The organism is Bradyrhizobium sp. NBAIM18 (assembly GCF_020193825.1).
In the GTDB taxonomy this organism is placed as follows: Bacteria; Pseudomonadota; Alphaproteobacteria; order Rhizobiales; family Xanthobacteraceae; genus Bradyrhizobium; species Bradyrhizobium yuanmingense.
In genome coordinates, this window is the sequence record NZ_JADYVO010000001.1 from 677,893 (window position 1) to 733,316 (window position 55,424).

The window sequence follows — 55,424 nt, forward strand, 5'->3', positions numbered from 1 at the left end:
CGCGGAACTCGTTCTTGTCGACCTCGGTCACGGTCAGGCCCTTGTCCTTGAAGAAGGCGACCAGCTTGGCCTCGTTCTGCTTGATCTCTCCGGTGGCCTTGGCAGCCGCCTCCTGCGCCACGTCGGTGAAGATCTTCTTGTCCTCGTCGCTGAGCTTCTTCCACAGCGCGCCGGCGATCACCGTGTTGAGATGGTCGACGATGTGGCCGGTCAGCACGATGTGCTTCTGCACCTCGTAGAACTTCTTGGCCTCGATCGTGGTCAGGGGATTTTCCTGCGCCTCGACGGTACCGTTCTGGAGCGCGAGATAGACCTCGGCGAACGCGATCGGCGCGGTGTTGGCGCCGCAGGCGCGCGGCATTGCGAGATAGGCCGGAACGTCGGGCACGCGGATCTTCAGGCCCTTCATGTCGGCGCAAGTCTTGATCGGCTTGTTCGACGAGGTCTGGCGCACGCCGTAATAGGTCACCGCGACGATGTGGTGGCCGCTCTTGTCCTCATAGCCCTTGGCGAGCTCCTTGAAGATGTCGCTCTTGGTGTAGGCGAGCAGATGATCGGCATCGCGGAAGGTGTAGGGATAATAGGTCACGCCGATCGGCGCGAAGCTCTTGGCCGCGAAGCTCGATCCGGAGATGATGATGTCGACCGAACCGAGCGAGAGGCCCTGGTTGATGTCGGTCTCCTTGCCGAGCTGAGAGGCCGGATAGACCTCAATCGCGTACCGGCCGTTGGTGCGCTTGCCGATCTCCTGCGCGGCCCAGACCGAGGCGGTGTGGAACGGCTCCGAGGGCTCGTAGACATGGGCCCATTTGAGCTTGGTCTGCGCCATGCCCGCGCTGGTCGCTGCCAACAGCGTGGCGGCGGACATCACTGCTGCAATCGTCATCTTCTTCAACATCGACTTTTCCTCCATCGTTCAAGTCTGCTTCTTGTTTGCCGCCCCGGCATGGATGCGGGCCGCCCAATCCTTATCGCCGCCGCGAGCTGCCGGTCTTGGCCCGTTCTTTGGCTCGTTCTTTAGCCCGCTTCTTCGGTGGTCGCTTTGGTGTCGCCGGCTTGGCCAGGGATCGCGCGGTCCGGCTTCGCCCCGAGGCCGCTGCTGCGGCGTTCTCGGCGCCAAAGTTCTGTGCAAAGCGCTCCTGGGATCGCGCCAGATGAACGCGCATGGCTTCGCGCGCCGCCTCGGGATCACGCGCCGCGATCGCGTCGCGCACGGCGCGATGCTCGTCGAGTGCCGTGCGCCACGTGCCCGGGTTCTCGAAATAATGCGCGAGCTGCGCGAAATAGGGATTGAGCCGCTGGTCGAACAGCTCGCCGACCACGCGCACCAGCACGGCGTTGCCGAGGCTTCCGGCGATGGCGACGTGGAACGCACGGTCGTGCACCATCGAGGCTTCGCCGGGATGCTCGACATTCTCCATCGCGACCAGGGAGGCGTCGATGCGGGCGACGTCACCCTTCGTCGCCACGCGCGCGGCCTGTTCGGCGATGGCACTCTCCAGGAATTCGCGGGCGCGCAACAGCTCGAACGGGCCCTCGATGACGGCAGCTTGTGTGGGCGCGGCCACGGCGGCGGGCTCGATCACATAGATGCCGGACCCGACGCGGATGCGCAGGCGCCCTTCGACCTCGAGCGCAATCAAGGCTTCGCGCACCGTGGGCCTCGACACCTTGAGCTGTTCGGCGAGGTCGCGCTCGGTCGGCAAGCGGCTGCCGACCGCGTACTCGCCGCTGTCGATCAGGCTTCGCAATTGATCGGCGACCTGGCGATAGAGCCGTCTCGCCTCCACAGCTTCCAGCGGCACGCTGGTCCTCCCGAAAAGGTCTCGCGCGGCGCCTCCGGCGCCCGCGACCCGCCAATTTTGGAAAATTGGTCTTACCAATTGACCGGAGCATTGACCTGATACGGACGCCATGTCAAGCAGCGGCAAAGCAAGGGGAGACGTCCATGCGCCAGAGCTCGATGCGCCTTGGTCGCGCCAATCTCGACCGGCTGGCACCTGCCATCCGCCGTCCGGCCTATGACCGTTCGCGCGTCACGCCCGGCATCGTGCATCTCGGGCTCGGGGCGTTTCATCGTGCCCATCAGGCTGTGGTCATCGACGACTGCCTTGCTAGCGGCAGCATGTCCTGGGGCATCGTCGGCGCGAGCCTGCGCAGCCCGGATACGCGCGACGCCCTCGCCCCGCAGGACCATCTCTACACAGTCGCTGTGCGTGCCGCCGAAGGTACCGAGCACCGGGTCATCGGCGCCCTGCTCGACAGCGTCGTCGCGCGCGAGAAGCCGGGAGCCCTGGTCGAGCGGATGGCCGATCCAGCCATCCGCATCGTCTCGCTCACGGTGACCGAGAAGGGCTATTGCCACACGCCGCAGACCGGCGATCTCGACGAGCGGCATCGTGATGTCGTGCACGACCTCAATAATTTCGACGCGCCGCGCTCGGCGCCGGGCTTCATCGTCGCCGCGCTGGCACGGCGGCGGGCGCAGGGTCTTTCGCCCTTCACCGTGCTTTGCTGCGACAATCTTGCCGCCAACGGCCAGACCGTGCAGCGGATCGTGACGCAGTTCGCCGCGCTGCGCTCGAGGGAACTCGGCAAGTGGATCGCGGATGCGGTCGCTTTCCCCTCGACCATGGTCGACCGCATCGTGCCGGAGACGACGGATGCCGACCGCGATGCGGTCGCATCTGCGCTCGGCATGCGCGACGCCTGGCCTGTCATGACCGAGCCGTTCACGCAATGGGTGGTCGAGGACCGCTTCACCGCGGGCCGGCCGGACCTTGCCGCAGCGGGGGTCGAGCTCGTCGGCGACGTCAAGCCGTTCGAGCTGATGAAGTTGCGGCTCCTCAACGCCAGCCATTCCGCGCTGGCCTATCTCGGCTATCTCTCCGGCTACGAGACCATCGCCGACACCATGCAGGATCCGCATTTTGCGCGCCTTGCCGCGCAGGTCATGGAAGAGGCCGCGGTGACGCTGACGATGCCCGCGGGCACGGATCTCGCCGCCTATCGCGCCTCGCTGCTCAAGCGCTTCGCCAATCCGGCGCTGCACCATCGCACCTGGCAGATTGCCATGGACGGCTCGCAAAAGCTGCCGCAGCGGCTGCTCGGCGCGATACACGATCGCCTTGCCAGAGGCCTGCCGATCGCAACGCATGCGCTCGCGGTCGCCGCCTGGATGCGCTACGTCAGCGGCGTCGACGAGCAGGGACGGCCGATCGACGTGCGCGATCCATTCGCCGCCGAGTTCGCCGCGCTGGCGCGCGAGGCAGGACCCGTTGCGGAGCGCCTCGCACCGGCACTGCTCGGGGTAGCAAAGGTGTTCGGGCCGCTCGGCGCCGAGCCGCGCCTGCGCGAGGCTGTTGCCGCGGCGCTCGGCCGCCTTTATGCCGACGGCGCGCGGCGGGCCGTGGCAACGCACGTTTCGGCGTGACCACGACGCGGGCAGCATCCTGAATGCTGCACTGCGGCCAAAGTCGACGGAAAGTCGCGCTTGATTTTTGCCTGTCCTTGCCCCACCCGAGAGCGATGGGAAACGACACCAAGGTCATCGCCGCCAACGCGGCCTTTTACGCGGCGTTCTCGACCGGCGACTTCGCCGGCATGGAACGGATGTGGGCGGATGACGACGGCATCTCCTGCATCCATCCCGGCTGGCCGGCCATCATCGGCCGCGCCACCGTGATCGGAAGCTGGCGCGACATCCTGCAAAACCCGCAGCGGCCGCAGATCGTCTGTGCCGAGCCGCAGGCCATCGTCGACGGCGACAGCGCGCGCGTGCTCTGCATCGAGATCGTCGACGGCACCGCGTTGGCTGCGGCGAACCATTTTCGCCGCGTCGGCGACGACTGGCGCCTGGTGCACCATCAGTCCAGCCCGATCGCGCAGATTGTCGAGCAGGCCGAGGACGATAGAGCAAGTCACCGCGTCCACTGAGCACGGCGATCACGCGAGCGTGATCTACTGTGCATGGGGTTGTTTTTCAGTTTTTGTTTGGCGGTCGGAAAGTTCCGACAGATCGTCGAGCACGATGTGCGCGCCGGTGAAGTCGTCGTCCCCGAAGAACATGCTGCGGGTGATCAGAACCGGGATGCCGGCGCGCGAGGCCGCGACCAGGCCGTTGGCGGAATCCTCGATCGCAACGCAGTCGGACGCCTCGAGCTTCAGCCGCGCCAGGATCTCGAGGTACACGTCCGGCGCCGGCTTCTTGTGCCTGACGTCGTCGCCGGCGACGATCGCATCGAAATCCGCGGCCCAGCGTTTGCCCAGCGCCTGCGACAGCAGCGCATCGATATTGCCGTGCGATGTGGTGGTCGCAATCGCAAGCCGCTGGCCGCGCGCCTTCGCGGCCCTGAGCAAATCCGTCACGCCTGGCCGCAAGGGACAGCGGCCGGTCTCGACCAATTCGGCATAATGCGCGGTCTTGATGCGGTGAAGTTCTGCGATGTCCCCGTCCGACAAGGGCGGAGCGGTCACTAGCCTCTCGTGGTAGGTGCGCATGCGCTCCTTGCCGCCCGTCACCCGCAACAGGTCCTTGTAGACGGGGCGGTCCCACTGCCAGTCGAGACCGAGGCGGGCGAAGGCGAGATTGAAGGCCTGCCGATGCAGCTCCTCGGTTTCGGCCAGGGTGCCGTCAACATCGAAGATCAGCGCGGCCGCTCCCCGGATCAGTTCGGCGGCGTCTGCTGGCGCCTGAACCAACGCTTCGGCCTGCATGATCGATGCCTCCCTTCCGGCGCTGCGTAAAGCGATCATCGGCCGAGCCGGAGGGCGAGACAAATCGCAATATCTTTTGCCGGACCCAAAAATCTCTTATGAGCGAACTGCGCGCGACGGCGCGAACGGGAACTTTCGATCTGCACAGGAGACGCATGCGGCTCTTCATCCTCGGCCTCGGCTACAGCGCGCGGCATTTCGTCCGCAAGCACGGCGGCAGCTTCTCGCATGTCGCCGGTACCGTACGCGATCCCGCGCAGCGGAATGACCTTGCCGGGATCGAGGTGCATCCATTTTCCGGCAGCCCTCCGTCGCCCGAGACGGTTGAACGGGTTCGCGACGCCGACGTCCTCCTGGTATCGATCCCGCCCGGCAGCACCGGCGATCCCGCGATCGCGGCGTTTGGCGGCGTGCTGCAGGGAAGCCGCCGCAAGGTCGTCTATCTCTCCACCATCGGGGTGTACGGCGATCACGCAGGCAGCTGGGTCGACGAGAGCACGCCGCCGCAGGCCATCCTCGACCGCACGCGGATGCGGATCGCGGCGGAGCAGGCCTGGACGGATGCGACGGGCGGCGATGCCGCGATCCTGCGGCTTGCGGGCATCTACGGTCCCGGCCGCAACGCGCTGGCGACACTGCGCGCGGGAACGGCGAGGCGCATCATCAAGCCGGGACAGGTGTTCAACCGCATCCACGTCGACGATATCGCGAGCGCGATCATGGCCGCTCTTCGTCACCAGGGCGGCGGCGTTTGGAACGTCTGCGACGATGAGCCGGCGTCGCCGCAGGACGTGATCGGCTATGCCGCGCAGCTGATGGGCGTGGCGCCGCCGCCGGAAGAAGCGTTCGCCACCGCCGAGATGTCGGCGATGGCGCGCAGCTTCTATGCCAGCAGCGCCCGCGTCTCCAATAAGAAATTGAAGCACGAGCTCGGCGTCACGCTGGCCTGCCCCACCTATCGGCACGGCCTCGACGCTCTCTGGCGCGCAGGCGAAGGACGTTAGGGTTCCGGCGCTCCGATGCGTCCCAGACATGCCGCCCCCGCGCTTGACTTCGTCCCTGTGCGGTCATGATCTAGGCATCGAGCGAGCCACTGCACAACGAGCTCGCCTCTTGGGAGAATGCAATGAACAAGACGATCGCCATGATCGCGGCAACGATTGCTGTCGTCACGCTCGGCGCCGCGCGCGCTGCGCCGCTGCCCGAAGCCAATCCCGACGATGTCGGATTTTCGAAGCAAGGCCTTGCACGCCTCGATAATTTCTTCGCGCGCGAGATCGCGGCCAAGCGCGTTCCCGGCGCAGTGGTCGCCATCGCGCGCGACGGCAAGCTCGTCCACTACAAGGCCTATGGCCTGCTCGATCCGGCCAAGGGTACGCCGATGCCGCTCGATGCGATCTTCGCGCTGGCCTCGATGACCAAGCCGATGGCAGCGGTCGCCGGCCTGACGCTGATGCAGCAGGGACGGCTGCCACTCCAGGCCAAGCTGTCCGAATACTACCCGGGCTTCGCCGACATGAAGGTCGGCGTGCCTCAGGCGGACGGATCACTCAAGCTCGAACCGCAGGCCTCGCCGATCTTCATCCACGATCTCTACCGGCATACGTCGGGGCTGATGTATGGCGGCCGCCCCGACTCATCGAGCCCGGTGGCGCGGCAATATCCCGATGGCATTGCGCCGGCGATCGAAGGCGACACCCAGGCTTTCATCGATCGCATCACCAAGCTGCCGCTGGCGCAGCAGCCCTCGACCGCGTTCGAATACGGTTTTTCGATTGATGTGCTCGGCGCTGTCGTCGAGAAGGTGAGCGAGCAGAAGCTTGGCGACTATCTCGCTGCCAATGTCTGGCAGCCGCTCGGCATGAAGGATGCGACTTTCCATCCGACCGAGGCGCAGCGCCCGCGCCTCGCCCGCCCCTTCCCGAACGATCCGCTGACGGGCAAGCCGCAGGCCATCAAGCTCCTGGACACTCCAACCAAGTTCGACTGCGGCGGCGCCTGCTCCTTCGCGACGGTCGGCGACTACATCCGCTTCGGACAGATGTTGCTCAACGGCGGCGAGCTCGACGGGCAGCGCATTCTAGGTCCGAAGACCGTCCGTCACATGACGGCGAACCATCTCGGCCCCGAGATCAAGAACAACGTCGCCAATGTCGAGCCGCATCGCGGCGGCTTCGGCTTTGGCCTTTCGGTGGCGGTCCGGACCAGCGAAGGGTTATCGTCAGTCCCCGGCAATCCGGGCGAGTTCACCTGGAACGGAGCCTACGGGACGCAGTTCTTCTGCGATCCCAAGGAGCGTCTCGTCGTCGTCGTGGGCACAGCGGCACCGGGTGAGCTCAGGAAGTATTATCGCGAGCAGGTTCAGGACATCGTCTACGGCGCGATGACGAAGTGAGACCGTCACATGAAAGAGAAAGGGCGGCCACTTGGGCCGCCCTCTTGATTGACCGTCAGCTCAACACGCCGTGTTTCTTGAACCAGGCCTCTGCCTGCTTCCAGGCATCTTCCGCGGCGTCCTTGCGGTAGCTGCCGCGATAGTCGGCATGGAAGCCGTGCGGCGCTTCGGGGTAGATCTTGAAGTCGGCCGTCTTCTTGCTCTGCGCGAGCGCGGCCTTCATCTGCTCGACCTGGGCGACGGGAATGCCGGTATCGGCGCCACCATAGAGGCCGAGCACCGGCGCCTTCATCTCGGGCGCGAGCTGCAGCGGGCTCTTCGGCCACAACGGGTTGGCTGGATCGACCAAGGTCCCGTAGAAGGCAACGCCCGCCTTGAGCGCACCGCTGTGAGCGGCATATTCCCAGACCGTGCGGCCACCCCGGCAGAAGCCGATGATGCCGAGCTTCGTTGTGTCGCCGCCTTGCGATCCTGCCCAGGCGACCGTCGCGTCCAGATCCGACAACAGCTCCGCGTCCGGCTTCGCATTCACCACCGGCAGCAGCTCCTTGATATCCGTCACCTTGGTCAGGTCGATGCCCTTGCGGAAATAATAGTCGGGCGCCACCGCGAACGCGCCGAGCTTGGCGAGGCGGCGCGTCACGTCCCGGATGTATTCGTGCAGGCCAAAGATTTCCATCGCCACGATGACCACCGGCGCCTTGGCGTTGCCGGCCGGGCCGGCGAAATAGGCGGGCATTTCCTCGGAGCCGACCTTGATCTTGGCATCGCCGGCCTGGAGGCCGCTGGTATCCGTCGTGATGATGTCGGCCCGGACCGGACCGGCCGCGAGCGTGTAGCCAGCGGCGACGGCCGCGGTGGCGCTCATGAATCCGCGGCGCGAGAGCGGGGCAACTTTCGTCAGTCCAACGACGTCGGATGTCATGGTGGTTTCAAAGCTCATCGATCTTCCCATTCCTGATTCCCATGCTGATGCCCCTCGGGCGCCGCATTCGCCCGTAATTGCCGGATAAACGCAAGTCACCAGCCTGCGAGCACGCGGCTCACCACTTCATCCCTTCGTTAGCGAGCACCGGTGTCCGCCGCCCGCCGGAGCGTGGGCCGTGTGCCGTGTGCCGTGTGCCGGACTTAACCGTCTGGCTGCACTGCATCGCAACATCCATTAACCGAAAAAAATGGTTCTTTGCCTGCCGGCCAGGCCGCTTGTCGCTGCACAGAATGCGCCTGAGCGCACACCCGACAGGCTCTGCCGCAACAAATAGCAATCGCAGCGACGATGGTGACACATCATGTGCTTACGCATCGCTCATCATCGCCAATTCCGTGCGAACCGCCGTCATTTGATTGAAATTTTCGAAAGATCTTGGCCGCGCGATTTACCCGGTCTTTCTTTGTGACACCCTAGTTCCACGGCCGGAAGTTCCATCTTCGGAAACGCAGAGGCTTCTTCCCGCGACGCGCGATGCTCGCCCGCAACGGACGAAGCAGCGCGAGCGGGTCTCCGATTGCGCTAGCGGAGGCCCAATTGAATAAACGTTTGTCCGACCTGGAACTGAAATGAATTTGGCTCGTGAATCGATTGAACTGTTGGAGCAGGCCGCACGCATCCTGTGGTTCGAAGGCACCAAGCACGGTTTGCGCGACCGCGAATGGATGGCGCTGCGCTTCCTCTCCCGCGCCAACCGATTTTCCCGAACCCCCTCGGCGCTGGCGAGCTACGTCGGCACCACGCGCGGCACCGCCTCGTTCATCATCGGCGAGCTCGAGCGGCTCGGTTATCTCGAGCGGAAGCGCTCGGCGACGGACAAGCGGTCGGTGACGTTGAGCGTGACCCAGCAGGGCAAGAAGTTCCTGGTGCGCGATCCCGTCAACGTCCTTCTCGAAGCGATTGCTGTTCTCGACGATGAAGTCAAAATCCGCTTCCGCGACACGTTCCGGCACGTGCTGGACCACTCCGATGCCGCCGAGCAGCGGCACCACACCGACGTCTGCAAGCGGTGCATCTTCCTGCGGGAGGATCGCGCCAGTGCCGACAGCAAGACGACGGTCGAGTTCAGCTGCCGCCTTTTTCGCGCGCCGATCGCGGAGGCGGAGGTCGATCTGCTGTGCACCAGCTTCGAGCATCACCGCCAATAGAAGGCGGCTCGATCAGGGCGTTGCCTTGCGTGACGAATAGATGACGCCGCCGCTTGATTCCACCACCAGGCGCCCGTTCTCGTTCCTGATCTCTTCGATGCGGCCAAGGCCGGGCACCTGTTGTCCCAGCACGGCTTCGATGACACCGTTCGGGCCCTGCAGGATCGCAATTCCCTCATAGGCCTGGCGGACCGACCAGCCCTTGATCGCCTTGCGCGGCGCCGATGCACGCTCGGGTGCAGGCACCGATCCCGTGAATTCGGGCGCGGCGACCGCGGCCATCATCGGCCCTTGCGCTGACACCGGCTGCGTCTGCACCGTCGCCGGCGCGGGCGCTTGAGCTTGGGTCTGCGCCTGAGCGAGCTTGTCGAGCTTCACCGTAGAGGACGAGCTCACCCGCTCGATCCGGTCGAGATTCTCGGCAAACCGGCCGAAGCGATCGTTCGTGACCTTGCTGGATTGATCGACCGCGGTCCGCAAGCCATCGAGGTTTTCAGACACGCTCGACACCTGCTTGCGCAGTTGCGCGACGGTCTCGCGCAGATTCCTGATCTCCGCATTGGCCGCAACGTTGTTTGGCGCGGGCTGGGTGGTGAGATAGGCGATCACGCCGGTGCAGGCGCAGACCACCAGCATGGCAGCGACCGCCAGAGTTGCGAGCGGCGCGACCCAGGTCGGACGGGGTGGCGGCGGCTTCGCCACGATCACGGCCGGCTTGATCACGACCGGCGCCGGCTTCGGGATCGCCATCTTGTCGAGGCGGGCCTTGGCACGAATCCGCTTCAAGCCGTCGAGTGCCTCCTTTGCGAGAGCCTCGTCGCTCGCCGTCGCCGATACGCGCTTTGCACTCGCGGCAGGCTTGGTCGTCCGCGCCGCGTTGTCCAATGAATCGCTCGCCTCCGGCGCTGGCTTCGCCGCCGCGGAAGCGTCCGCGGTCGCGTTGGGACGAGCTTGTCCATCGGACAACATATGAAAATGCTCCGTTCGGTTCGGTCTGTCGAGCGACGACGTTATCTGTCGAAGCTTGCCTGAAACGTGCGGGTCGAAAGCCGTTCATCGCGCGCGATGCGTCGTCGCATGAGTCGATCGCGCCACACACGTGGCGATAGTGCGACTCGAAAGACACACACTCGCCAAGATTTCATCAAGCTGGAGGCGCGGCGCAGACGTGAGTCGAACTTCCGCATGCGGAAAAGCGAGTTCCAGAGTCAATCCGGGGTTGAAAACCCATCAATGTGCGTGCCCCGGAGCACCACCCGAAATAGCTGTAATTGTACGGGGATGCGGAACTATACAACCATCACGATGCAAAACTAGTTTCGTATCAAAATCAACTGATACGATCGAATACATCAAGAAACACCCGAAACAAATCAACAGCATCAAGCGCGTGTAGCAATCGCTTTCTTCCGCACGCTTGATCGGGAATCGGCAATCGCTACGGTTCTACTCAAGTGATTCTCGCCAGTTGGCGAGGAGATCGACACGGTTTCAGCAGTGTTCGGACGCGATGAGCAACTTGGCGCAACTGTTCTAGGTCGTTTCTCAATCTGCTCCGCGAGGTGACCAGTAAGACACCCGCCGAGCCTCACGCAGTAAGCGTTTCAGTATTGAGTTGAAGTAACAGGCCTGCGAGACGCAGGCACTGAATGCGTAGGGCTGCCCGCGAATATCGAAACCACAACAACGGTTCGCGGGATGGAATGTCGTCAAACAGCATCGTTGCCGAGCCGGAGCATCACAACACCAACCGGCCGCAACAAGTGCGAAACAGGGGCGAAAGACTGATGTATATTATCGTTGATGATCGTGAGAGCGTCGCGAACAGCTATGTCGGAGGGCTCGTTCGCGAAGGCGTATCGTCGATCGGCTTCTCCTCCGGAGAATTCTGGGACTGGCTGCAATCTGCGAGCGAGTCCGATCTGGCGGCGGTGGACGCTTTTCTCCTCGGCGATTGCGATGCCCGCGGAAGCCTGCCGCGGGCGATGCGCAAGCGCTCCTCGGCTCCCATCATTGCCATGAGCGGCCAGAAGATGCTCAAGAACACGCTGGAGCTGTTCGAATCGGGCGTGGACGACGTCGTGCACGTGCCGATCCACCTGCGCGAGATCCTGGCACGAACGGCCGCGATCGCGCGCCGCCGGGTGGGCGAGCTGCCGAGGCCCTGCGAGAGCAGGATCCAGGTCTTCTTCAACGGCCGTGATCCCGAAATCGCGGGCCACGCCCTCACCCTGCCCCGCCGCGAACTGCGCATTCTCGAATATATGGTGGCCAATCACGGCAAGTGGATCACCAAGACCCAGATCTTCAATGCGGTCTACGGCATCTTCGAGTCCACATTCGACGAGAGCGTGATCGAGAGCCACGTCAGCAAGCTGCGCAAGAAGCTCCGCGACCGCCTCGGCTTCGACGCGATCGTGGCAAGGCGTTATGTCGGCTACCGCCTCAACATCCCGGCGGGCGAAACTCTCGACGAGCCGGTGCAGGAGCTCGAGGACGTCGGCATTCTACTGAACAGGACGCAGGCCGCCCCCGCGGCATACCCGGCCGGCAACTGACACGGCAGGACAGCGCCACGAACCGGCAACGGCCTCTGCGAAGCAGCTTCGCGGAGGCCGTTGCACTTTTGGCGGCGAGCTGAGCGCACGCCTCGTCCTTCGAGACGGCGCTGACGCGCCTCCTTCAGGATGAGGCTAGTCGGCCCCGGTGCGCGCTGAGACTGGCGCCGCGCATTCCGTCCTCATCCTGAGGAGCCGCGTAGCGGCCTCTCGAAGGATGGCCGCAGAAAAGAGCTATGGCTTCTGCTGGAATTCTTCCTTGGAGACATAGTTGAAGTCCTCGACCAGGACGTCCTGGACAATGTCACCCTGCATCCGTTCGTTGACGCGCTGCTTGATGGCCGTCGTCAGGATGGCGAGGTCGTAACGGGCGAGCTTCCTGAAGTCGAGACGATCGTCGGCGTAGATCCTGCGGAAGGCCTCGTCGACGACGAACGGCTCCGGCGGGACGTTCAGCTGGTGCATGGTCCGCGCCTCCATGGTGTAGACGAAGCGGGCGACGATGTAGCCCTGGACATTGCCGTTCTCGACCATCGGCACGCTCAGCGCCCGCGTCTTGTGATATTGCAGCCCTTCGAGATATTCGTCCTTCGCCGGCAGCAGGCTGCCCTTCTCCTTCCAATAGGCAACGGCATAGCTCGTGCCTGCCGTGAGGATGCATACCCAAAGCCCGGCCAGCACCAGCCTGATCATTTTCCGTCCTGCGCTGTGCGACCGGTATAGGTGCCGTCGGACTCGGCGTCCTTGACCGCCTTGACGATAATGCTCGCGACCTCCCGGACTGCGTCGTAGTGCATCTCCAGAATGGATCGATTCCGCTCGAGCTTGTCGCGCAGCCGCTGAATCTCCTCGGTGATCTCGACCTCGCCGCCAAGGTGCATCCGCGCCCGCATCAGGCGGACGAACTCGAGCATGCTCCGGCTCTTCCGCGCGCTGAAGTCGTCGAAATCGATCTTCTGGCCCGTCGCGAGTGCCGTCGTCTCCTCCTCGACGATAGTCGCGAGCCGGCGGATTGCGGCCAGCAGGCCACGCATCTCGTCCGATCTCATCGTGTCCGCGGCGCCGACCCTTGCCTCGCCACCCCCGATCGGCAGCAGCACGGGCAGCAGCGCATCGCTCGCTACGGCTTCCGTCGTCACCATCTCGGTGTCCGCGACCGTCTGGTCCATCGCCACGGCCGCCGCGCCTTCTTGTGCCTGCATTGGAAATTCACCTCTCAACTTCTGTCACCCGTTCGCGGATCATGATTTGGCCTTCGCAGCGTCCGGTCCAGCCGGATGTGCGGCGGCGAGCTGCCGGGCGATGCCGACACCGTTGCCCTTTGCCAGCTGGCTGCCGAGCTGCTCTGCAAGCATCGATTTCCAGACGCCGCCAGCCGTGCCCTTGCCGAAGACCTCCTCCGACTCCTTCGGCAACATCGTCTCGACGAAGGTCTGGAGGATGAAGGCTTCGAACTTCCGGTAAATCTCGCCGGATGCCGGCGCCTTGATCACCTGCACCGGCGCGCCATTCACGGCACCCGACTGCGCTTCCGCGACTTTCGCCGCGGCTTGATCGGCGGTCGCCGCTTTGGCCTTGCCGACTTCCGCCTCCATCGTGGCGGCGAAGTCGGCGTCCGACGATTTCAGCGCGTCGAGCTTCGCGGTCGCGGCGCGCTGCGTCGCGGGGTCCGCGGCTTCGAGGACGTCGAGGACGAGGTCGGGCGTCGCTGTCACGATCATGTCTTGTTCCGATTGGCTGGCTGTGGCGTCCAGGCTTGCACGGTAAGGCTCGTTCCCGTCATGTCCTCGAGCGAGCGCTTCTCGGCATCGCGGAGCTTGTCTGCGAGTGCGGCCTTGGCGACCTCCTCGAGCTGTTTCACGCGGCGGGTCTCCCGGCGAACCTGGTCGAGCTGCTGCACGGCCTGCGCCTGCACCGCACGTGCGCCGACGCTCGCCCTGTTGAGACGCCGCGCGATCGATTCGTTCGACGATCCCGCCGGCGGCTTTCCATCGTTCAAGGCTCCGACCAGCCATTCCTGCTCGTCCTGCAGGCTGCGCTCCTGCTGCCGCAATTGCGCGAGCTGCCATTCGGAGAGCCGGAGCTGCAGCTTCACCAGCGAGACCATCCGGCCGAGCTTGTCCGCGCGCGATGTCATGACCCGGTCACTCCGCCAGCCACGACGACACGCCCAGCATGAACTGCGTCAGCAGCTCGTCGCTGGTGAGGTAGAGGAGCAGGAAGCCGCCGAACAGCACGAAGGGCACCGAGATGAAATAGACCGGAATGGCCGGCGTCAGCTTGTTGATCAGGCCGACCGCCAGGTTGACGATGACCGAATAGACGATGAAAGGGCTCGAGATCCGCAGCGTCAGCACGAACGCTTCCGAAAGGCGGCCGACGAGCAGCTCGAGCGCGACGCTGCCGCCCAGCCTGCTGCCGGGCTTCCAGACGTCGTAGGAGTTCATCAGCCCCCGCAGCACCTGCCAGTGCTGGTCGGTCATGAAGAACAGCGTGGTGACAGCCGCCATGATCAGCGGCACCAGGGCTGGCGCCGGATCGGTGTCGCCGATCGGTGTGCCCGGAATGTTGCTCAGCCCGATCGCGCTCGCCATCATGGTCGCCATGGTCTGGAGGGCGAGGAAGAAAACGCGCCCGCCGAGCCCGATGACGCTGCCGACCACGAGCTCGGAGCAGATCAGGAGCGCGAGCGTCAGGGGAGCCGCGTTGTCCGTGAGCGGCTTCAGGACGGCAATCAGGATCGGCGTCAGTGCAAACGTCGTGACCAGCGCGACGAACAGGCGCACCTGGGGCGGAACGTTGACGCTGGAATAGCCGGGCACCAGCATCAGGCAGGCGCCGATGCGGCAAAACACGATGAACGTCACCAGCACGCTGTCGGCGAGCCCTGAGATCACGATATGGCTCCGAGCGCCCTGATCTCGGCGCTGCGCGCGACTTCGACATGCGACAGGATCGGCAATGTCGGAAACACTCGCTCCAGGATCATCCGGACATAGGGGCGCGCTTCCGGCGTCACTGCCATCACCACGCTGGTGCCGCTCTCGGTGAATTTCCGGATCGCGGCGCTGGCTTCGGTCGCGAACTGCTCGATTAAGCGCGGGTCTGCGTCGAACTCGACGACGTCCCCCTTGGCATCGCGCTTCAGGCTCTGGTGGAAAGCGAGGTCCCAGCGGTTGCCGAGACGAACCACGTTGAGCACGCCATTGTCGGAGAGATCACCGCAGATCTGCTGGGCGAGCCGGGTCCGCACGTGCTCTGCCACCTGCTCGGAGCGCCGCACATGGGGCGCGATCTCGGCGATCGCCTCGAGGATCAGGTGAAGATTGCGAATGGAGACTCGCTCGGCAAGCAGGATCTTCAGGATCGCCAGCAGGCCCGAATAGGAGATCTGCGACGGGCAGAGATCCTCGACCAGGCGCTTGTATTCGGGATCGAGCCGGTCGAGCAGGGCGCGCATGTCCTTGTAGGACAGCAGCTGGGCGAGGTGCGCCCTGATCACTTCGCTCAAATGCGTGAGCAGCACCGACAGATTGTCGACCGGCTTGCAGCCCTGCCGCTTGACTTCGTCGGTGAAGGCTTCCGTCACCCACAGCGCCTTCATGCCGAACGCAGGCTCGATCACCTCGTAGCCCGGCACGTCGGGCTTGCCATCCTTGTCGACCAGCACCAGCACCTCGCCGAGCCTGAGCTCGCCATGGGCAACGCGCGTGTCGTGAATCCGGATCTGGTAGCTCTTGGGATCGATCGACAGATTGTCCGTGAGCTTGATCTCGGGAATGACGAAGCCGTACTGCTTGGCGAATTTCTTGCGGATCTTGGCCACGCGGTGGGCAAGCTCGGTGCGCGAGCCCAACAGATGGACCGAAAGGTGGCCGCCGAGCGCCAGCTCGATCTCGGCGGTCTTGAGCTGCTCCTTGACGGACTCCTTGGCCTCAGCCTGGGCGCGCTCGTCGGCCTTGCGAGCCTCCTCCTTCTGCTTCAGCGCGGCCTGCCGCTTCGGCAACGAATAGCCGACGAAGGCCATGACACCCCCAAGCAGCACGAACGGCGCCATCGGCAGTCCCGGCATCAAAGCGAGCACGAACATCATCAGCGCGGCGGCCGACACCGCGCGCGGATAGCCGCCGAGCTGCCGCAGCACCGCCTGCTCCGCCGAGCCCGTGGTGCCGCCCTTGGAGACCAGGAGGCCCGCCGACAGCGACACGATCAGCGCCGGCATCTGCGACACCAGACCATCGCCGACGGAGAGCTTGGTGTAGACGTCGGCCGCGCGGGACAGAGTCAATCCGTGATGGGTGACGCCGATGACGATGCCGCCGAAGATGTTGATCGCGGTGATGATGAGACCGGCAATGGCGTCGCCACGGACGAATTTCGAGGCGCCGTCCATGGCGCCGAAGAACGCGCTCTCCTCTTCGAGCTCGCGGCGCCGTCGCTGGGCTTCCTTGTCGTCGATCAAGCCGGCGGACAGGTCCGCATCGATCGCCATCTGCTTGCCCGGGATGGCGTCGAGGGTGAAACGGGCGCCGACTTCGGCGATACGCGTCGCGCCCTTGGTGATCACGACGAAATTCACCGTCACCAGGATCGCGAAGATGATGAGACCGATGACGAAGTCGCCGCCCATGACGAACTTCGAGAAGCCTGCAACGACATGGCCCGCCGCATGTTCACCCTCCCCGCCCCGTGACAGGATCAGGCGCGTCGTCGCGATGTTCAGCGCCAGGCGCAGGATCGTCGCGATCAGCAGAACGGTCGGGAAAGCAGAGAAGTCGAGCGGGCGCTGAATCCACAGCGCCACCATCAGGATCAGGGCCGAAAGCGCGATCGAGAACGCGAGGCCGAGGTCGATCAGGATCGGAGGAATCGGCAGGAACAGGATCGTGAGCATGGTCACGATGCCGGCGGCGAAAAAGGCATCCGTTCCGAGGCGGCGCTGATTGGGCGGGCTAGCAGCTAACGTATCGGCCATGGGGTCACCGGCAGAGGGGTCCGGTTCGCAATCTGCCGCGCAAAGCTTACGCGGGGATGGTGCCAGGCCGTCCGGATCAGAAGCCGCGCTCGATCCTGGAATAGACCATCTCAGTGAAGGTCGACAGATGCGCGCCGATGAAGGAGCCGGAGACGGCAACGACCAGGAGAATGACGATGATCTTCGGAACAAAGGTCAGCGTCACCTCCTGGATCTGGGTCAGCGCCTGGATCAGCGCGATGACGGTGCCGACCAGCATGGCTGCGCCGACCGCAGGCCCGGAGGCGACGATGATGGTCCAGATCGCCGCCTGGACGATATCGAGGGCGTCCCGCTCGTTCATGACTGGCTGATCGTGAGCCCCGGTCCGACCGCGACCTTCGTGCCGTCCTGAAGGGTCGCGATGGAGCCGTCGCTGTTGATGGAAACCGAGACGACCTTGCCGCTGAAGGTCGCGCCGGTCGAGTCGGTGAAGCTGACCGTCTTCCCGATCAGCCCGTTGGCCTGCGACAAGGACTGCGAGGACAGCAGCGCGTCCAGCTTCGCATTCGTCTGCATCGCTTGCTCGACTGTCGAGAGCTGGGCGAACTGGCTCATATATTGCGCAGTGTCCATGGGATTGGTCGGATCCTGGTTCTTCATCTGGGCGATGAGGAGCTGGAGAAACGTGTTGTAGTCTACGCTGTTGCTCGACGTCGTCGAGTTGGTGTCGGTCGAACTGGATCTGCTCGTGCTGTCGGTCGCGCTGTTGACGTTCATCTTGTCCCTCCGCTGTCAGGCAGCTTCGACTGGGGAAACGGCGGCGGCGCCGGCCAGGATGGCCTGCTCCACCGGAAACAACGCGCGAATCCGCTTGAGCGCCTCGAAATAGCGGGTCGCCCCAACCAGTTCGTGGATCGCGCCGAGCCCACCGAGCATCTCGCGGTTCTCGCAAACGGCACACAGGGCCGCGTGATGCTGGGCGTAGAGCGCCGCAGCGTCGCGAACGTCGGTCGGGTTCATCAGCATAAGCTGGACGATGAAATAGAGCTGCCGCAGCGCCGTGGTGGCGTCGGACGCCTGCATGACCTGCCCTTCGAGCAGGAACATCACGTCGTTGACGAGCTCGACGGAGACCTTGCGGTCGACGCGGAGCACCGCGCCGTTGATGTAGATCCGTTCGCCCGCGCGCAAGGAGATCTTCATTAAAGCGCGTCTCGGATCAGGCGGTTGATTTCGATGAGCTGCACCACGTCGCTGGACCGCTGCTCGCGGAGACGATCGGCTTCCTTGACCACCCACAGGCCGATCGAGATGATGTCGGCACGCAGCTTGTCCGGCAGGCCGTTGTCCGGGTGCGCGAGATCCTCGATGAAGATCGTCCACAGCCGCCGCACATAGAGCAGGCTCTCGACCTGATCCTCGAGGCTGGAACGCCCCTTCTGGATCCGCTCGAGCCGGTCGATGCCAAGGCTGAGTGCCTGCCGCTCACGGCTGCGCGCCTCATAGCCACTATCATCAACGACCGCTTCATAGGCTTCAAACGTCATCAGGACCACTCTTCGCAGAAAACCGAACAACTGGACAAAGGTTACGAGCCTGACAGCGCAGCCTTGGCTCAGAGATAATTGATGAGGCTGATCTTCTGGAGCTGCGAGGTGAGCGCCAGCGCGGTCTGGATCTGTGTCTGCAGCGTATTGACCCGGACCGAGGCTTCGGTCGGATCGACCTTCTCCATGCCGACGATCTGATTGTTCAGGATGTCCTGCTGCGTCTTGAGCTTGGCGGTTGCGGTGGTGACCCGCTGCTGGACCGTGCCGACGCTGCCGCCCAGCGCAGCGAGATCGTTGATGGCGTTGCCGACCAGCCCGATGGCCTTGTCCACCACGACCTGGAACGTCTCCTGGCTCAGCTTCACGTTGCCGAGATCGGCCATCATGGTGTAGGCCTCGGCGAGCCTGCGGAAGCCGATCTGGTTGGCGCTCACGGACGTGTCCGCGATCTCGGTGGTGGAGATGCGGCTTTGCATGGTCTGGTCAGTCGCCGACGACCAGTTGGTGTTCCAGGCCGGGCTCGCGAACTCGGCATCGAAGGTGGTGTCTAGGAAGGTCTGCATCTGGGCCGGCGGAATGGTGGCCACGGCGGGTGAGGATTGCGGAAAGCCGAAGGTCGCGAGAAAATCCGCATCGACCTGGTTCTTGCTGGCCGAGCCCGCGGCGTAAGGCGTGATGGGCGCATTCTGCGTGTTGATGCCCGAGAACAGATAGGAGCCGTTATAGGAGACGTTCAGTGCGCCGATCAGGTCTTGGAGATTGGACGCAGCAGGCGGCAGGATGACCCGCCCGCCGCCGTCGGTGCTGCGGGCCGCGATCAGGTCCTTGAGGAAGTCCGTCGCGGTCTTGCTGAGCTGAGTGATCCTGTTCTGCGTCACGTCGAGGCGTCCCGAGACGAGACCGTTGGTGTCGACGAGCTGGTCGGCAAAGCTCCAGTCCGCCCGCAGCGTGAGGTCGCTTCCCGTCGTCGCACCGAGTTCCAGACCAACGTCGTAGAAGCGGCCGGTGGTCGCTTCGGTCGACGCCCTGCTCAGCGCTGCCTGGTTGTTCGTGATCGAATACCTCAACGACGAGGACAGCATCAGGGTGGAAATGTAGTTTGCGCTCATCATGGCTCAGTTCCCCACGGCGGCCAGCAGGCTCTGCAGCATTTCATCGACGGTCGAAATGATCTTCGACGAGGCCGAATAAGTGCGCTCGACCTGGAGCATCAACGCCATTTCGTCGTCCATGTTGACGCCGTTGACGTTGGACAACGCCGTGATGCTGCGGTTGAGCAATGTGCTCTGGTACTCGGAGTTGGCGTCGGCGGTCTTGCGCTGGTTTTCGATCCAGCTCGCCGACGACGATGCGAAGTCGATCAGGCTGCCGCTCGGCTTGCCCTGCGTCGTTGCGTCGAACGGCTGCGCGGCATCCATGCCGCCGATGAGCTGCTGCAGCCGGGCCGAATAGCCGCCGTGTCCGGCGGTGTTGTATTGGTAGGCGGGGTTGCCGCTGATCGCGCCGTCGCGCAGCAGATTCGGGTTGCCGCCCAGGGTCGGATCGACCGAGGCCGCGACCGAGATCGTGCCGGCGAGACCCACCGAGACGGTTGCGCTCGCCGGCATCGCCGGTGCGCCCGGATAGGTGAAGAGGCCGGGAACGTCGGGCAGCGCCGCGGCGGTCTGATCGCTTTCCCTGAACGTATTGATCAGGCCGCGTGCGATTTCGTCGAGCTGACTCTGATAGGTGACGGTGTCCTGGTCGCGCAGCTGGGCGAGGCCGGCGAGCTTGCCCGACTTCAGCGGCATCACCGAATTGGCGCCGGTCACCGGGACCCCGTCGATGTAGACGGCGTTCCCCGTGGTGCCGGCGGTGTAGGCATTCGTCGGCGCAAAGCTCACCGTCCGCGCCGTCTTGTCGAACAGCACCACGCCGCTGTCGGCGTAGAGCGCCGCGTCGCCGTTGGGGCGGATCGACATGTTGACGCCGACCTCCTGCGACAGCTGCGAGACGATGCTGTCGCGCTGATCGAGATAGTCGGTGATGTCGTCGCCGGAGATCGTGCCTTTCACGATCGCGGTGTTCACGGTCTCGAACCGGGACAGCAACTGGTTGATGTTCTGAACCGACGTCTGCATGTCGGCATCGGCGCTTTCGCGGACCGACTGCACGGTCCGGGTCGCCTGGTTGAGCGCGGTCGCCATGTCCTTGGCGGACGCGACGGCCGCCTGCGCCAGGGTGGCGTTGTCAGGGGCGTTGGCATATTTCTGCAACGCCTGCTTCAGCGCGTTGAGCTGCGCCGTCGGCGACTGGTCGAGCTCCGGATCGTCCACCGTCGCGGTGGCGATCTTCTGCAGGCCGTCATAGATCGCGGTCTGCTTGGCGGACGACGAGGTCGCGATCAGGACGTTGTTGTAGAGGCCCGAGCTGGCGGCGCGCTGGATCGCCGCGACATAGACGCCGGCGCCGGGCAGATTGTCCAGCACGGTGAGCTTGCGCGAATAGCCGGTGGCGCTGGCACCGGCGATGTTGCGCGAGATGACCGACGACTGAACGCTCGACGCCATGAGCGAGGAGCGAGCCGAGTTGAGAGCGGCGGTAAGCGACATGGCGTGCTCTTGCCCGAAACGAGCGCCTAGGAATTCAGCGCTTCAAGTTGACGACGACATCCAGCAGATCCGAGCCGGTCTGGAACGATTTCGAGTTCGCCGTGAAGCCGCGCTGGGCCTCGATCATGCCGGTGAGTTCGTCCGCAAGGTCGACGTTGGAGTCCTCCAGGGCACTGGACTGGATCGTGCCGAGCCCACCCGTGCCGGCATTTCCGACCTGCGCATTGCCGGAATTCATGTTGGTCGAATAGACGTTGCCGGGCTCGGGCGTCAGATTGTCGGGGCTCGCGACGTCGGCGAGCATGATGGTGTAGAGCGTCAGCTGCTGCCCGTTCTTGAGGATCGCCGTCACATGGCCGGCATCGTCGATATCGACCTTGTCGATCGCCGAGGGAACGCTGCCATTGACAGTGGCCTTGAAGCTGAAGTCGGTGCCGACCTGGGTCAAGTTCGACAGGTCAAAGGTCATCGCCGCACCTCCGGGAACGGTGAAGGCGAGACCGGTCGGGCTCGCCGCGGCGAGCGCGCCCCTGCCGGCCGCCGTGGTGTCGAAGGTGAAGGTCGTGGCGGCGCCGAGCGAAGTGCCTGTAGCGGAGTCGTAGACCTCGATCTGCCAGGTATCCGAGCCGGCAGCCGTCGCCGTGTGAGACATGTAGACGTCGAGCGTAACGGCCTGGCCGATATTGTTGTAGGCCACGATCGAGCTCTTCGATGAATACGACGCCGGGCCGGGCGGGCCAGCAATGACGGCGGCTTTCGGATCCAGGTTACCGGTCGTGAGCGTGCCCGCCGACGACGGCACCGGCACCTGCGAAACCTGGGCGATGTTGACGATCTCCATGCCTGACAGGCTGTTCTGCGAGAAATTGCTCACGTTGCCCGGCTGGCCCAGAAGATAGAAGCCGGCCGCGTTGACCAGATTGCCCTGGCTGTCGGGCACGAACGAGCCGGCGCGCGTCAGATATTGCTGCGTGTTGTTGGCGTTCGACACGACGAAGAAGCCATTGCCCTGGACGCGGAGGTCCGTGGTCGACGTGGTATACTGCGTATTGCCCCCGTCGCTGATGGCATAGCGGACCTTGGTTTCGACAGCGCCGGAATCGTAATTGCCGGAGCCGCTCTTCAGGATCAGCGAGGAGAACTCCGTCGAAGCCCGCTTATAGCCCGTCGTGTTGACGTTAGCGATGTTGTCCGAGACGGTCGACAGCTTGTTGGACTGCGCGTTCATCCCGGAAACGCCGGTGCGCATAACACCATACAGGCTCATGAATTGCTCCTTCGGTAGGTTGCAGCTACAATGGGGGTTCTTGCTTGCGCGGGGCTGATGATTGGGCGCGATGCACAACTTGTCGTGGTCCGGTCAGCTCTGCTTCAGCTCGTCTTGGGCTGGCAGAACGAGCGCGCCTTGTCCGTCCACGCGCCGAAACCGCTCGAGACGAGATGCGCAACGATGTGACAGACATAGCGCTTCTGCGCCGGCTGATTGTTGGGGCCCGCGTTGTAGCGCGCGACAGCCATGGTCCAGCTGCCCTCGCGCTGCTTCAACTCCTTCAGGAAGCGCGCGGCGTATTCGACATTCCCCGCGGGATCGAACATCGCCCGGACCGAAGCGAACTTGTCGCCGTGATAATAATGGTTGATCTGCATGCAGCCGAGGTCGATCAGCTTGATGCCTTTGCTGCGCATGGCCTCGAAATTCGCGATTGCATCGTTGATGTCCTTGGCGAACACGGTCTGGCCGTCGGCCCCGAGCGCGTAAGGATGGAGCGCGCCGCGCCGGCCGGTCTCGGTGAGGCCGACCGCATAGAGAATGCCGAGCGGAATCCCATGCTGCCGGGCCGCACGTGTCATCTCACGCTCGCAGGGCCGCGCAGTCTCGGCGGCGGCTTCCGCAGCGCTCGCGTTACAGATAAACAGGGCCGCGACGATGATGCGGCGCCACGTCCTGCTCATGACGCGTCTCCTGGTTGAACTGGCGCTCCTGGCGAGCCTGTTTCGCGCCGCTGTCGGATTGCCCCGACGACGTGCCGGCACCGCCGAACGCGCCTTGCGACTGCGGCGAGGATTGTTGCTGGCCCGAGAGCTGGGGCTGGGACTGGCCGGAGCCGCTCTGGAATCCGTCCAGCGAGCCGTGCTGGACCGGCGCGACGTCGGCGACGTAGCCGGCCGACTGCATGAGCTCGCGGATCTGGTCGCGCTGCTGGTCGAGCATCTGGCTCGTGTCCTTGCGCTCGGCCGCGAGCTGGACGGACACTTCGGTGCCGACGAGACGCAGGCGCACCGTGACGTTGCCGAGCGCGGGCGGTTCGAGATTGACGGTCAGGATCCTGAGCGGCTGATCCGGTGCGTTGGTCTGGGATGCGGCGAGATCGGGTGCCGCGGACGCAGCCGGAGCCGAGGACTCCTTCAGCTCGGCGACGACTGCATTGGCAACCTGCTGCGGGGCGTTGAACTGCGCCGGTGGCAGATGAGTTTCCTGCTGGACCACGGTGACCTTGGTCGTCTCGGGTAGCGCGGCGCGCGCCGAAGCCTTGGCAGCCCGCTCGACATCGGCCGTGACCGCCTCGAAGCCGGGTGATGCCGGCCTTGCGCTCGAGGCTTCCGCACCTTGCGTCAGCGCAGATTGCGACGCCGCCATCGCTTGCGAAGCCGCCGCCTGCGAGCGCGCGCCGGCCGGGGCAGGACTGGATGGACCGGGATCGCCGGTCGCCGCCTTCACCGCGCCCGTTGCCTCGTACTTCGCCGAGGGCGACCGCTGGTCGCGCGCGGGCGCGTCCTTGTCTGCGGAGGGCACTTGCATCTGCGGCTTCACGGCAGGCGCGGCAGCGATCTCCTGGCCGATCATCACAGCGATGCCGGATTGATCCTGGCGATCTGTCCCGGTGAGAAGATCGACCGGACGTGGTTTCTCCGCCAGCTTGTCGGACTTGGTGTCGGAGGCCTCGTCCATGGACTTTGGATGTGCATTGGGCGCGACGGGTTCGCGCAGCGCCGCCTCCTTCGGCTTCTCCTGTTCGGTCGGATGGATCGGACGCGTGCGCAGCGTTCCGGTCTTCGCGGCCGTCTCGCTGTCGTCTTCGCTCAGCGCCTGCTTGGCGAGATTCGAGACGGTGTGGAGCAGATCGTTGAAGGACGAGTTCGCCTGCGGTTTGGTCGCGGCACCCTTTGCCGCGCGCGACCCGCGCATGTTGAGACTCTCGGCGAGACCGTTGAAGAGCTGTCCGGAGGTTCCACTGAGCTTGGTCATGGACGGCGGTCCTTGGTCAGGAGTTCGAGCTCGCCGAGCTGCTTCTGCGCGCGTGCGAGCGTCGCGGTCGATGACGACAGATCGAGCCGCGCCGGCGTGGCCGGCGGCTTGTCCGCCGTAAATCCGCCCGCGAACGGCTTGCGGATGTCGAGCGCAAGCTGCACCGTGGCATTGAGAAGGGGGACGTCGCGCTCGGGCAGCTTCGACCGGTCGAGCGCCTTCAGTTCGGCGAGACCGCCGTCATATTCGTCGGTGAGCACGCGCGAGGCGCCGCGGAAGAAATGGGCGCGCTCGCGCTCCGCCGATGTATCCGCGCTGAGGGTCAATGCCCGCTCGCCGGCCAGCCGGGTCACGGTCAGCCGTCCGCGCACCATCGCGGCGCGCGCCATCACGAGATAGAGCTTGAGGCGGCTGGCGCGATCGACCTGCTCGAGCAAGGCTGAGATCCGCGCAAAGCGGCGCTCGTCGAGTGCCAGGCTCGATTGCGTCAGCCCCGCGGAGAAGCGCTGCCAGAAATCGCCCGCATAGATCGAGTTGCGGTAATGGCGGATATAGGCCAGCGTCAGGAACTCGAACTTCTCGAAATCCTCCGCCTGCCCCACCAGCAGGATCTCGCGCCGCAGCGCCGCCTCCTCGACCAGCGTGCCGGGCAACAGCAGGCGCGCATCGTCCAGGCGCTCGATCGCGAGCGAGGCCTCGGCGCGCGCGAACAGCGCGCCCTGAACCAGCGCGACCTGTCCGCCCAGTCCCGAAGGAATCGTCCGCGGCTTGATCTCCTTGAGCAGCTCCCGTGCTTCCTCTTGGCGACCCTCGACATAGGCGAGCGCACCGTTGAACAGCCGCTCGTCAACGTTCAACTTGTCGCGCGGCAGTTTGCGGACGATTTGCGGCGCACCGCCGCTGAGCAGGTAGATAACGACCGCCTGGCCGTTCCGCGGATTGCTCCACACCGCGGGATCGGCCGCGAGAAACTTCTCGCCGATTTGCCGGATCAGCGCGATATGACTGCCATGTGCGGCGGTGTCGCCATTGGCGATGCCGTCCTGCACCGCTTGCAGCGCGCGGACGAGCTCATAGGGTTCGCTGCCCTGGGGTGCAGGCTGGGCAAGCGCATTTGCCGCGATGAACGGCAGCAGCAAGACGGCGCGGCGCAGCAGCCTGATCAAGGGCGTTTCTCCCGGATCAGGATCTCGATCCGGCGGTTCTGGGCGGCGGCCGGGTCGTTCGGGAGCTTCGGCCGCCGATCGGCGTAACCTTCGATATGCTCGATCCGCCGCGCATCGACGCCGGAGCGAACCAGCATGTAATATGCCATCTGCGCACGTGCGGTCGACAGCCGCCAATTGTCGTAAGTTTCCGAGCGATACGGCCGATTGTCGGTATGGCCGCGGACGATGATCATGCCCTGGCGCTTCATCAGCAGCGGCCCGATCTTGTCGATCACGCGGATCAGCTCGGGCCGCGGCTCCGCCGAGCCGACCGCGAACATGCCGAAGCTCGCATCGTCCGTCAGGCTGACCAGGAGCCCTTCCTCGACCTGGCGCACCTCGGCCGCCGGCCCCGCTCCTGCCTTGATGTCCGACAGGGCGTCTGCGATTGCGGACTGAAGCTGCTTGAGGGTCGGTTGCTGCGTTTGCGCATTGTCGCGCGCCTCCGGCTCCTTCGCCGTATCGTTGAGACGCGCCTGCGGAGCGGCATTGGCCTGAACGCCAGCTTGGGCGCTGCCCTCGCGCGCCGACTGCGTCGGTGCGGGGCCCGGCGGCAGCAGCGGCGACAGGCTTGCGGACGCGCTCTCCGGGCTCGGAGCCACGCTGCCGCCGGCATCATCCGTCCTGCTCCGGCGCGCCTGCACCTCGCCCGGATTTGTTCCGGCTGCGCCGTCTCGCGCGGAGGCATTCGGCTTCGGCTCGCTCTCGATGAAGCGATCGGCGTCCTTGGACGCCTGTGGCGCCAGCTTCCAATAGCCGGGATCGAATGGATCGCGATAGGCATCGCCTCCCTTGAGGCCGTCCTCTTCAGCGGAGGTCAGAGCGCCGGCGCGCCGCTGGCCCGTCGACTGGTTCGCGCTGTTGGCGATCTCGGCGAGCGTCGCATAGGGATCGCGGAACAGGACCTTCTCCTCGAAAGAGGCCGGCTTCTCAGCCGTCGGAGAATCGCCGCGCCTTTCCTCGTTCGTGCCGGCCGGCTGACGCTTGCCGTCCTGGCCTTCGAACGACGACGGCTCCTTGTTGGAGAGATCCTTGAGACCCTTTGGGGCAGGTGAGTTCTCAGCGAGCTTGATCGGATTGAAATAGCTCGCGACGACCTGCTTCTGGTCCTGGTTGAGCGCGTTGAGCAGCCACATGACCAGGAAGAACGCCATCATCGCGGTCATGAAGTCCGCATAGGCGATCTTCCAGACGCCGCCGTGATGCGCCTCCTCGGCGAAGGCGCTGCGGCGGCGGACGATCACGATCTCATGCTTGACCTCCTCCATGGCGGACTACCGGCGCGCTTCCTTGAGGCGTTCACTCCAGGCGGAGATCTGCGTCTCGATCGCGGTCTGGTCAGCCACGACGCGCACCTCGAGCGTCTCGGCGGCCTCGTATGCGATGCCGGTTCGCCTGGACGCCTCGAGCTGCGTCTTCACGAGGTCCAGCAGCTCGCTCGGGCCGGTGACCTTGAAGGCGGGCGCCGACGAGCTGCCGGTCAGCGCCGCGATCTGCTCGACCAGCGATCCGATCGCCTTGTCGCGCACCGCATCGGCGAGGAACGGCAGCAGGATCCGCGCCACGGAGCTTGCGATATTGGTCTCGATCTCGCGGCAGGCCGCCTCGAAGCCGCTGACGATTGCGACCGCCTGCTGATCGGACCATTTGGCCCGCTCTTCGCCGAGCCGGATCGCGCTGCGGACGCGCTCCTCGGCCAATTTGGCGTCGCCTTCCGCGACGCCCGCGGCATGGCCGCGCCGATAGGCATCGTCCAGGAGATTGACGGGCGGCGCTTCCGTCGCGGGCGCCGGGGACTGAGCCTGAAGCTGCGTGTGGGCCTGCGGCTGCGATTGAGGCTGCGGATCGCGCCTCGCCTCCTTTGGCCTGGTCAGCACGTCCTGGATTTTTGGAGGCGGGGGCGGCGGCGACGACTTGACCCGGCCATTCGCATCGAACTGCGTCAGGAGTTTTCCGATTGCCGCGTTCATGCCGCCTCCTCGCGTCGCATCCAGTCTTTAAGGATCGCCGCCGCCTGCATCTGATCGAGCCGGACGATCTGCTCGAGCCGCTTCTGCGGCGTTCGCTGCATCTTGCCTTCGAGGTCTTCGACGAGGTTGAGCTCGGCCTCCTCGCCGTCGGGCAGCGCAAGGGCCGCCGAGGCCTCGAGCTGGGCGGCCTCGGCCGCCTCGGCCTGCTCCTGCTCCGCGCGATGGGTCAGGATGCCGTTGACCGCCGGCCGCAGCCCGAACCAGACCAGCATCGAAGCCACGGCCAGGATCGTGATCGCGTTGATGACGCTGCCGAGCTGCTTGTTGATCATCTCGACGAAGCTGATCGGCGGCACCGGCGCCAGCTCACGCGAGCCCTCGATGAAATCGACGGCCGTCACCTGGATCTGATCGCCGCGCGCCTTGTCCAATCCGCCCGCGGTCGCCGCGAGCTGGCTGATCTCGGCGAGCTTGCTGTCGATGATGGCCTGATTGCTCTTGTCGCCGAGATCGGCGACCAGCCGAGCGCGATTCACCAGGACGGCGATGAACAGCTTCTTGACGGAATAGCCGTCGCTGACCGTCGTTGTGGTCTTGGAGGAGACCTCGAAGTTGGTGACGTCCTCGCGGCGGGTCTTGTCCTCGCTGGAGTTCTTGCCGCCGCCCGCATTCACCTGCTGGTCGGGGAGATTCTGCTGCACCGTGGTCGGCGACGAGCGGTCGGCGTTCTGCGAGGATTCCTTCTCGCGTACGGCCCGCACCGAGCGCTCGGCGCGGTTCTCGGGATCGTAGACCGTCTCGTTGATCTGCCGCTTGTCGGTGGACAGCTGCGGAGCGACGCTCACCTCGAAATTGTCGAGGCCGAGATACGGCGTCAGCGCCTTGCGGATGCTCTCCTGCACCATGCCGCTGACCGTCTTCTGCAGGCTCGCCATCTTGGTCGGCGCGGCGCTGGCCTCGTCCTCTTCGGCGAGCAGCATCGAGCCGTCGGCATCGAGCACCGTCACCTTGTCGCGGCTCATGCCGGGAATGGCGGCGGCGACGAGATGCCGGATCGACTGCGCCGTGCGCGCCTCGATCGCGCCGTCGGTGCGCAGCACGACCGATGCCGAAGGCGGCTGCTGCGTGGCGCGAAACGAGCCGCGCACCGGCAGCACGATATGCACGCGCGCCGCTTTCACGCCCTTCATCAGCTGGACGGTGCGGGCGATCTCGCCTTCGAGCGCGCGCAGCTTGGTGACCTCCTGCATGAACGAGGTCAGCCCGAGCGAGCCGATCTTGTCGAACAGCTCATAACCGGAATTGGCGCTGGTCGGCAGCCCCTTCTCGGCGAGCAGCATCCGCGCCTGCATGGTCTGGCTCGGACGCACCGAGACCGCATCGCCGGCGGAATTGACGTCGAAGGTGATGTTCTGCTCGCGCAGTGCCGCGCCGATGCGCGTCACGTCTTCGCGGGTGAGGCCGGTGTAGAGCGTTTCGAACTCGGGGCGGCTGAGATAATAGGCGCCGCCGACGACGGTGACGAGAACCGCAAAACCGATCAGTCCCAAGGCCATCAGGCGTCGCGGCCCAAGCTCCAGCAGATTGTTGAGCAGTTGCTGTACCTGCGCACGACTGAGCATATGACCTCGTACCAATGCGAATGGTGACGACACTCAGCTGCCAACCTTGTCTGAAGGTTGCGCGAGGCGCGAATGTGTGGGTTCGCTGGCGAGGCGTTGCAATTATGCAAGACGAGGCGACGCAATCGGTGGGCGGTCGCGAGCCAGTGCTCAGACGCAGGGCAACCCGACCGGCAGCAGCATGTCGCAAGAAATATGACGAAGGTTCGATTGCCGGCATATCGCGTGTCGGCGCCCACCATCGCGGCGGGGACCGTGCTCCCTGAGGGAGCATGGTCGTTTTCGAGAGCGCCGCTTAGCCGCGGAACAGCGACAGGATGCTCTGGCTGTTCTGGTTGGCGATCGAGAGCGCCTGAACGCCGAGCTGCTGCTGGGTCTGCAGAGCCTGCAGGCGGGTCGATTCCGCGTTCATGTCGGCGTCGACGAGCTGGCCGACACCGCGGTCAACCGAGTCCATCAGGGTCTTGACGAACTCCGAGTTGGTCGAGATGCGGTTCTTGACCGCACCGAGATCGGCAGCTGCCGAGGCCACCGAGTTGATGGCGGCGGTGACCTGCGCGATGTAGGCATCGAGCGTGGTCTGGTCGGCCGCCGAATCGGTCAGCGCGGAGATGTTGATCGTGTCGACCGAGGCGCTGCCGGCCACGGTATCCAGAATGCCGGTCTGCGTGGTCGAGTAGAGCGTGTAGTTGGCGGTCGTCACCGTGATCGAACCGATGGTGGGCGTACCGCCGACGCGGGAGTAGGACGACACGAGGTTGAAGCTCGTCGGGGTGGTGCCCGTCGTCGTGCTCAGCCAGTTGATGCCGTTGAAGGTCGCCGAATTGGCCTTCAGCTTCATGTCCTGCTGGATCTGGGTGATGTCCGCCTGGATCTTGGTGCGGTCGATACCCGCGGTCTTGGCTTCGACCAGCAGCGCCTGGAGCTTGGTCAGGCCGGATTCCTTGTCGCCGATCACCGAGGTCAGAGCGGTGTATTCGGTGTCCACGGTCGCAGCCGACAGGCCGAGCGAGTCGGAGACAGCGGACAGCGCGGCGTTGTCGGAGCGCATCGACGTTGCGATCGACCAATAGGCGGCGTTGTCCGAGGCGGTGGACACGCGCTGACCGGTGGAAATCCGGTTCTGCGTGGTGGCGAGTTGCGTGCTGACAGACCGCAGGGTCTGCAGCGCGGTCATGGCGGAGGAGTTGGTGAGAAGACTAGAACCCATTTTGATGTCCCTTTGAAGATTGACTTGAGTTGGGGACATACCGGGCTTGCACCGGTACGACAGGGCGGCGTCATGCCTTTGGGCGTGCCGCAAACGCGGGTTTCAAGGCCCAATCTGTCGTAGCGGCGAGGTTAGCGAGCGAAGCTTGTGCGGGGCTTGTGGCCCTGTGTTCCGGCCGCAACAGGCGGCCGGACTTGGGCGCGCGTGGCCATGCCCAAGGGAAAGGGCCGCGCTTCGCGAGAAGCGCGGCCCTCCCCAGATGACTTCCGTCTTAGCGGAACAGCGACAGGATGCTCTGGCTGCTGTTGTTGGCGATCGAGAGCGCCTGCACGCCGAGCTGCTGCTGAACCTGAAGGGCGGCCAGGCGGGTGGATTCCGCGTTCATGTCGGCGTCGACGAGCTGACCGACACCGCGGTCAACCGAGTCCATCAGCGACTTCACGAAGTTCGTGTTGGTCGAGATACGGTTCTTGACCGCACCGAGATTGGCGGCGGCCGAGGCCACCGAGTTGATCGCAGTCGTGACCTGCGCGATGTAGCCATCGAGCGTGGTCTGGTCGGCGGCCGAGTCGGTCAGCGCGGAGATGTTGATCGTGTCGACCGAGGCACTGCCGGCCACGGTGTCCAGAATGCCGGTCTGCGTGGTCGAGTAGAGCGTGTAGTTGGCCGTCGTCACCGTGATCGAGCCGATGGTGGGCGTGCCGCCGACGCGCGAGTAGGATGACACGAGGCTGAAGCTCGTCGGGGTGGTACCCGTCGTGGTGCTCAGCCAGTTGATGCCGTTGAAGGTCGCCGAGTTGGCCTTCAGCTTCATGTCCTGCTGGATCTGGGTGATGTCCGCCTGGATCTTGGTGCGATCGATACCTGCGGTCTTGGACTGGACCAGCAGCGCCTGGAGCTTGGTCAGACCCGAGTCCTTGTCGCCGATCACCGAGGTTAGAGCGGTATATTCGGTGTCGACGGTCGCGGCCGACAGGCCGAGCGAGTCGGACACCGCCGAGAGCGCGGCGTTGTCGGAGCGCATCGAGGTGGCGATCGACCAATAGGCGGCGTTGTCCGACGCGGTGGCGACGCGCTGGCCGGTCGAGATGCGGTTCTGCGTGGTGGAGAGTTGCGAACCCACAGACCGCAGGGTCTGGAGTGCGGTCATGGCAGTCGAGTTCGTAAGCAGGCTTGACATTGCGAATGTCCCTTTATGTACGCGTTTACATTTTCACGAGGGGACATACCGGGCTTTCACCGGTACGGAAGGGCGGCATCATGCCTTTGGACCGATCTGTGTGGGTCCAACCCGCCGTGCCGCATTGCTAGCACGCCGAATCTTGCTTCCGGATTAAGACGAGCTTGAATTCCGCAGTAATATCATATGGTTAAAATAACGCGCCGCTAACCATATCCAGCGCGTTTCGTTTAACCATAATCGGCCGGCGGGCGCTCGCGGTGCTCACGAGAACGAGCGGACCAGCCCGGAGGCCAGCAGATTCCAGCCGTCGATCAGCACGAAGAACAGCATCTTGAACGGCAGCGCGAGGATCGTCGGCGGCATCATCATCATGCCCATCGACATGGTCAGCGTCGCCACGATCATGTCGATCACCAGGAACGGCAGGATGATGAGGAATCCGATCTCGAACGAGCGCCTGAGCTCCGAGATCATGAAGGCCGGAATGATGACGCGCAGATCGACCCGCTTGTCGTCGAACTTCCTGCGGAAGCTTTCGGCGGCGAGCGCTTCGAAGGTCTGAAGATCCTTGTCACGGACATGGGCCAGCATGAACTCGCGGAACGGGTCCGTGATCTTCAGATAGGCTTCCTCTTCCGAGATCTCGTTCTTCATCAGCGGCTGGACGCCGCTCTCCCAGGCCCGGTCGAAGGTCGGCGCCATGACATAGAAGGTCATGAACAGCGCGAGACTGATCAGCACCAGGTTGGCAGGCGTGGTCTGGAGGCCGAGACCTGCGCGCAGGAACGACAACGCCACCGCAAATCGCGTGAAGCTCGTCACCATGATCAGCAGCCCCGGCGCCACCGACAGCACCGTGATCAGCGCCATCAGTTGGATGATCCGGCCGCTGGTCGAGCCGTTCCCGGGCGGCAGCAGGGAATTCAGGTCCGGAATTTGGGCCAGCGCCGCTTCGGGCAGCACGACCAGAACCAGCGCGAACAGCAGGACTTTCACCCTCACTGGATCACCAGCGTCTCGATGATCAATTCGCGAACCTTGCCCGACGAGCGGATATTGGCGCGCTCGGTCAGGTCGTCGCGCAGATGCTGGAGCCCGCGCGATCCTTCGAACTGCGCCACCGTCGCCGACCGCAGATAGGTCACGATGTCCTCGCTGATATGGGCGGCCAGAATGCCGGCATCCTCGTCGCTCATGCTGTCGGTCACCATCGAGGCTTCTATGCGCGCCCAATTGTTCGCCGGCGCGGCGAGATTGGTCACGATCGGAGACAATTTCCTGAGCCGCGCGCTGCCGGCGTAGCTCGATGCGATCGGCGGCGATGTGGCGTTCTTCTTGGCGTCGGCAACGCGTTCGGCGGTCGCGATCAGATGCAGACCGGCAATCGCGCCCCCGCCGATCGCGATCAGGGTCAGCACGACGATGGCGGCGATCAGGCGCATGGCGTCGCCCGCCATCGTGGCGCGATCCGGCCGGCTCGGGCCTCAGAATGGTGCCACGGCGTCATAGATCCGGTGTCCCCATCCAGGTTGCTGCACGTCCGACAGATTTCCGCGCCCGCCGTAGGACACGCGCGCCTCGGCGATCTTGTCGTAGGAGATGGTGTTGGCCCGCGAGATGTCACGCGGACGCACGATGCCGCCGACCTTGAGCACGCGCATCTCCGTGTTGACGCGAAATTCCTGCGAACCGCTGATCATCATGTTGCCGTTGGGCAGCACGTCGGTGACGACGGCCGCGATCGACAGCCTGATGTCCTCGGTGCGGTCGATCTGGCCGTTGCCCTTGATCTGGGTGTTGGTGCTGAGATTGGCGTTGGCCGAACCCGTGTCGTTCCATCCAGCGATGTCCATCAGCCAGTCGAGCCCGAACTTGACCTGCGAATCGCGCGAACGGCCGGTCTTGTTGTCGAGCTTGGCCTTGTCCTGCATCGAGATGATCACCGTCACGACGTCGCCGGTGCGGCGTGCGCGCGGATCGCGGTAGAGATCGGTGCCGTCGTCCCAGGTCGAGCGATAGCTGACGGGCGTGCGCACGCGCGGCGTCACCGGGATCGGATCGGCCTGCATCCGCAGGCCGCTGCCGACGGGCGACATCTGCGGACCGGTCAGGACTTCGGCCGGATCATGGAAGCAACCGGCCAGAATTACGGACGCCGCGAGCAGCGAGAGGATGAGGATCGGCTTGGTCATCTATTTGCTCTTTCCGTCGTCCACGCGACGCATGCCGCCGAGCAGGTCTGCGAGGTGCGCCGCGCGTGCCGTGTCCATCTCGTTGAAGATCGCGCTCGAGCTGCGCGGGCTGAGCTTGGCGAGCACGGCGGCGGCGGTCTCGTCGGCCATGCCGGCGATCTGCGTCGCCGCAGCTTCGGGCTTCATGCGCGAATAGATCTCGACGACGCTCGCTTCGGCCTTCTTCAGGAAGTCGTCGCGCAGCGCCATCCACTTCTCGTATTCGGCGCGCTTGGCCTCGACCTCGGCGATGCGCTCGCGCAGCAGGCTCTCGGCCTTCTCGAGCTCCTTGAGCTGCCAGGCCAACCTGGCGTCGACGGCGGGATCGGCGACGTTGCTGCAGAACAGCGCGATTTCGTTGTCCGGAGCCGGCGCAGCCTGCGGCGGTGCAGGCTTCGGCGGCGCCGTGACGCTGCCAAGCTTGGCCGGACGGGCCGGCGCAGGCGCCGGTGTCTCCGGCACCGCACCGGTGACCGCGGGGCCCGAATCTTCGGCCGCCCATGCCGTGGCCCGGACCGAAGCGTTGTCGACAGGTGTCGCGGTGGCCGACGGCTGCGGCTTCTGCGGTCCGCCCGCGCGGGCGCGGGCGAAGGAGAGCAGGTTGAGCGGTTTCGACGGCTTGGCCTCGTCCAAGGCGAGCGCGGGCGAGGCGCTCGCGAGCATTGCTGCCGCGGCCAGCAGGAGGAGTTTGCCTTTGTGATCCAGCTTCAGCATCGGGCCGCGTGCGATTCTCGCTTCAGACCTGAGCATTGAGCGACCAAGCTTGCACGACGCTTGCGCATCATTGCACGATGACGTCGGCCTGGAGCGCGCCTGCCGTCTTGATCGCCTGCAGGATCGCGATGATCCCCGATGGCTTCAGGCCAATCTGGTTCAGCCCGCGCACCAAGCGCTGGAGATCGACCCCGCTCAGGATCGCCACCTGCGATCCGGCCTCGTTGGCTTCGACCACGGTCTGCGGGACGACCACCGTCTGTCCCCGCGAGAACGGCGCCGGCTGCGACACAACCGGCATCTCCGTGACGCGAACCGTCAGATTGCCGTGGCTCACGGCGACGGTGGATATCCGCACGTCGCGCCCGATCACGACCGTGCCGGTGCGCTCGTTGATCACGACCCGCGCCGGCGTATCCGGCTCGACCACCAATTCGCCTATCTCGGCGAGGAAGCGAACAGGGCCAACATGACGCGGCTTCGACAGCACGATGGTGCGGTAGTCGCGCTCGAAGGCGATCTGCGCGCGGTAGCGACCGCCGGCGTAGCGGTTGACAGCGTCGAGGATGCGCGTTGCGGTGACGAAGTCCGGGTTCTTCAGCTGTAGCACCAGGAACTCCATCTCGTGGAGGCTTCCCTGCACCTCGCGCTCGACCAGCGCACCGTTCGGGATGCGCCCGGCCGTCGGCGTGCCCTGGCTGACGTTCTGCGCCTGGCCTCCGACGCTGTAGCCGGCAACCGTGATCGCGCCCTGTGCCACCGCATAGACGGCGCCGTCCGCCGCGCGCAGCGACGTCATCACCAATGTGCCGCCGAGCAGCGACGTCGCATCGCCGAGCGAGGACACGGTGACGTCCATGCGCTCGCCGGGCCCGATCGAAGGCGGCAGGTCCGCCGTCACCATCACCGCTGCGACGTTGCGCGTGCGCAGCGTGGTCGGACGCGGGGGATTGTTGGTGCTCGTGGTCTCGTTCCTGACGTTGATGCCCATGTTCTCGAGCATCGACTGCAGGGACTGTTCGGTGAACGGCGCGTTGCGCAGCGTGTCGCCGGTGCCGTTGAGGCCGATGACGAGGCCGTAGCCGACGATCTGGTTCTCGCGCAAACCCTTGATGTCCGCGATGTCCTTGATGCGGACGGCGGCTTGGGCGCTGGCGGCCGACACCAGCAGGACGAACGCAAGCAGGAGCCTGGTCATGATCCGTCCATGACCTTGACGCTGCCGTCCGGCTGGACGACGCCCCTGATGATCACGCCGGTGTCCGTATTGCGCACGGGGATCAGCGCGCCGGCCGCCCCCGACTGCATCGCCGAACCGTAAGTGACGATGGACAGGCCGCTGTCCTCGACCACGACCTTGACCATGGCGCCGCGCGCGACGGTCCAGGGGTCCTCCACCGCATTGGTTGGAATGGGCTGGCCCGGCAGCAGCGCGCGCCGCGCCATGCGACCGACCAGGATCTGGCGTCCCTCGATGAACATGGCGACGCCGAGCAGGCTCGGCGCGAAGGCGCGCTCGGTGATCATCTCCTCGCGGATCATCTCGCCGGCGCGGATCGAGACGGCCGGCACGGGAAGCCGCTTCTCCTCGGCCGCGGCGACCCGCGCCGCGACGAGAACCAGCAGCACGGCGGCCAACCCGCGCACGATCAGGCCTACCCTGTTCAACATCGAGACACCGGAACTAGCGCATGCCCTTCGAGACCGTCTGGGCCATTTCATCCGAGGCCTGGATGACCTTGGCATTCATTTCGTAGGCACGCTGTGCCGAGATCAACTCGGTGATTTCCTTGACCGGGTCGATGTTCGAGGCTTCGAGCCATTTCTGGTTGATCTTGCCATAGCCGGCATCGCCCGGCAGACCGACGACCGGCGTGCCAGACGCCGTGGTCTCCTTGTAGAGATTGCTGCCCAGCGGCTCGAGACCCGCTTCATTGGCGAAGTTGGCGAGGTTGAGCTGGCCGATCTGCCGCGGATTCACTTCCGTGTCGAGCTTGGCAAACACCTGGCCGGTCTGGTTGACCGTGACCTCCACCGTCCCCTGCGGGATGGTAATCGCGGGATCCAGCAGGTAACCGTCGATCGTGACCAGCTGAGCGTTGGCGTTGACGTTGAACGAGCCCGCACGGGTGTATTGCACCTCGTTGTTGGGGCCGAGCACCTGAAACCAGCCACGTCCGTTGATCGCGAGATCATAGGGATTGCCGGTCTGCGTCAGCGCGCCCTGGATGTGCAGCTTGCGGATCGCCGCGGACTTGACGCCGAGGCCGAGATTGGCACCTTCCGGAATCGGCGAGGAGCCGTTGGTATTCGCGACGCCCTGCATGCGGTCCATCTGATAGAACAGATCGGTGAACTCCGCGCGCGCCCGTTTGTAGGAGGTCGAGTTGATGTTGGCGATGTTGTTCGCGATGACTTCGATGTTGGTCTGCTGGGCGTTCATGCCCGTGGCCGCAATGGCGAGCGATTTCACTGGTCCCACTCCTTCAGATCAAATCGACATCCGAACGACTTCCTGGTAGGCCTGGACGACCTTGTCGCGAACCGCGACCGCCGTCTGCAGGGCCTGCTCGGCGGACATCAGCGCTTCCACGACGCGGCGCGTCGATTCCTTGCCCTGCATTGCCGAGATCGATGCCGCCTCGCCCGCCTTCAGCGTCCCGATCGCATCCGACGTCACCTGCTTCATCACGGATTCGAAGCCAACGTCGTCACTGGTCTGGATCGCGGTGGTCGCCGCCGGCGAGACGGCCTGCGTCTCGGTCGCACGGCTCGCGGCTTGCCCTGCGGAAATCGCGGTGGATGAAATCGCCTCAAGCATGGTCAGCTCCTCAAGAGATCGATGGTCATGCCGAGCATGGACCTCACCTGCTTCACGACCTGGAGATTGGCCTCATAGGAGCGGTTGACCTCCCGCATGTCGGCCATCTCGATCATCATGTTCACGTTCGGCAGCTTGACGTAGCCGGCCTTGTCGGCAGCGGGATGCCCCGGGTCGTACTCCACGCGGTAGGGCGTGGTGTCGACCCCGATCTCCTTGACCTTCGCGAGCTGTGCGCCCGAGGCCCGGTCCATCGCGGCATCGAAGGTGATGGTCTTGCGCTGATACGGATCGGCGCCGGCGGCGCGCCCCGTCGAGGTGGCGTTCGCGAGGTTTTCCGAGACGATGCGCATGCGCGTCGACTGCGCTTCGAGCCCGGAGCTTGCGACCGTCAGGGAGGCGCTCAGTGAGTCCAGCATGTCAGTTCACCTCAGCCCTTTGCACTCGACAGCACCATGCGGTGAAACGACCGCACGATCGCCGCGTTCATCGAATAGTCGCGATTGACGTTGCTGCCCTTGATCATTTCCTGCTCGAGGCTGACGGAATTGCCGGAGTGAACCACTTCCCAGCTGTCCTTCTTCGCGGTCGCCCGCGTGTCGGTCTCGGCTGCGGCCAATTGCATGTGCGAAGGCGACGTCGTCGCAAGCCTCACCGGCATGCCGTCGAGCACCTTGTTGAACGGCTCGACGTCGCGCGCCCGAAAGCCTGGCGTGTTGGCGTTGGCGACGTTGGTGGCGATGGTCGACTGACGCAGCTCGAGATAGCGCGCCTGCGACGATGCGAGTTCGAAGAGATAAAGCGGTCCCACGACGGCCCCATTCTGATCCATTCGGGGCGAGCCTAGGGCGTTAAGCTTTCGTCAAGCTGTTGCGCGAAGCACCATCCTCGGAAATCTATCGGACGTTCTCAGGCCGCGGCGCCTGCTTGGATTGGAGGAAGTAGATGATCTCGGCAACGGGCCGGAAGAATTCCGCCGGAATCACCTGATCGACCTGGACTGCCTCGTAGAGCGCGCGCGCCAGCGCCTTGTTTTCGATGACGGGGATTCGGTTCTGCTCGGCAATCTCGCGGATCTTCAGCGCGATCACGTCCATGCCCTTGGCCACGACCAGCGGCGCGGCGTTTTCCTCGCGCTTGTAGCGCAGCGCGATCGCGAAGTGCGTCGGATTGGCAATCACCAGCGTCGCGCGCGAGGCCGAGGCGATCATGCGCTGACGCGAACGGTCGCGCGCCAGCGATCGCAGGCGCGCCTTGATCAGGGGATCGCCTTCCGCCTGCTTGTGCTCGTCCTTGATCTCCTGCTTGGTCATGCGCAGCTCGCGCCGCCAGTGGAAGCGCGCCCAGGCGAGATCGATCGCCACCAGCACGATGGTGGCGATGCAGATCGCCGAGACGATGCGCATCGCGATGTTGAGGATCATCTCCGGCAGTGCGACCGGGTCGGTATACATGGCCTCGAACGCCCTCGCTTCGGACGCGCGCAGCACGAAGGCGACCACGGCGCTCACCGCGGCGAGCTTGAACAGCGACTTGGCGAACTCGATCAGGCCCTGCGTCCCGAACAACCGCTTCCAGCCGCTGACTGGAGAGATTCGCGATAAGTCAGGCTTGATCCGCTCGAGCACCAGGCGCGGCGCGTTCTGCAGCAGCGAGGCGGCGAGCCCGAACACCACAAGGATGACCACCAGCGGCACCAGAAACCGCAGAGCCTGCAGGCCGACCACGGTGAGCAGGTTCTGCGCGTCCGCACCGGTCGAGAGCGGGAAGCCCTCGGGATCGTCGAGCAGGCTCTTCAGCGTCGGCGTCAATTGCTGCACGCCCTGGCCGATCAGGAACGCCTGGATCACCATCAGCGCGGCCATCGAGGCGAAGATGGAGGCCTCCCGAGAGACCGGAATCTTGCCCTGTTCGAGCGCATCGCGGACTTTCTTCTCGGTCGGCTCTTCTGTCTTGCTCTCCTGATCGGATGTTTCTGCCATGCCCGTTCAGCGGTCAGCGGAAGACCAGCTCATCCTCCTGCTCGGGGTTGAGCTCGATTTCGCCCTTCTCCGCCAGCTCGAGCGCAAGGTCGGTGATCACGCGTCGCGCCTCCAGCACGTCGCGCTGGTTGGACGGCTCGCCGATGGCGAGCTCGTGCTCGACGACACGGCGGACACGCGAGGCGACCGAGGACAGGATCAGTTCGCGGAAATGCTTGTCGGTGCCCTTCAGCGCCACGACGATGCGATCGGTCGGCACCTGGTCGAAGATCATGGTGCGCGCCTTCGGCGTCAGGTTGACGACGTCGTCGAAGGTGAACAGCAGCTCTTTCAGCACTTCGGCCGATTTCGGCCGCTTCTCTGACAGGCTCTTCAGCATGTCCTCGATGTGGCCGCGTTCCATCTTGTTGATGATGTCGGCGACGCGGGCGTAGGTGTCGGCACCGAGGTTGCGGGCGAAATTCAGCGTCAGGTCCTCGTGCAGCGTCTTCTCGATGATGCGCATGGCGTCGTCGACGATCGGCTTGAGGCTCAGAACGCGCCGCATCAGCTCGTTGCGCAGGCTCGAGGGCAGCTGGCTCATGACCTTGGCGGCGCAGGCCGGCTTGACCTTGGACAGGATCAGCGCCGCGGTCTGCGGATGCTCCTTGGACAGGTAGCTCGCCAGCGAGTTTTCCGACACCGACGAGACGCGGTCCCACACCGACCGGCTCGAATTGCCGAGTAGATCGGACATGATCTGCGAGACTTGGTCGGCCGGCAGCACGTCGCCGAGCACGGCCTCCAGACCGCCGAGCGTGCCGAGGATGTTCGCGCCCATCGAGAACTGTTGGGCGAACTCCTCGACGATTCCCTCGAGCTCCTGCGCGGTGATCGGCCGCAGCTCCGCCGCCGCCTTGGTGACGATGCGGATCTCCTGCGGCTCGAACTGCTGCAGCACGCTCGCCGCCGCCTGCCGGCCCATGGCCAGCAGGAGCGCGGCGACCTTTTCCGTGCCGCCCAGCGTGGTAACGCCTCGCTGCTTGGTGGGAGCGATGCCGACCGGTGCCGCCATGATCAGGTATCACCCTGCCCCAGCGGCCCCACGATCTCCGTCAGCGAGACGCCGAAGCGGGAATTGTCCTCTTCGACGACGACCACCTCGCCACGGGCGACGATGCGGCCGTTGACGACGACGTCGACGGGTTCGCCGACCCGGTGATCGAGCGGAACCACCGCGCCGCGTCCGAGCTTCATCAGATTCGCCACCGGAATGGTCGCCGATCCCAGCACCACCTGCATGGTGACGGGAATGCGCAAGATGGCGTCGACGTTGGCGAACTTGCCGGTCTCCTCGGCGGTGCGCTGGGCGATCTCGGCCAGGCGTTCCAGCGGTGAGGTCTCGGCCTCGGTCGATGCAGATGCAGGCTCATAGTCGAAGGATTGCGCCATTTGGTATCGCCTCTTGGTACTTCCGCTGCCGGAGCGCCGCGGCGTTCCGGCCGTATTGTTCTGCCGGTGCCGGCTTTCAGTGCTTGTTCAGCTCGGCGGTCGCCGCGGGTGCGAGCCCGCTGCGCGCATCGAGCGCCGCGATCGCCTCGTGAGCCTGGTCGATCTTCGTGCTCAGCACGTTGGCGAGGCGCCCGAGATTCGCGGTTGAATCGTGCGCTGCGGTGATGACCATGTCGAAGGCACCCGCGGTCTCATGCATGATGGTGGAGAATTCGCCCTGATAGCTGCGCAGCCGCGCCAGCTCGCGGTGCATCCTGGTCACCCGCATGCTAGTAAAGGCGAGCGCAGCCAGCAGCACGATATCAACGAGATAGGATATCATCGACGAACTCCCGCTTCTGATCGACGGGATCTGCCACCTGCATGGCGTAATAGCCGTCGAGCTGGCCGATCTGACACCAGAACAACACCTGATTGTTGCTTTCGAGACGGGCCAGCGTGCGCGGCGTGGCCTCGAGCTCGAGCACCTGCCCGACCTCGAACTTCACGACGTCGCCGAGCGTCACCATCTTCTCATCGAGCACCGCGCTGAGCGTCACCTCGGTCCGCTGCACCTCGCTTTCCATCTGCTCGCGCCAGCGCGGGTCGGCGGCGCGACCGTCGCTGACGACGACGTGAGCGAGCTTCTGGCGCAGCGGATTGAGCGCGGAGTGCGGAATGATGAGGAACATCTGGCCGCCGCGGTAGAGCGCTTGCAGCATGATGTTCGCGCAGATCGACATGTTGCCGCTCCGCCCGATCGCGAGCGAGGCCATCGCAGTCTCGACCCGCTCGACGCGAAAGGTCACGTTCGACGTGCCGGCGAAGGCGGATTGCAGCGCCTTGGCGAACCGTTCGAACAGCGCCTGGACCAGGCGGAGCTCGATGTTCGAGAACGCGCGCTCGACGTCGAGCGGCGGCTCGGCGCCGTCGGAGCCGAACATCGCCTCGACCATCGTGAACACGAAGTCACGGTCCAGCATGATGATGATTCGGGAATCCCACTGCTCGGCATAGAGCACCGCCGCGACCGCGTTGGCCTCGTAGTCCTTGATGATGTCGCCGACACGGTCGTTGGTGATGCCGTTGACCGAGAAATAGCAGGGCGTTCCGGCCATCGGCTGCAGGCTGTCGGTGCACGATGCCGCCATGCGATCGAAGATCACATTGAGCATCGGCATACGTTCGATCGATATGCCGGCAGCGTCCAGCAGGTAGTTCGGCAGCTGCTTGCGCTGGTCGACTTCGGCGTCTTCCATCATCATGCGCGCGCCGCCTTGGGTTCAGCGTCGGCAACGACGGCCTTGGGACCTGCGATCGTCTCGTTCTCGACGACGTCGATCGAGGGACGTTCGCTGCTGGAGATCATCTTGCGGCCGTGCTCGACGGCGATCTGCGGCATGGCACCGTTCATGAACGCCAGCAGCGTCTGCTTGACGATGATGTAGGGCCGGCATTTCTTCTCGCGCGTCATCTTGATCTTGATCGCGAAGGGCGAAAGCACGCCATAGGACAGGAAGATGCCTGCGAAGGTGCCCACCAGGGCTGCACCGATAAAGCCGCCCAATAGCTTCGGAGACTGGTCGAGCGCGCCCATCGCCTTGATGACGCCAAGCACGGCGGCGACGATGCCGAGCGCCGGCAGCGCCTCGGACACCGTCACCAGCGCATGATAGGGCGCCAGCTTGCCTTTCACGATGGTATGGATCTCCTCGTCCATCAGCGCCTCGATCTCGTGCGTGCGCGCATTGCCCATGATGATGAGACGGACATAGTCGCAGATGAACTGGAGCAGCGAGGGATCTCCGAGCACGCTCGGGAACGCCTTGAATATCTCGGAGTTCGAGGGGTCGTCGATATGCGCCTCGACTTCGTTGCGCCCCTTGCCCCGCAGCTCGCGCATCAGAGCGTGGAGCGCGCCGAGCAAGTCAAGGTAGTAGCGCTGGCCGGGCACCGCGCCGGTGATGGCCTGCATGCAGGCGACGCCCGTGTCCACCACCGTCTTCCATGGATTGGCCACGATGAAGGTGCCGACCGCGGTTCCCATGATGATCACGAACTCCCACGGCTGCATGAGCACGGCCAAGTGCCCGCCCATGGCGGCAAAGCCGCCGAGCAGCGCCGCTACCGTGATGAAAATCCCCACGAAACTGCCCAACGCGCCGCTCCATCGCCGATCCACCTGGAATACCTAGTCGGCGACGCTTGCGCGAAGCTGGCTTCGAGGTCGCCAGCCCCGCGCAAGCAATTGGCGGCAGCTTGAAGCGCGGTCGCGACCTGCGGCCAGAGGGGCGCGTGTCATGCTATCCACCATCGCGGACTACACCAGGCTGACCAAGGACATGGGCAAGTCGCTGACGCAGGTCGCGAAGCAGCCGGACGTCAGCCGCGACACCGACTATTTCCTCGGCCATATCGGCCAAGTGAAGACCATCGACGATTTCCTGAAGGACTATCGTCTCTATTCCTATGCGATGAAGGCCTATGGCCTCAGCGACATGACCTACGCCAAGGCGTTCATGCGCAAGGTGCTGACCGAGGGGGTCACGAGCAAGGACGCCTTCGCCAACAAGCTGACCGACACCCGCTACCGGCAATTCGCGACCGCCTTCAATTTCGCCGCACTCGGCGACAAGGCGACCCAGACCGCCGCGGCCACGACCGGCACCGCGACCCAGTACGTCACGCAGACGATGGAGGAGAAGGCCGGCGATCAGAACGACGGCCTGCGTTTGGCGCTGTATTTCACCCGCAAGGCTTCCACGATCACGACCGCCTACCAGATCCTGGCCGACAAGGCGCTGACGCAGGTGGTGCAGACCGCGCTCGGCCTGCCGTCGACGATCAGCGCAGCCAACATCGACGCCCAGGCCAAGATGATCGCGGACAAGATCAAGCTCACCGACTTCCAGGATCCGGCCAAGGTCACCAAGTTCGTGCAGCGCTTTGCGGCGATGTGGGATGCGACCCAGGCCCGGAACGACAGCTCGACCAATCCCGCGCTGGTCCTGATCGCCGGCGCCGCGACGTCGGTCAGCATGGACACCAACGTGCTCACGACCCTTCAGAACATCAAGTTCAACAGGTAAGTCATGCAATCGGCTCTCTATGTGGGATTGTCGGCGCAGGTCGCCCTCGAAAAGCGCCTCCAGACGATTGCCAACAACGTCGCCAACGTCAACACGGCCGCCTTCCGCACCGACGTGGTGAAGTTCGAGACCGTGCTGTCCAAGGCGGGTCCGACGCCGGTCGCGTTCTCCTCGCCCGGCGACAACATCATCTCGCGAGAGATGGGCAACATCGCCGAGAGCGGCAACCCGCTCGACGTCGCCGTGGTCGGCCAGGGCTGGATCGCCTTCGCCGGTCCGAACGGCACGGTCTACACGCGCGACGGCCGGCTCCAGATCGCTCCCAACGGCGATCTTCAGACCGTGAGCGGCTTTCCGATCGTCGATTCCGGCGGCGCGCAGATCACGCTCGACCCGAACGGCGGACCGATCTCGATCGCGCGCAGCGGCGCGATCATCCAGGACAACAACGAGATCGGCACCATCGGCCTGTTCAGCATTCCGGCCGACGCCAATCTCGAACGCTACGGCAATTCAGGCGTGACGCCCGACCGGCCTGCGACCGCCATCGCGGACTTCTCCCGGGACGGCTTCAAGCAGGGCTATGTCGAAGGCTCCGGCGCCAATCCGATGCTCGAACTGACGCGGCTGATCTCGGCCTCGCGCGCTTTCGATGGCACCAACTCGATGATCGAGGGCACCGAGAGCTCGCTGCAGAACGCGATCCGGACCCTCGGCGAACCCGGCAAGTAAATTGCGCGCCAAGCGCGCAGGATGAGGTTGGACGGTTTCCTTGAACGCTCTTCGGCAACTCGAGTGGGCGCTGCTGGAGCTTCAGCAGAGCACTCCCCTAGTCAGCGTCAGTGGCGCGATCTCCGAGATCGCGCCGACGCATTTCCGCGTCTCCGGCTTGTCGCGCTTCGTCAGGCTCGGCGAGCTCATCGGCCTCGATTGCGGCGGTAAGCGCCAGATCGGCGAGGTGGTGCGGATCGACAGCGACGGCATCATCGCCAAGCCGTTCGACCGGCAATTTGGCGGCGGGCTCGGCTCGGCGGCCTACCGGATGCCGCCGCTGTCCTTTGCGCCCGATCCGAGCTGGAAGGGCCGCGTCATCAACGCCCTCGGCGCGCCGCTGGACGGACAGGGGCCGCTCACGCAAGGGTCGCAGGCGGTCTCGGCGGAAGCGGAGGCGCCGTCGGCCATGAAGCGTGCGCGCGTGCACAAGCCGCTGCGCACCGGCGTACGCGTCATCGACCTGTTCGCGCCGGTCTGCGCCGGCCAGCGCGTCGGCATCTTTGCCGGATCGGGCGTCGGTAAATCGACGCTGCTCGCGATGCTCGCCCGCAGCCAGGGCTTCGACACCGTTGTGCTGGCCCTGGTCGGCGAGCGCGGCCGCGAGGTGCGCGAGTTCATCGAGGACGTGCTCGGCACTGACCGTCATCGCGCTGTCACAATCGTGTCGACGGGCGACGAAAGCCCGATGATGCGGCGACTGGCGCCGAAGACGGCGATGGCGGTCGCCGAATATTTCCGCGACCGCGGCGAATCGGTCCTGCTGATGGTGGATTCGATCACCCGTTTTGCCCACGCCGCCCGCGAGGTCGCGCTCGCCGCCGGCGAGCCCGCGGTGGCGCGCGGCTACGCGCCGACGGTCTTCACCGATCTGCCGCGCCTGCTCGAGCGCGCCGGCCCGGGCGAGGAGGGATCCGGCACCATCACCGGGATCTTCTCCGTGCTGGTCGACGGCGACGATCACAACGAGCCGATCGCCGACACCATCCGCGGCACGCTCGATGGGCACATCGTGCTCTCAAGGCACATCGCCGACCAGGCGCGCTATCCGGCCGTCGACGTTCTGGCCTCGGTCTCCCGCCTCGCCCACAACGTCTGGGACCCAGAGGAGCGCGAATTGGTGAGCAAGCTGCGCGCCATGATCGCGAAATACGAGGACACGCGCGACCTTCGCCTGATGGGCGGCTATCAGCCGGGACGTGATTCGGGCCTCGACCAGGCGGTCGAGATGGTTCCGCGAATCTACAACGCGATGCGACAGGGCGCGTCGGCCCCGGCGAGCGCCGATCCGTTCCGCGAGCTTCGGGACATGCTCAAGGGCGACTGACGAGTGAGGGTGAGGCGCCTGCCGTCCGCCCGGCCCGTGGTTTTCGACAAGAGATTGCGCATGTCGCTACGCTTCCAGCGCATGCGCGTGCACACCGGCTCACCGATTTTCCTCGCGAGCGAATTCGCCGTTCGGGTGAGCACGAGCTGGCAAGCGCTGTGCAAGCGATCGAAGAGTCTATTCTGCAAGTACGACGAGAACAACCGCCGCGTGCAATTCCAATGAGTTCCCTCGACGATTCCTTGGCAGAACGCACAAGTTGTGGATGACGTGCCGCCAAACGTCATCGTGATGCACAAGCTTCGATCAGTTTGCATCAACGCAAGACAACAACGCGCGTGCAATCAAACTCTCACAATGTCGAGTGCATATTACTCGCCGCGCCATGTATTGCGTTCACCATCATGTGTCCCGATCAGCGAGATTGTCTTTGAACGTTACATTCGCCTGCGACGACATCCAGCCTGTGAGAGGGTCTCTACTTGATTTTGTTGAGAAGCTCATCCATCGTTTTGGTTGAGTATAAGAAACGTCTGCTTGTGACTTGAACTTTGGGGGCTTCGGTTGAGCTACTCCGATCCACCGTTTGCCGGCGACGGCAACCCGAGCTCCCGCGCGACGACCACGCTGTTGGCATGCCATCAGCGATACGGCTTCTCGCTGCGGACGATGCGACGCTCATCGGCCGAGGTCGGGCGCGGTGCGATCCGCGCCATTGTGCGAGAGTTCGACAGGGCATGCTCGTCTGACACTCAGGGCGCAAAGCGGCTTCGGGACGCCGCAGACGAAGTTCCGGGGACGAGGTAGATTCATGCCATTGGCGCGGGAAGCCGTCGAGCTGCTGGTTCAGGCGGCGCGGGCTTGGTATTTCGAGGGCAATCAGCATGGATTGCGCGATCGGGAATGGATGGCGCTGCGCTTTCTCGGGCGCGCCAACAGGTTTTCGCGCACGCCGTCCGCACTGGCCGGCTTCATCGGCGCCACACGCGCGACGGCGTCGCAGATCGTGAAGACTCTGGAGAGCAAGTCGTTCCTGGTGCGAAAGCCGTCGCATGAGGACAAGCGTTCCGTCGTCCTGCACGTCACGCCGCAGGGCGAGAAATGCCTGAGCCAGCACGACCCGATCAATCACGTGGTCAACGCGGTGACGTCGCTCGGGACCGAGGAGTGCATCAGGCTGCGCGACTCTCTCCGCGAGATCCTCAATCACCTCGATGCTGCCCATCAGCGGCTCGAAGCGAGTATCTGCCGGGACTGCATGTTTCTCGCAGAGCGCGGGCCGGGCACCGGCAAGGGGCGTGGAAACGCCGAATTCATGTGCCGGCTCTATCGTGCTCCGATCTCGCTCGAGGAGACCGAGCTGCTCTGCACCAGCTTCGAGCGCACGCGTGACCGCCCCAAGATCGAGCAGCATCTCGACCGCGAGCGCATGGCGAGCCAGGGCTGAGGCCGCCAAGAAGCGGCGCTCCATCAATATCGTCGTTGCGAGCGAAGCGAAGCAATGACGGAGTATGAGGCGATAGCTCGCTCTCCGAGTGACGGCTGTCATTCCCCGCGAAGGCGGGGAATCCAGTACGCCGCGGCCTCTGCATTGAACAACTGTCGTCTCGGAGTACTGGATCGCCCGGTCAAGCCGGGCGATGACAGCGAGTGTGTGGTCGCAGACGTGCATATTCATTCTCGCGACTAATTTCGCCCGAGCTTTGCTTCGTCTCGCCGCCCTCATCGGCAAGAGGGCGCAGGGGAGACCGGGTGCTGACATCGCACCCGCGGTCCGCTGCGCAAAACGCACACGCAGAAAACCGCACAGCAGCATACAGGTGGTGCCAATCACTCGGCCTTCCCTGCGCGATGATCGGACGGCTTATGCCGAGCTCTCCCGGGAGCCGAGTTCCTTCTGGCCTCCCTCGCGCTCACGGAATTCACCGGCACCCGCGCCGGTTGACGCGAATGCGGCCTCCGCAAGCGCTTGACCGTAGCAACGACGGCCAGGACCACACGGTTTTGCCGTACGCACGGCCCGCCATTTCGCCGCAGTATTCCCTGACACCGTCGACAGAGCCGGAAACTTACAGACGAGACGAAACTAGCAGCGCCGCTCGTCCGCACGCGGTTACGAGCTCACAGGGACTACCCGCCCTGCCCGCACCTTTTCATGCCGACGCTGCCGCGTCCACCGCAAGCCCGGCTCGCGACAATGACGACCTCATGATCGCCCCTAGAGATTGAGCCGGGATAGGCGACACATACGCCATTTCCGAATTTCGGTAAAGCGGAATATTTTTGCCTGACCGGGTTGACGGTGGGCGAAACAGGCACGGTCGCGCAGCCGCCCTGGAGCGCAAGTCGCAAAGCGCGAGACGTCGGGCGGGGCCGCGCCAAGCCTGGCCAGCCTTGTATGCATTATCCCAGTTGCCATCCCCCCGCAGTTCGCTTTACATGCCGCCAAGTCGCCCCGCGGATGACGGCCGGGGCCGGAAAAATCAACAGATTTCCAGGGGACGGAGCATGGCGCGCAACATATTGATTCTTGGGGCTTCTTACGGCTCCCTGCTGGGCACGAAGCTGCTGATGGCCGGGCACAACGTGACCCTGGTCTGCCGCGCCAAGACCGCGGAGCTGATCAACCGCGACGGTACCGAGGTGCGCATCAAGCTACGCGACGAGGCGGTGCACCGGGCGATCTTATCCCGCAACCTCCCTGGCAAGCTCGACGCGGTGACGCCGGCCAATGTCGACCTCTCCCGCTACGATCTGGTCGGCCTCGCGATGCAGGAGCCGCAATACACCAACCACACGGTGCGCGTCCTCATGGTCAAGATTGCCGCGGCGAAGCTGCCGTGCCTGTCGATCATGAACATGCCGCCCCTGCCCTATCTGAAGCGGATTCCGGCTCTCGCCGACATGGATCTCGAGGAGGCCTACACCAATGCGCAGGTGTGGGAGCGGTTCGAGCCCGGGCTGGTGACGCTGTGCTCGCCCGACCCGCAGGCCTTCCGGCCGCCGGAAGAGGCCGCCAACGTGCTGCATGTCGGCCTGCCCACCAACTTCAAGGCGTCGGTCTTCGCCGACGAGAAGCACAACAAGCTGCTGCGCGAGCTGGAGGCCGACATCGACGCGGTGACGCTCGACGGCCACGACGTGCCGGTGAAGCTGAAAGTGTTCGATTCCCTGTTCGTGCCGCTGGCGAAATGGTCGATGCTGCTGACCGGCAATTACCGCTGCATCACGCCGAACGAGCCGCAGTCGATCCGCGACGCCGTGCACGGCGATCTCAATCGTTCGCAGACGATCTACGACCATGTCGATGCGATCGCCCGCCGCCTCGGCGCCGATCCGCAGGACCAGGTGCCGTTCGCGAAGTACGCCAAGGCCGCGGAGAGCCTGCTCAAGCCGTCATCGGCGGCGCGCGCGGTCGCGAGCGGTGCGCCCTTCATCGAACGCGTCGACCTGCTGGTGAAGCTGATCTCGCATCAGCTCGGCGTGCCCAACGCCGAGATCGACCGCACCGTCGACACGGTGGACCAGAAGCTGAACGAGAAGATCGTGCAGGGCGGCTCCGGCGCGCAGTAGTGCGGCGCGCCCCGGCAACGCCGGCGCTCAGGCAACCAGGAAGGATTGCAGCCAGATCAGCCCGGTCACCGCGACCAGCGTGACCGCGCCGGTGCGTGTGACGAGGTCAGGGCGCCCGAGGCGACGGGCGCCGCGTCCGAGCGTTGCGCCGAGAATGATCCACGCGGCGCCGGCGGTGAGAATCTGGAGCGCGATCACGCCGAGCCACGGCAGCAGTTCGAGCGGCCCGGCCCCAAGCGGCAGCAGCAGGAACGCGAAGACCAGTGCTTTCGGGTTGAGCAGCGTCGTCAGCAACACCTGGCCGAACGTCACCGCAGCGCCGCCGCGCAGCTCGCGCGTGTTGACGCGCCAGAGCATGACCGCGAGGCACAGGATGTAGATGGTCACGGCGACGCGGAGCAGCAGCGCCGCAATCGGGATGTCGCTGATGACCGGACCGAGCGCCAGCCGCAGCACCGCGATCGCCAGCAGATAGCCGCACAGTTCCGCCGCAAGCAGATGAAGGGAGCGCGAGATGCCCGCTCCGGCCCCCGATGTCGCCAGCAGGGTGTTGGTCGGCCCCGGCACCGCCAGCAGGAAATAGGTCGCCGTGAAGAAGGTCAGAAAGGTCATACGGCCAGATAGCAGCTCTCGAACCCGTCGATCTTGATCTGCGTCATTTGGCCGAGCGATGGCGATCTGCACCATCTTCCCCGAGCCGAGGCCTTTCGGCACCGGGTTCCTGCCGCTCGCGGCGGATGCTTTCCGGTTTTGGCGTGGGCAACACCACCTGATTCGCGCTGGAGCGCTCGACGCGCCGCGGCTGGATTGATAAGCCGCTGTCCGCGAATGACGGGACTTTGAGTCGGGGACATGACGGTTGCGATCGAGATGGGGCAGACCACGGCAGGCGCCGCGGCCGCCATGGACCTCGAGGAACTGCTGGCGACCCGTCTCCTGGTGCAGGGCAATTCGGGCTCCGGCAAGTCGCATCTGCTGCGGCGGCTGCTGGAACAGAGCGCACCCTGGGTGCAGCAGGCCATCATCGATCCCGAGGGCGACTTCGTCACGCTGGCCGAGCGCTTCGGCCATCTGGTGATCGAGGCCGAGGATCACACCGAGCGCGGCCTCCAGGTCGCGGGCGAGCGCGCGCGGCTGCATCGCGTCTCCACCGTGCTCAATCTCGAAGGGCTGGATGCCGAGAACCAGATGCGGCGCGCGGCTGCCTTCCTCGGCGGGATGTTCGACGTCGACCGCGATCATTGGTACCCGATGCTGGTGGTCGTGGACGAGGCGCAGCTGTTTGCGCCGGCGGTGGCGGGCGAAGTCTCGGACGAAGCACGCAAGCTCTCGCTCGGCGCCATGACCAATCTGATGTGCCGCGGCCGCAAGCGCGGGCTTGCCGGCATCATCGCAACCCAGCGCCTGGCCAAGCTCGCCAAGAACGTCGCGGCCGAAGCCTCGAACTTCCTGATGGGGCGGACCTTCCTCGACATCGACATGGCCCGCGCCGCCGACCTGCTCGGCATGGAGCGGCGGCAGGCGGAAGCCTTCCGCGATCTCGAGCGCGGTCAGTTCATGGCGCTGGGACCTGCGTTGTCGCGCCGGCCGCTGCGCCTCAACATCGGCCCGACCGAGACCAGCCCGCGCAATTCGACACCGCGGCTGATGCCGCTGCCGGAAGCCACGCTTGAAGATGCCCGCGCGGTCATCCTCGCCGCACCGCCGCCCGATGCCAGCCGGCCGCAGCGACGGCCGGCTCCGGATCTGCTCGAGCAGCTTCGCGCGGCGAAGGCCGCCGCGGTGCCGGAGATTCGGGCCGAAGTGGTCGAGGCTCCCGTCAGTGCCGAAGAGCTCGCCGAGCGGCGCGAGCGCGTGGATCGCACGCTGCGTGCCGTGATGGCCGAGCCCGATGCCGGCTTCCGCGCCATCGGCGTGCTCTATCAGGAGTTCGTGGTCCGCTGCCGCATCGAGGGCCTAGGGGCGGCGGTGCCCGATCTCAACGAATTCCGGCGCATGCTGACGCATGCGCGCGCCGGGCTCGGGACGGATCTCACCGAAGACGACGCCTGGCAGGACGTGGCGCTGCGCGCCTCGATCCTGCCCGACGACATGCAGGGCGTGTTCATGATGATCGCGCGCGCGGCGAAGGAAGGCTGGCCCTGCCCCGGCGATGCCGCGATCGCCCGTGCCTACGGCTCGCATTCGCTGCGCCGCGCGCAGCGCCTGCTCGGCTACATGGAGGAGCAGGGCCTGATCGTCGTCCAGCTCGACGGCGGCGGCCGCCGTATCGTGACGCTGGTGGAGCTCGCCTGGGCGACCGCGCCGGGCGATCCCAACGGCGATGATCAGCCGGCGGAGCAGGTCGCAAGCGCGGCGTCGGCTTGAGCGTCAGGCCGCCTCGGAGCCGCCGAGATAGGCGTCGCGGATGCGGGGGTCGTCTTTCAGCGCGCGCGCGGGGCCAGACAGCACGATCTTGCCGGTCTGCAGCACATAGGCCTCGTGCGCGATCTCGAGCGCGAGGCTGGCGTTCTGCTCGACCATGAAAACCGAGACGCCCGCCTGGTTGATGCTGCGGATCAGCTCCAGCACGCGATCGACATAAAGCGGCGACAGGCCCATGGTCGGCTCGTCCATCACGATCATGCGCGGGCGGCTCATCAGCGCGCGCGCCATCGCCACCATCTGCTGCTCGCCGCCGGAGAGCGAGCCGGCGCGCTGCGACAACCGCTGGCCGAGCTTCGGGAACAGCGTCAACATCCTGTCGAGATCCTGCGCAATGGCGTCGCGGTCGTTGCGCACGAACGCGCCCATCAGGATGTTCTCGCGCACGCTCATGTCGGCGAACAGCCGCCGCGCCTCCGGCACCGAGGCGATGCCGCGGCGGACGATCTGCGGCGTGGTGAGCCCGATCAGCGAAGCGCCGTCGAACGTCACCTCGCCCGAGCGCGGCTTCACTAGGCCTAAGATGATCTTCATCGTCGTCGACTTGCCGCTCGCGTTGCCACCGAGCAGGCAGACGATGTGGCCGCGCGCGACCGTGATCGACAGGTCGAAATGCACCTGGGCCTGACCGTAGAAGGTGTTGACATCAGACAAAGCCAGCAGCGCTTCGGGTGCGCTCGTCATGCCGCGCTCTCCTGTTCCGCCGTCCCTGACAGGCCGTGACCGAGATAGGCCTCGATCACCTTGGGATCGGTCCGCACCTGCTCGCCCGGCCCTTCCGCGATCTTCTTGCCCTCGTCCATGACGATGACGCGGTCGGACAGGCGCATCACCATCTCCAGCTTGTGCTCGATCAGCAGGATGGTCAGCCCTTCGGCTTTCAATTCGGCGACGAGCCCCTGCATCTCCGCGGTCTCGGTCGGATTCATGCCGGCGGTGGGCTCGTCGAGCAGCAGCAGCCGCGGCTTCAGCGCGAGCGCACGCGCGATCTCGACGCGGCGGCGGTTGGCGTAGGAGAGGCTATAGGCGGGCTGGTCGATGCGCGGCAGCAGCCGTTCGCCGAAACGCGCGAGGATCGCTTTGACCTCCTCACGCAGCCGCTCCTCCTCGGCCCTGACGCGCGAGGGACGCAGCAGGGCCAGACCCAATTCCAGCAGCGGACCGATCACCGGCACGGCCGGCTTCACGGCGCGCAGCCGCGTGTGCGCGCCGATCAGGACATTGTCCATGACGCTGAGATTGCCGAACACGCGGCCGAGCTGGAAGGTGCGCGCGATGCCTTCGGCCGCGAGCCGCTCCGGGGACAGGCCGGTGATGTCCTGCCCTTCGAAGCTGACGGTGCCGGCATCCGGCCGGTCAAGCCCGGTGACGAGATTGAACAGCGTCGTCTTGCCGGCACCATTCGGGCCGATGATGCTGATCAGTTCGCCCTTGGCGAGATCGAGGTCGATCGTATCGACCGCGGTGAGGCCGCCGAAACGGCGCGTCAGGCCGCGCAGGGACAGCATGGCGTGAAGCTGCTTCTCCATCAGACCGTTCCCAACAGGCCCTGCGGCCTGAACCGCACCAGCAGCAAGAGAACGATGCCGTAGATCAGGATGCGGTACTCGGCCGCGATCCGGAACACCTCGGGCAGGCCGACCAGCGCCACCGACCCGACGATCGCGCCGACGACGTTGCCGAGGCCGCCGAGGATGACGACGGTCAGCGCCAGGATGGATTGCTGCGTGTTGAAGGTCTCGTGGTTGATGTAGGAATAAAGATGCGCGGCGATGCCGCCGCTGACGCCGGCGGCGAAGCCGCCGAAGATGAAGGCGATCGACTTGTAGCGGTTCAGGCTGAGGCCATAGGCGCGCGCGGCGATGTCGTCGTCGCGGATGGCGCGAAAGCTGCGGCCAAGATGCGAGGTAAGCAGCCGTCCCTGCAGCAGCGCCAGCACGACCATCACCGCAAGGCTGAACCAATAGACCGAGGTCGGGCTGATCAGGTCATAGCCGAATAGAGCCAGCGGCGGGATGCCGGAGATGCCGATCGGACCGCGTGTCACGCTTTCCCAATTCAGGATCACCAGCGCCACGATCTCGCCGATCGCAAGCGTCGCGATCGACACATAATGCCCGCGCAGGCGGAAGGACGGCGAGATCAGGAGCGTGCCGAGCGCGGCGCTCATCAGGCCACCGCCGATGACGGCAAGTCCGGCCGGAACGGCCAGCACCAGCGACAGCAATGCGGAGGTGTAGGCGCCGATCGCAAGCAGCGCGGCATGACCGAGCGACACCTGCCCCATCGTGCCCGCAACCAGCGTCAGGCTGAGCCCGAGCATGCCGAGCAACCAGGCATTGACCAGGGTCTGGAGCACGTAGAAGGACACCGGGAACAGCGGCAGGATCGCAAAGCCGGCAACAGCGACCAACAGCGCCCAGCGCGGAATATTCACCGGGCGGCTCGGCGCGATGAACGTGCCGGTGAGCGGCTCGGGCGGCGCCTGCCGTGCGCTGACGAACAGGCCGTTCGGCCGCAGCACGAGCACGACGACGAGCAGCAGGAACGCGAACAAATTGCGGTAGCTGGTGCCGAGCACGGCGACGCCGTAGCTCTCGACGAGGCCCAGCAGCAGGCTGCCGATCACCGCGCCCGGCACGTTGCCGGCGCCGCCGACGACTTCCGCGACGACGCCCTTGAGCGCCGCCTGAAGGCTCATCGCCGTGTCGATCTGGTTGTAGTACATGCCGACCAGCATGCCGGAGACGCCGCCGAGCGCCGCCGCGATACCGAACACGGCCTGATTGACCCGGTTGACGTCGACGCCCATCTGCATGGCGGCGTCGCGGTCCTGCGCGGTGGCACGCACGGCCCAGCCGAGCTTGGTGTAACGCAGGAACACGAACAGCAGCAGCGCACTGGTGAAGCCGACGCCGGCAATGAGCAGATCAAGCGGCCCGATCGTCCCGCCACCGACCTGGAAGCGGACATCGGGCAACTGGCTCGGCAACGCGCGCGGATTGGGCGAGAAGATCAGCATCACCAATTGATCAAGCACGAAGCTGATGCCGATGGTCGCGAGCAGCGGCGCGATCCGCACCGAGTTCTGCAGCGGCCGCAGACCGAACCGCTCGATGATCAGACCGACGATCGCCGCGGCCACGGCGACCACGATGATGGTGAGAGGCAGCGGCGTGTGCAGCTGCACCACCGCGATCCAGCCGATATAGGCGCCGACCAGATAGATCGACCCTTGCGCGAAGTTGATCAGCCGGCTGACGCCGAAGATCAGCGCGAGCCCGACTGCAACGAGCGCGTAGACATTGCCGACGATCAGCCCGTTGATGGTGTGGTCGAGCCAGGAGGACACGCAGCATTCCTAATCAGGGAGAAAGCGGCCGGAGCGATCGCTTCGGCCATCACATCAGGTTGGCTTGCCGTCCCACAGCGCGAACTGGCCCTTGCGCACCACGAGCTCGGCATTCATCGCGCCCTTGACGCGGCGGCTCTCGACGTCGAACGTGGCCTGACCGAAGATGACGCTGGAGACGTCCTTCACCTTGGCGAAGGCATCGCGGATCGCGCGGCGGTCGGTGCCGCCGATCTTCACCACGGCAGCGGCCATGTTCATCGCGTCATACGAATAGGCGTTGAAGGCGTCGGGCTCCTGCCCGTTATACTTGGCCTTGAAGCCGTC

Annotated in this window: 59 protein-coding genes (2 of these 59 only partly in view); 12 read left to right on the forward strand and 47 right to left on the reverse strand. The window is 65.0% G+C overall.

The window, feature by feature from the left end; all coding sequences use genetic code 11:
• On the reverse strand, positions 1 to 898 hold the 5' portion of the coding sequence (locus I6F17_RS03205; protein ID WP_225123940.1) for a sialic acid TRAP transporter substrate-binding protein SiaP. 80 nt of this gene lie to the left of the window's left edge; only the first 898 of its 978 coding nucleotides appear in the window; the start codon lies at positions 896 to 898; the stop codon falls past the left edge of the window.
• Positions 899 to 968: 70 nt separating this feature from the next.
• Entirely contained in the window at positions 969 to 1,805 is an 837-nt protein-coding gene (locus tag I6F17_RS03210; protein WP_225123939.1) for a FadR/GntR family transcriptional regulator, read from the reverse strand.
• 143 nt (positions 1,806 to 1,948) lie between these two features.
• Here I6F17_RS03210 and I6F17_RS03215 point away from each other — a divergent pair, with 143 nt between their 5' ends.
• Complete coding sequence (locus tag I6F17_RS03215; protein WP_225123938.1) at positions 1,949 to 3,433, forward strand: mannitol dehydrogenase family protein; 1,485 nt, start codon at positions 1,949 to 1,951, stop codon at positions 3,431 to 3,433.
• Between the two features lie 95 nt (positions 3,434 to 3,528).
• A complete protein-coding gene (locus I6F17_RS03220; protein WP_036007097.1) occupies positions 3,529 to 3,936 on the forward strand; it encodes a nuclear transport factor 2 family protein in 408 nt (135 codons plus the stop codon).
• A gap of 24 nt (positions 3,937 to 3,960) precedes the next feature.
• On the opposite strand, the gene I6F17_RS03225 is transcribed toward I6F17_RS03220, so the two are convergent.
• Positions 3,961 to 4,716, reverse strand: coding sequence for an HAD family hydrolase (locus I6F17_RS03225; RefSeq protein ID WP_225123937.1), 756 nt, complete (start codon positions 4,714 to 4,716; stop codon positions 3,961 to 3,963).
• A 155-nt stretch (positions 4,717 to 4,871) separates the two neighbouring features.
• On the opposite strand from I6F17_RS03225, the gene I6F17_RS03230 reads away from it, so the two are divergent.
• A complete protein-coding gene (locus I6F17_RS03230; RefSeq protein ID WP_225123936.1) occupies positions 4,872 to 5,720 on the forward strand; it encodes an SDR family oxidoreductase in 849 nt (282 codons plus the stop codon).
• A 122-nt stretch (positions 5,721 to 5,842) separates the two neighbouring features.
• The gene (locus I6F17_RS03235) at positions 5,843 to 7,111 is read left to right on the forward strand and encodes a serine hydrolase domain-containing protein (protein WP_225123935.1); all 1,269 of its coding nucleotides are present in this window, start codon (positions 5,843 to 5,845) and stop codon (positions 7,109 to 7,111) included.
• A gap of 55 nt (positions 7,112 to 7,166) precedes the next feature.
• On the opposite strand, the gene I6F17_RS03240 is transcribed toward I6F17_RS03235, so the two are convergent.
• Entirely contained in the window at positions 7,167 to 8,054 is an 888-nt protein-coding gene (locus tag I6F17_RS03240) for a dienelactone hydrolase family protein (protein ID WP_225123934.1), read from the reverse strand.
• A gap of 614 nt (positions 8,055 to 8,668) precedes the next feature.
• Here I6F17_RS03240 and I6F17_RS03245 point away from each other — a divergent pair.
• Positions 8,669 to 9,247 carry a MarR family transcriptional regulator gene (locus I6F17_RS03245; RefSeq protein ID WP_225123933.1) on the forward strand — a complete coding sequence of 193 codons (579 nt, stop codon included), beginning with the start codon at positions 8,669 to 8,671 and terminating at the stop codon, positions 9,245 to 9,247.
• Between the two features lie 12 nt (positions 9,248 to 9,259).
• Here the strand turns inward: I6F17_RS03245 and I6F17_RS03250 are convergent, their stop codons facing one another.
• Positions 9,260 to 10,216, reverse strand: a complete 957-nt coding sequence (locus I6F17_RS03250) for a hypothetical protein (protein WP_225123932.1) — start codon at positions 10,214 to 10,216, stop codon at positions 9,260 to 9,262.
• 818 nt (positions 10,217 to 11,034) lie between these two features.
• Here I6F17_RS03250 and I6F17_RS03255 point away from each other — a divergent pair.
• The gene (locus I6F17_RS03255) at positions 11,035 to 11,805 is read left to right on the forward strand and encodes a response regulator transcription factor (protein ID WP_036027407.1); all 771 of its coding nucleotides are present in this window, start codon (positions 11,035 to 11,037) and stop codon (positions 11,803 to 11,805) included.
• Between the two features lie 234 nt (positions 11,806 to 12,039).
• Here the strand turns inward: I6F17_RS03255 and I6F17_RS03260 are convergent, their stop codons facing one another.
• The 37 genes from I6F17_RS03260 to motA form a co-directional block, all read right to left on the reverse strand.
• Entirely contained in the window at positions 12,040 to 12,498 is a 459-nt protein-coding gene (locus I6F17_RS03260) for a hypothetical protein (protein WP_036007081.1), read from the reverse strand.
• Positions 12,495 to 13,007, reverse strand: coding sequence for a flagellar biosynthesis protein FlgN (locus tag I6F17_RS03265; protein WP_225123931.1), 513 nt, complete (start codon positions 13,005 to 13,007; stop codon positions 12,495 to 12,497). The genes I6F17_RS03260 and I6F17_RS03265 overlap by 4 nt, the downstream gene beginning before the upstream one ends.
• Before the next feature lie 39 nt (positions 13,008 to 13,046).
• Positions 13,047 to 13,526: a rod-binding protein gene (locus I6F17_RS03270; protein WP_225123930.1), complete on the reverse strand. Its 480-nt coding sequence runs from the start codon at positions 13,524 to 13,526 to the stop codon at positions 13,047 to 13,049.
• Entirely contained in the window at positions 13,523 to 13,942 is a 420-nt protein-coding gene (locus I6F17_RS03275; protein ID WP_225123929.1) for a hypothetical protein, read from the reverse strand. Before I6F17_RS03275 ends, I6F17_RS03270 begins: the two co-directional genes overlap by 4 nt.
• Positions 13,943 to 13,949: 7 nt before the next feature.
• Complete coding sequence (fliR, locus tag I6F17_RS03280; RefSeq protein ID WP_225123928.1) at positions 13,950 to 14,702, reverse strand: flagellar biosynthesis protein FliR; 753 nt, start codon at positions 14,700 to 14,702, stop codon at positions 13,950 to 13,952.
• Positions 14,699 to 16,780 carry a flagellar biosynthesis protein FlhA gene (flhA, locus tag I6F17_RS03285; protein ID WP_225123927.1) on the reverse strand — a complete coding sequence of 694 codons (2,082 nt, stop codon included), beginning with the start codon at positions 16,778 to 16,780 and terminating at the stop codon, positions 14,699 to 14,701. The genes fliR and flhA overlap by 4 nt, the downstream gene beginning before the upstream one ends.
• A gap of 76 nt (positions 16,781 to 16,856) precedes the next feature.
• Entirely contained in the window at positions 16,857 to 17,123 is a 267-nt protein-coding gene (gene fliQ, locus I6F17_RS03290) for a flagellar biosynthesis protein FliQ (RefSeq protein WP_025034323.1), read from the reverse strand.
• Positions 17,120 to 17,539, reverse strand: a complete 420-nt coding sequence (gene flgD, locus I6F17_RS03295) for a flagellar hook assembly protein FlgD (protein WP_157281883.1) — start codon at positions 17,537 to 17,539, stop codon at positions 17,120 to 17,122. Before flgD ends, fliQ begins: the two co-directional genes overlap by 4 nt.
• A gap of 15 nt (positions 17,540 to 17,554) precedes the next feature.
• Positions 17,555 to 17,965: a flagellar biosynthesis repressor FlbT gene (gene flbT / locus I6F17_RS03300; protein ID WP_225123926.1), complete on the reverse strand. Its 411-nt coding sequence runs from the start codon at positions 17,963 to 17,965 to the stop codon at positions 17,555 to 17,557.
• On the reverse strand, positions 17,965 to 18,309 hold the full coding sequence (gene flaF / locus I6F17_RS03305) for a flagellar biosynthesis regulator FlaF (protein WP_225123925.1): 345 nt from the start codon (positions 18,307 to 18,309) through the stop codon (positions 17,965 to 17,967). Before flaF ends, flbT begins: the two co-directional genes overlap by 1 nt.
• A 68-nt stretch (positions 18,310 to 18,377) precedes the next feature.
• Positions 18,378 to 19,424 (reverse strand): flagellar hook-associated family protein, encoded by a 1,047-nt coding sequence (locus I6F17_RS03310; RefSeq protein WP_225123924.1) that lies wholly within the window; start codon positions 19,422 to 19,424, stop codon positions 18,378 to 18,380.
• Positions 19,425 to 19,427: 3 nt separating this feature from the next.
• The gene (gene flgK / locus I6F17_RS03315) at positions 19,428 to 20,903 is read right to left on the reverse strand and encodes a flagellar hook-associated protein FlgK (protein WP_036046292.1); all 1,476 of its coding nucleotides are present in this window, start codon (positions 20,901 to 20,903) and stop codon (positions 19,428 to 19,430) included.
• Positions 20,904 to 20,937: 34 nt separating this feature from the next.
• Positions 20,938 to 22,170 carry a flagellar hook protein FlgE gene (locus I6F17_RS03320; protein ID WP_225123923.1) on the reverse strand — a complete coding sequence of 411 codons (1,233 nt, stop codon included), beginning with the start codon at positions 22,168 to 22,170 and terminating at the stop codon, positions 20,938 to 20,940.
• A 104-nt stretch (positions 22,171 to 22,274) separates the two neighbouring features.
• Positions 22,275 to 22,856 (reverse strand): transglycosylase SLT domain-containing protein, encoded by a 582-nt coding sequence (locus I6F17_RS03325; RefSeq protein ID WP_036046286.1) that lies wholly within the window; start codon positions 22,854 to 22,856, stop codon positions 22,275 to 22,277.
• A complete protein-coding gene (locus I6F17_RS03330) occupies positions 22,807 to 24,150 on the reverse strand; it encodes a flagellar hook-length control protein FliK (RefSeq protein WP_225123922.1) in 1,344 nt (447 codons plus the stop codon). The genes I6F17_RS03325 and I6F17_RS03330 overlap by 50 nt, the downstream gene beginning before the upstream one ends.
• Complete coding sequence (locus tag I6F17_RS03335) at positions 24,147 to 25,316, reverse strand: chemotaxis protein (RefSeq protein WP_225123921.1); 1,170 nt, start codon at positions 25,314 to 25,316, stop codon at positions 24,147 to 24,149. The genes I6F17_RS03330 and I6F17_RS03335 overlap by 4 nt, the downstream gene beginning before the upstream one ends.
• A complete protein-coding gene (locus tag I6F17_RS03340) occupies positions 25,313 to 26,626 on the reverse strand; it encodes a MotB family protein (protein ID WP_225123920.1) in 1,314 nt (437 codons plus the stop codon). Before I6F17_RS03340 ends, I6F17_RS03335 begins: the two co-directional genes overlap by 4 nt.
• A 6-nt stretch (positions 26,627 to 26,632) precedes the next feature.
• On the reverse strand, positions 26,633 to 27,328 hold the full coding sequence (locus I6F17_RS03345; RefSeq protein ID WP_225123919.1) for a hypothetical protein: 696 nt from the start codon (positions 27,326 to 27,328) through the stop codon (positions 26,633 to 26,635).
• Positions 27,325 to 28,950: a flagellar basal-body MS-ring/collar protein FliF gene (gene fliF / locus I6F17_RS03350; RefSeq protein WP_036046274.1), complete on the reverse strand. Its 1,626-nt coding sequence runs from the start codon at positions 28,948 to 28,950 to the stop codon at positions 27,325 to 27,327. Before fliF ends, I6F17_RS03345 begins: the two co-directional genes overlap by 4 nt.
• Before the next feature lie 295 nt (positions 28,951 to 29,245).
• Positions 29,246 to 30,160 carry a flagellin gene (locus I6F17_RS03355; protein ID WP_157281905.1) on the reverse strand — a complete coding sequence of 305 codons (915 nt, stop codon included), beginning with the start codon at positions 30,158 to 30,160 and terminating at the stop codon, positions 29,246 to 29,248.
• A 271-nt stretch (positions 30,161 to 30,431) separates the two neighbouring features.
• On the reverse strand, positions 30,432 to 31,340 hold the full coding sequence (locus I6F17_RS03360) for a flagellin (RefSeq protein ID WP_225123918.1): 909 nt from the start codon (positions 31,338 to 31,340) through the stop codon (positions 30,432 to 30,434).
• A 264-nt stretch (positions 31,341 to 31,604) separates the two neighbouring features.
• On the reverse strand, positions 31,605 to 32,345 hold the full coding sequence (fliP, locus tag I6F17_RS03365) for a flagellar type III secretion system pore protein FliP (protein ID WP_225123917.1): 741 nt from the start codon (positions 32,343 to 32,345) through the stop codon (positions 31,605 to 31,607).
• A complete protein-coding gene (locus I6F17_RS03370) occupies positions 32,342 to 32,785 on the reverse strand; it encodes a flagellar basal body-associated FliL family protein (RefSeq protein ID WP_346656982.1) in 444 nt (147 codons plus the stop codon). The genes fliP and I6F17_RS03370 overlap by 4 nt, the downstream gene beginning before the upstream one ends.
• Positions 32,786 to 32,827: 42 nt before the next feature.
• Entirely contained in the window at positions 32,828 to 33,535 is a 708-nt protein-coding gene (flgH, locus tag I6F17_RS03375; RefSeq protein WP_225123915.1) for a flagellar basal body L-ring protein FlgH, read from the reverse strand.
• Positions 33,536 to 34,288, reverse strand: coding sequence for a MotE family protein (locus I6F17_RS03380; protein WP_225123914.1), 753 nt, complete (start codon positions 34,286 to 34,288; stop codon positions 33,536 to 33,538).
• A gap of 67 nt (positions 34,289 to 34,355) precedes the next feature.
• Positions 34,356 to 35,486 carry a flagellar basal body P-ring protein FlgI gene (flgI, locus tag I6F17_RS03385; protein ID WP_225123913.1) on the reverse strand — a complete coding sequence of 377 codons (1,131 nt, stop codon included), beginning with the start codon at positions 35,484 to 35,486 and terminating at the stop codon, positions 34,356 to 34,358.
• The gene (flgA, locus tag I6F17_RS03390; RefSeq protein ID WP_225123912.1) at positions 35,483 to 35,959 is read right to left on the reverse strand and encodes a flagellar basal body P-ring formation chaperone FlgA; all 477 of its coding nucleotides are present in this window, start codon (positions 35,957 to 35,959) and stop codon (positions 35,483 to 35,485) included. The genes flgI and flgA overlap by 4 nt, the downstream gene beginning before the upstream one ends.
• A gap of 13 nt (positions 35,960 to 35,972) precedes the next feature.
• The gene (gene flgG / locus I6F17_RS03395) at positions 35,973 to 36,761 is read right to left on the reverse strand and encodes a flagellar basal-body rod protein FlgG (RefSeq protein ID WP_225123911.1); all 789 of its coding nucleotides are present in this window, start codon (positions 36,759 to 36,761) and stop codon (positions 35,973 to 35,975) included.
• A gap of 18 nt (positions 36,762 to 36,779) precedes the next feature.
• Entirely contained in the window at positions 36,780 to 37,109 is a 330-nt protein-coding gene (locus I6F17_RS03400) for a flagellar hook-basal body complex protein FliE (protein ID WP_036006990.1), read from the reverse strand.
• Positions 37,110 to 37,111: 2 nt separating this feature from the next.
• Positions 37,112 to 37,528: a flagellar basal body rod protein FlgC gene (gene flgC, locus I6F17_RS03405; protein ID WP_036006988.1), complete on the reverse strand. Its 417-nt coding sequence runs from the start codon at positions 37,526 to 37,528 to the stop codon at positions 37,112 to 37,114.
• Between the two features lie 11 nt (positions 37,529 to 37,539).
• Positions 37,540 to 37,941 (reverse strand): flagellar basal body rod protein FlgB, encoded by a 402-nt coding sequence (gene flgB, locus I6F17_RS03410; RefSeq protein ID WP_225123910.1) that lies wholly within the window; start codon positions 37,939 to 37,941, stop codon positions 37,540 to 37,542.
• A gap of 64 nt (positions 37,942 to 38,005) precedes the next feature.
• Entirely contained in the window at positions 38,006 to 39,091 is a 1,086-nt protein-coding gene (gene flhB, locus I6F17_RS03415) for a flagellar biosynthesis protein FlhB (protein WP_036037686.1), read from the reverse strand.
• 13 nt (positions 39,092 to 39,104) lie between these two features.
• Positions 39,105 to 40,145, reverse strand: coding sequence for a flagellar motor switch protein FliG (locus I6F17_RS03420; protein ID WP_128263905.1), 1,041 nt, complete (start codon positions 40,143 to 40,145; stop codon positions 39,105 to 39,107).
• 2 nt (positions 40,146 to 40,147) lie between these two features.
• Positions 40,148 to 40,522: a flagellar motor switch protein FliN gene (gene fliN / locus I6F17_RS03425; protein WP_057030117.1), complete on the reverse strand. Its 375-nt coding sequence runs from the start codon at positions 40,520 to 40,522 to the stop codon at positions 40,148 to 40,150.
• 76 nt (positions 40,523 to 40,598) lie between these two features.
• The gene (locus tag I6F17_RS03430) at positions 40,599 to 40,904 is read right to left on the reverse strand and encodes a hypothetical protein (protein ID WP_225123909.1); all 306 of its coding nucleotides are present in this window, start codon (positions 40,902 to 40,904) and stop codon (positions 40,599 to 40,601) included.
• Complete coding sequence (locus I6F17_RS03435) at positions 40,885 to 41,826, reverse strand: FliM/FliN family flagellar motor switch protein (RefSeq protein ID WP_036037679.1); 942 nt, start codon at positions 41,824 to 41,826, stop codon at positions 40,885 to 40,887. The genes I6F17_RS03430 and I6F17_RS03435 overlap by 20 nt, the downstream gene beginning before the upstream one ends.
• Positions 41,823 to 42,719, reverse strand: coding sequence for a flagellar motor stator protein MotA (motA, locus tag I6F17_RS03440; protein WP_036037678.1), 897 nt, complete (start codon positions 42,717 to 42,719; stop codon positions 41,823 to 41,825). Before motA ends, I6F17_RS03435 begins: the two co-directional genes overlap by 4 nt.
• Positions 42,720 to 42,861: 142 nt before the next feature.
• Here motA and I6F17_RS03445 point away from each other — a divergent pair, with 142 nt between their 5' ends.
• From I6F17_RS03445 to I6F17_RS03465, 5 genes are all read left to right on the forward strand, one after another.
• Positions 42,862 to 43,650, forward strand: coding sequence for a DUF1217 domain-containing protein (locus I6F17_RS03445; RefSeq protein ID WP_225123908.1), 789 nt, complete (start codon positions 42,862 to 42,864; stop codon positions 43,648 to 43,650).
• Between the two features lie 3 nt (positions 43,651 to 43,653).
• On the forward strand, positions 43,654 to 44,382 hold the full coding sequence (gene flgF, locus I6F17_RS03450; RefSeq protein ID WP_036037674.1) for a flagellar basal-body rod protein FlgF: 729 nt from the start codon (positions 43,654 to 43,656) through the stop codon (positions 44,380 to 44,382).
• Positions 44,383 to 44,422: 40 nt separating this feature from the next.
• Positions 44,423 to 45,748 (forward strand): flagellar protein export ATPase FliI, encoded by a 1,326-nt coding sequence (gene fliI / locus I6F17_RS03455; RefSeq protein ID WP_225123907.1) that lies wholly within the window; start codon positions 44,423 to 44,425, stop codon positions 45,746 to 45,748.
• Between the two features lie 811 nt (positions 45,749 to 46,559).
• Entirely contained in the window at positions 46,560 to 47,195 is a 636-nt protein-coding gene (locus tag I6F17_RS03460) for a MarR family transcriptional regulator (protein ID WP_036006959.1), read from the forward strand.
• A gap of 1,061 nt (positions 47,196 to 48,256) precedes the next feature.
• On the forward strand, positions 48,257 to 49,321 hold the full coding sequence (locus tag I6F17_RS03465; protein ID WP_225123906.1) for a 2-dehydropantoate 2-reductase: 1,065 nt from the start codon (positions 48,257 to 48,259) through the stop codon (positions 49,319 to 49,321).
• Between the two features lie 27 nt (positions 49,322 to 49,348).
• Here the strand turns inward: I6F17_RS03465 and I6F17_RS03470 are convergent, their stop codons facing one another.
• A complete protein-coding gene (locus I6F17_RS03470; RefSeq protein ID WP_036037666.1) occupies positions 49,349 to 49,933 on the reverse strand; it encodes a LysE family transporter in 585 nt (194 codons plus the stop codon).
• Positions 49,934 to 50,173: 240 nt separating this feature from the next.
• Between I6F17_RS03470 and I6F17_RS03475 the strand changes: the two genes are divergently transcribed.
• On the forward strand, positions 50,174 to 51,688 hold the full coding sequence (locus I6F17_RS03475; protein WP_225123905.1) for an ATP-binding protein: 1,515 nt from the start codon (positions 50,174 to 50,176) through the stop codon (positions 51,686 to 51,688).
• Positions 51,689 to 51,691: 3 nt separating this feature from the next.
• On the opposite strand, the gene I6F17_RS03480 is transcribed toward I6F17_RS03475, so the two are convergent.
• The 4 genes in view from I6F17_RS03480 to I6F17_RS03495 are tightly spaced (at most 54 nt apart) and all read right to left on the reverse strand, a layout consistent with a single transcriptional unit that may run on beyond the window.
• Entirely contained in the window at positions 51,692 to 52,429 is a 738-nt protein-coding gene (locus I6F17_RS03480) for an ABC transporter ATP-binding protein (protein ID WP_036006942.1), read from the reverse strand.
• Positions 52,426 to 53,274 carry an ABC transporter ATP-binding protein gene (locus tag I6F17_RS03485; RefSeq protein WP_225112053.1) on the reverse strand — a complete coding sequence of 283 codons (849 nt, stop codon included), beginning with the start codon at positions 53,272 to 53,274 and terminating at the stop codon, positions 52,426 to 52,428. Before I6F17_RS03485 ends, I6F17_RS03480 begins: the two co-directional genes overlap by 4 nt.
• On the reverse strand, positions 53,274 to 55,097 hold the full coding sequence (locus tag I6F17_RS03490) for an ABC transporter permease (protein WP_225123904.1): 1,824 nt from the start codon (positions 55,095 to 55,097) through the stop codon (positions 53,274 to 53,276). The genes I6F17_RS03485 and I6F17_RS03490 overlap by 1 nt, the downstream gene beginning before the upstream one ends.
• Before the next feature lie 54 nt (positions 55,098 to 55,151).
• Positions 55,152 to 55,424: the end of an ABC transporter substrate-binding protein gene (locus tag I6F17_RS03495; protein WP_225123903.1), read on the reverse strand. It continues 885 nt past the right edge of the window; 273 of the gene's 1,158 nt are visible here — the last part of the coding sequence; its start codon lies beyond the right edge, outside the window — the gene reads right to left on this strand; its stop codon occupies positions 55,152 to 55,154.

Excerpts from the sequence above, each read along its gene's own strand:
- flhA (WP_225123927.1), bottom strand. The coding sequence starts at position 16,780 with ATGGCCGATACGTTAGCTGCTAGCCCGCCCAATCAGCGCCGCCTCGGA.
- I6F17_RS03480 (WP_036006942.1), bottom strand. The coding sequence starts at position 52,429 with ATGACGAGCGCACCCGAAGCGCTGCTGGCTTTGTCTGATGTCAACACC.
- I6F17_RS03275 (WP_225123929.1), bottom strand. The coding sequence starts at position 13,942 with ATGACATCGCGCGCGGACAAGCTCGGCCGGATGGTCTCGCTGGTGAAG.
- I6F17_RS03250 (WP_225123932.1), bottom strand. The coding sequence starts at position 10,216 with ATGTTGTCCGATGGACAAGCTCGTCCCAACGCGACCGCGGACGCTTCC.
- flgH (WP_225123915.1), bottom strand. The coding sequence starts at position 33,535 with ATGACCAAGCCGATCCTCATCCTCTCGCTGCTCGCGGCGTCCGTAATT.
- flgK (WP_036046292.1), bottom strand. The coding sequence starts at position 20,903 with ATGTCGCTTACCGCCGCTCTCAACTCGGCTCGCTCCTCGCTCATGGCG.
- I6F17_RS03225 (WP_225123937.1), bottom strand. The coding sequence starts at position 4,716 with ATGCAGGCCGAAGCGTTGGTTCAGGCGCCAGCAGACGCCGCCGAACTG.
- flgD (WP_157281883.1), bottom strand. The coding sequence starts at position 17,539 with ATGAACGTCAACAGCGCGACCGACAGCACGAGCAGATCCAGTTCGACC.
- I6F17_RS03270 (WP_225123930.1), bottom strand. The coding sequence starts at position 13,526 with ATGATCGTGACAGCGACGCCCGACCTCGTCCTCGACGTCCTCGAAGCC.
- flgF (WP_036037674.1), top strand. The coding sequence starts at position 43,654 with ATGCAATCGGCTCTCTATGTGGGATTGTCGGCGCAGGTCGCCCTCGAA.
- I6F17_RS03435 (WP_036037679.1), bottom strand. The coding sequence starts at position 41,826 with ATGATGATGGAAGACGCCGAAGTCGACCAGCGCAAGCAGCTGCCGAAC.
- I6F17_RS03400 (WP_036006990.1), bottom strand. The coding sequence starts at position 37,109 with ATGCTTGAGGCGATTTCATCCACCGCGATTTCCGCAGGGCAAGCCGCG.
- I6F17_RS03465 (WP_225123906.1), top strand. The coding sequence starts at position 48,257 with ATGGCGCGCAACATATTGATTCTTGGGGCTTCTTACGGCTCCCTGCTG.
- I6F17_RS03310 (WP_225123924.1), bottom strand. The coding sequence starts at position 19,424 with ATGATGAGCGCAAACTACATTTCCACCCTGATGCTGTCCTCGTCGTTG.
- fliF (WP_036046274.1), bottom strand. The coding sequence starts at position 28,950 with ATGCTCAGTCGTGCGCAGGTACAGCAACTGCTCAACAATCTGCTGGAG.
- I6F17_RS03360 (WP_225123918.1), bottom strand. The coding sequence starts at position 31,340 with ATGTCAAGCCTGCTTACGAACTCGACTGCCATGACCGCACTCCAGACC.
- fliN (WP_057030117.1), bottom strand. The coding sequence starts at position 40,522 with ATGGCGCAATCCTTCGACTATGAGCCTGCATCTGCATCGACCGAGGCC.
- I6F17_RS03320 (WP_225123923.1), bottom strand. The coding sequence starts at position 22,170 with ATGAGCCTGTATGGTGTTATGCGCACCGGCGTTTCCGGGATGAACGCG.
- flgC (WP_036006988.1), bottom strand. The coding sequence starts at position 37,528 with ATGCTGGACTCACTGAGCGCCTCCCTGACGGTCGCAAGCTCCGGGCTC.
- I6F17_RS03420 (WP_128263905.1), bottom strand. The coding sequence starts at position 40,145 with ATGGCGGCACCGGTCGGCATCGCTCCCACCAAGCAGCGAGGCGTTACC.
- I6F17_RS03445 (WP_225123908.1), top strand. The coding sequence starts at position 42,862 with ATGCTATCCACCATCGCGGACTACACCAGGCTGACCAAGGACATGGGC.
- I6F17_RS03485 (WP_225112053.1), bottom strand. The coding sequence starts at position 53,274 with ATGGAGAAGCAGCTTCACGCCATGCTGTCCCTGCGCGGCCTGACGCGC.
- I6F17_RS03215 (WP_225123938.1), top strand. The coding sequence starts at position 1,949 with ATGCGCCAGAGCTCGATGCGCCTTGGTCGCGCCAATCTCGACCGGCTG.
- I6F17_RS03470 (WP_036037666.1), bottom strand. The coding sequence starts at position 49,933 with ATGACCTTTCTGACCTTCTTCACGGCGACCTATTTCCTGCTGGCGGTG.
- I6F17_RS03355 (WP_157281905.1), bottom strand. The coding sequence starts at position 30,160 with ATGGGTTCTAGTCTTCTCACCAACTCCTCCGCCATGACCGCGCTGCAG.
- I6F17_RS03245 (WP_225123933.1), top strand. The coding sequence starts at position 8,669 with ATGAATTTGGCTCGTGAATCGATTGAACTGTTGGAGCAGGCCGCACGC.
- flaF (WP_225123925.1), bottom strand. The coding sequence starts at position 18,309 with ATGACGTTTGAAGCCTATGAAGCGGTCGTTGATGATAGTGGCTATGAG.
- I6F17_RS03430 (WP_225123909.1), bottom strand. The coding sequence starts at position 40,904 with ATGATATCCTATCTCGTTGATATCGTGCTGCTGGCTGCGCTCGCCTTT.
- flgI (WP_225123913.1), bottom strand. The coding sequence starts at position 35,486 with ATGACCAGGCTCCTGCTTGCGTTCGTCCTGCTGGTGTCGGCCGCCAGC.
- flhB (WP_036037686.1), bottom strand. The coding sequence starts at position 39,091 with ATGGCAGAAACATCCGATCAGGAGAGCAAGACAGAAGAGCCGACCGAG.
- I6F17_RS03380 (WP_225123914.1), bottom strand. The coding sequence starts at position 34,288 with ATGCTGAAGCTGGATCACAAAGGCAAACTCCTCCTGCTGGCCGCGGCA.
- I6F17_RS03370 (WP_346656982.1), bottom strand. The coding sequence starts at position 32,785 with ATGCGCCTGATCGCCGCCATCGTCGTGCTGACCCTGATCGCGATCGGC.
- flbT (WP_225123926.1), bottom strand. The coding sequence starts at position 17,965 with ATGAAGATCTCCTTGCGCGCGGGCGAACGGATCTACATCAACGGCGCG.
- I6F17_RS03255 (WP_036027407.1), top strand. The coding sequence starts at position 11,035 with ATGTATATTATCGTTGATGATCGTGAGAGCGTCGCGAACAGCTATGTC.
- flgA (WP_225123912.1), bottom strand. The coding sequence starts at position 35,959 with ATGTTGAACAGGGTAGGCCTGATCGTGCGCGGGTTGGCCGCCGTGCTG.
- I6F17_RS03330 (WP_225123922.1), bottom strand. The coding sequence starts at position 24,150 with ATGACCAAGCTCAGTGGAACCTCCGGACAGCTCTTCAACGGTCTCGCC.
- I6F17_RS03220 (WP_036007097.1), top strand. The coding sequence starts at position 3,529 with ATGGGAAACGACACCAAGGTCATCGCCGCCAACGCGGCCTTTTACGCG.
- I6F17_RS03345 (WP_225123919.1), bottom strand. The coding sequence starts at position 27,328 with ATGAACGCGGCAATCGGAAAACTCCTGACGCAGTTCGATGCGAATGGC.
- I6F17_RS03260 (WP_036007081.1), bottom strand. The coding sequence starts at position 12,498 with ATGATCAGGCTGGTGCTGGCCGGGCTTTGGGTATGCATCCTCACGGCA.
- fliQ (WP_025034323.1), bottom strand. The coding sequence starts at position 17,123 with ATGAACGAGCGGGACGCCCTCGATATCGTCCAGGCGGCGATCTGGACC.
- flgB (WP_225123910.1), bottom strand. The coding sequence starts at position 37,941 with ATGGATCAGAATGGGGCCGTCGTGGGACCGCTTTATCTCTTCGAACTC.
- I6F17_RS03265 (WP_225123931.1), bottom strand. The coding sequence starts at position 13,007 with ATGCAGGCACAAGAAGGCGCGGCGGCCGTGGCGATGGACCAGACGGTC.
- I6F17_RS03325 (WP_036046286.1), bottom strand. The coding sequence starts at position 22,856 with ATGAGCAGGACGTGGCGCCGCATCATCGTCGCGGCCCTGTTTATCTGT.
- I6F17_RS03475 (WP_225123905.1), top strand. The coding sequence starts at position 50,174 with ATGACGGTTGCGATCGAGATGGGGCAGACCACGGCAGGCGCCGCGGCC.
- I6F17_RS03340 (WP_225123920.1), bottom strand. The coding sequence starts at position 26,626 with ATGGAGGAGGTCAAGCATGAGATCGTGATCGTCCGCCGCCGCAGCGCC.
- I6F17_RS03230 (WP_225123936.1), top strand. The coding sequence starts at position 4,872 with ATGCGGCTCTTCATCCTCGGCCTCGGCTACAGCGCGCGGCATTTCGTC.
- I6F17_RS03240 (WP_225123934.1), bottom strand. The coding sequence starts at position 8,054 with ATGAGCTTTGAAACCACCATGACATCCGACGTCGTTGGACTGACGAAA.
- I6F17_RS03235 (WP_225123935.1), top strand. The coding sequence starts at position 5,843 with ATGAACAAGACGATCGCCATGATCGCGGCAACGATTGCTGTCGTCACG.
- I6F17_RS03460 (WP_036006959.1), top strand. The coding sequence starts at position 46,560 with ATGCCATTGGCGCGGGAAGCCGTCGAGCTGCTGGTTCAGGCGGCGCGG.